Genomic DNA, 57,671 nt, shown 5'->3' on the forward strand with positions numbered 1-57,671 from the left:
CCTCTTGCAGCGCCGTAATCTGCTCCTGCTGCATCAGAATCAGTGCATCTTTTGCGGCATGGCTTAACTGACTCAGGCTTGATGGGGTTTGCATTGATGCGGATTGTCGCCTATCGAATCATGGGGGCTGAGTAGTTACAATTCTTCATACAACTACCCGAAGTTGGCGGAGCTTGCAAAAACAGTCAACTCTCCAGCCGCTGTTTTTTATGCAAACAGAGATCGGTACTACGAGGAGAGTCATGCCCAAAACTTTGCACAAATACTCTCTGCCAATCAAAACATTCAAGCGGTGGTCAAAGAAGGGCATCATAGCTCTCTCAAAGGAGATATCGACCTATGGGATGCATCCCTTAAGATGATCTTTAAGGGTAGGTAGGGCGTCTTCTGGACTCTTCAAAAGTACCTAACTTCATCCGTCGCCAGCGACAGCCACAGGGAGCCTGACGGGCTTGTGGACCGTCCGCTGCAAATCGACCGCAGCAGTCCAACTTTCGCTATCGGCGCCCCAGCAAGCCCAGCAGGTTTTCAGGACGGCACGGTATCGATGAAACTCGGTCGCTGCATCAACTTGTCATACAGGCGGGCGAGGTTGGGGTGCGGCGTGCGCCAGTCGATCTGGGCAAACCGGAAGTCAAGGTAACCGAGCGCGCAACCAACGGCAATGTCCGACAGGCTCAGGTGAATGCCGCTGCAAAACGGCTTGTCGCCCAAACCAGTGCTCATGGCCTGCACCGTGTCGTCAATCTTTTTCATCTGGCGGTCGACCCAGGCCTGGCTGCGGTGTTTGTCGCTGCGGCCAGCCCAGGTGGCTTCAAGCCGCGCCAGAATGGCGGCATCCATCAAGCCGTCGGCCAGTGCCTCCCAGGTCTTGACCTCGGCGCGCTCGCGGCCTTGCACCGGAATCAGCTTGCCGACCGGCGACAGGGTGTCGAGGTACTCCACAATGACGCGCGAGTCGAACACGGCCTCTTCCGAACCATTGGAGCCTTCCATGACCAGACAGGGCACCTTGCCGAGCGGATTGGATTCAGCCATGGCGGTGCCGGCGGCCCAGACGTCTTCAATGACGAACTGGTAATCGAGCTTTTTTTCTGCCATGACGACGCGCACCTTGCGCACATACGGGCTGCCGTTGGATCCAATGAGTTTCATAGCTGTTTCTTTTATCGTGAGCCCAAGTCAAATACATTCTATCGAGTAAGGCGGCACTGCCAGCGGCACGCCCCGAAAAGGCCAGGCAAACGCTGGCCAAAGTGGTTGCGGGTCGCCACAATGGCCCGCCTACAATGTCGCCCATGCACCCGTCCACCAGCTCTGCCATCACCGCCCTGTCCCCTCTGGATGGCCGTTACGCCAACCGGCTTGCCGCCTTGCGGCCCCTGATGTCGGAGCTCGGGTATATGCACCGCCGGGTGCAGGTGGAGGTGGTCTGGCTGATTGCGCTGTCGGACGCCGGTTTTGCAGAATTCAAGCCGCTGAGCCCGGGCGCGCGCACCTACCTGCTGGGGCTGAGCAAACACTTCTCTGAAAATGATGCCGCGGCCATCAAGGACATTGAAAAAACCACCAACCACGATGTCAAGGCGGTGGAATACTGGATCAAGTCGAAGTTTGACGCCCGGCCAGAACTCATGGCTGCCGCCGAGTTTGTGCATTTCGCCTGCACCAGCGAGGACATCAACAACACCAGCCATGCGCTGCAGCTCAAAAGCAGCCGCGAACAGGTGCTGCTTCCGGCACTGGACAAGGTGATCGATCAACTGCGCGAGATGGCGCACCGTTATGCCGACCAGCCCATGCTCAGCCGCACCCACGGCCAGACCGCCAGCCCGACCACCGTGGGCAAGGAAATCGCCAACGTAGTCGCCCGCCTGGCCGTGGCACGCGAGCGTGTTGCCGGGGTACGGCTGATGGCCAAGATGAACGGCGCCGTCGGCAACTACAACGCCCACTTGTCGGCCTGGCCCGACTTCGACTGGGAGGCGCTGAGCCGCCGCGTGATTGAGTCGCCCGAGCCGCTGGGCCTGGACCTGACTTTCCAACCCTACAGCATCCAGATCGAGCCGCATGACTACATGGCCGAGCTGTTTGACGCAGTGGCGCGCACCAACACCATCCTGATCGACTTCGCGCGCGACGTCTGGGGTTATGTCAGCGTTGGCTACTTCAAGCAGCGCCTTAAAACCGGTGAAATTGGTTCGAGCACCATGCCGCACAAGGTCAACCCGATTGATTTTGAAAACGCCGAGGGCAACCTGGGCCTGGCCAACGCGCTGCTGCGCCACCTCAGCGAAAAACTGCCGATCAGCCGCTGGCAGCGCGACCTGACCGACAGCACCGTGCTGCGCAACATGGGCGTGGCCTTCGGTTATGCGGTCCTGGCCTACAGCTCGCTGAACGTGGGCCTGGGCAAGCTTGAGCTCAACAGCGAGGCGCTGGACGAGGACTTGGGCAGATCCTGGGAAGTGCTGGCCGAGCCGATCCAGACCGTCATGCGGCGTTATGGCGTGCAGGGCGCCTACGAAAAACTCAAGGAAGTCACGCGCGGAAAAACCGTGACGGCCGAAGCCTTGCACGGGCTGATCCGCTCCCTGGAGATTCCGCAGGCCGAAAAAGACCGCCTGCTGGCGATGACACCGGCCAGTTATGTTGGCAAAGCCGCCGAACTCGCCAAACGGGTTTAAGCAAGCCCCCACGGTTGCTCACTTCGTGTAGCGTCCTGCCCCCCCGAGGGGGCCGCTGCGCCTGCGGGCCGGCGGAGCCGGACCCGCGGCCCCGGCTGGGTTTAAGAGCACCGCGCTGTATCCAACGATCTCAGGCGGCGGGCATCCCGGCGCCGCAGTTCCAGCACTCCTCGAAACCGCCTTCGACCATTTCGCCACACGCGCACAGCCAATGCCGCTGCGGCGGGTTCTGCAGACTCTGCAGCAGCAGCTGGGCGCGTGGTTTTTCATGGTCATGGGCCAGCCAGATTTCGGGCTGGCACTGGTCGGGCGGCAACTCGCCAGCGACGCTGCCGAGGAAATAACGCTGCACGCTGGCCGAGAACCCGGCCTGCTGCAAGGCATCGGCCCACAGCGCCGCGATGGCAATATTCGGGGCGCGGGCAAGTCGGAGCATCTGCCCAGTTTACTCCTGTACTCCTGAATTGATAGCTGCTTGCGCCCATTCCATAAGGGCTGCAGGCCAAAAAGGCTTAAATTTTTGTAACTACTCAGCCCGCACCGGCGCGCCCTCTTTCTCCCTCGCCCTCTGGGAGAGGGTTGGGGTGAGGGCGGGGCACTGGCGGCGGCACATCCTTGTTTTCCAGCGCACGGTCGGCGTAACGGCCAAAACGCCAGGCCGTGTCTTCCTGGGTGATGCGCCGCCAGGTGGCGCGTTTTTCTACCGGGCTCATCTCGGGCCAGTGCTGCACCTCTTCAAACGTGCGGCCGCAGCCCTTGCACAGGTCGTCGCCCTGGCTGGTCGAGCAGATGGCGATACAGGGCGTGTCGGCGGTGGTGTCGTACCAGGCGCGCCAGGCCGCCATGGCCTTGGGCGGAAAACCCGCCTCGTTGGCCTCGTCCTCGTGGTAGAAAACCATCAGTGCATAGACCTCCGCCAGCGCCCGCAACTCGGGCGCCAGCGTCACGCCGTCGGGCGATGGTTTTTTCTCGCGCCAGTAGTTAATGGCGGCTTCAATGTCGGTGATGTGGATGCCAAACATGCGGGGCGATGCAATCAGAAAAAGAAAAATGGAGGCTAAAAACGGGGTCGCCCCTCCAGACGGCATCTGCTTGTTGCCGACAGGGTCACGAATGATAGGCCAAGCCTGCGTCCCTCCCGAGTACCGGGCTTTTTCAAGCGCACCGCGCCGACTTTTGCAAAAATTTGCAACTTGTTGTCAAATAGGGGCTTCCGAAGGGGAGTAACTCCCTCGTCCGGCGCCATCGGGACCGCCCCGCCGCCAGACGTTCAGCAAGTCGTCATTACGAAGTTCACACTTCCGGCTTGCTGGGCATGCAGTGCAAAGCATGTCGAGCCAGACCTTCGATTGAAACCTGAACAGGTTTGATCGAGGCGTCGCGGCAACCCTTCCGCCCCTCACCGACCTTGTCTGGTTTTAACGAAACCGGAAGTCCGCCCGCCGGATTTCCACGCCGCAAGCTGACGTGAAAGTGTGGAATGGAATTATTCTCAACGCCCTGGTGGTCAGCGAACCGCTGCTGAATGTGGTCTACGGCGCACCTGACTCGGCCGTGGGAGAGTCCGCACCACTACAACACGCATAACCAGGAAACTTATGGACAACATGATTGTGTACATCGACGAGGCCGCTTACGCACTGACGATGTTGCCGCCCATGCTACCGGCGGGCCAGGGGCGCACCCCCATCCGCTGGATCGTGGTCGGCTGCGCCCCTCGGGTCACTCACCTCGTGAGCAAATGGGTCACCCACAGCGCACGCCAGAGCTGGCGCAGCAAGTGGGCCGAAAAAGTCTTTTCTCAGGTTGTTCCCAGGCTGCAAGGCCCTGGCGACTCGGTGATCACCCAGATCGCCAGCGGCCCCCTGTGTGATTTGACGGATGCACTGATGGCCCAATACGGTACGGGGCGCGTGCTGGACGCTCGCCGCCCCAAAGTCGGCAACGAACATCAGCCGGTCACGCGCCAGCACCCGCCGGAGGTACAGGGCCTGTGGAGTTACGTCGCCATGATGGCAAGCTCCGGCATGTTGCTGGCAGCGGACTGAGCTGAGTGGGTTTGGGGCACCTTTGCCTTACCGGCAAGCGGACGGCGCGGGTGCTATTCTTGCGTCCATGAAACTCATCATCAAATGGCTTCTCAGCGCTGCCGCCCTGTTGGCGGTGGCCTATCTGTATTCCGGCGTCACGGTCACCAGCTTCCCCGCTGCGCTGCTTGCGGCGGCCGTGCTGGGCGCGCTCAACACCGTCGTGCGTCCGATCCTGGTGCTGCTGACCCTGCCGGTCACGCTGGTCACGCTGGGGCTGTTTTTGTTTGTCATCAATGCCTTGATGTTCTGGGCAGCGGCCAGCCTGCTGAGCGGACTGCACGTCACCGGTTTTGTGGCTGCGTTGGTTGGCTCACTGATTTATTCCGTGCTACAGCTTGCGATCGAGTTTCTCCTGGAGCGCTTGCTCCCGAAGTAGCTGGTCGATCTCGCGGGCGCGGGTATCGATGATTGAGCCGTCAATGTGCGCGCTGGCGCCGGAACCGGTGTCGCGCCCGCTGCGCATCAGGTCCTGCGCCGCCTTGAAGCGGTCCCGCGCTGCGCCGTAGTCAAGTTGCGCCACGCGGCTTTCAGCATCAGCCCGAATCGCTCTGAGCGTCTGGCCTTGCTGGCCCTGGGCCGTCGCCAGTAGCTGCCAGGCCATCGCATCTTTGGGATGGGTGCTGACCCAGCTCTGCAGGCGGTCCGGCACATCCTGCGGGCGCCCCGCCGCCAGATCGGCCTGCGACTGCAGCAAGACCGCCGCACGGCTCTTACCATTGGCAAGTTTGGGGGCCTGCGCCGCACGTCCCGCTGCAATATCAATTTCCAGCGACAACAGTTCAAGCGCAGGGGCCATCGATGGACTTGCGGCCGCCGCTGTTTTCAGCTTGTCAGCCAGGCTGCGTGCCTGGCTGTGCTCGCGCAGGCGGGTGGCCGCCAGGGCGCCCGCGTACAGCGCGCCCACATCACGCGGCTTCAAGCCCTCGGCCGCAGATGCGGGCACGCGTTGCGCCTCGGCCAGCAACAGGCGCAAGGCGTCCGCGCTGGCATCCCCCAGCACCCGCGCGCGCCCGGCCATCATTGCATGAACCACGCGCGCGCGGCCGGCTTCCCCGGAAACAGGGGAGGGTGCAGGCCCCTCCAGTTGCAGCCGGCCTTTGGCTTCGCCGATGCGCTCCGTGGTCAAGGGGTGGCTGCGCAGATAGGGATAGGAGCCGTTGTCGTTGAGCCGCGAGGCTTGCTGCAGCTTGTCGAACATGGTCGCAAAACCCTGTTTTTCAAAGCCGGCATCGGCCATCACGCCAAAACCCACCCGGTCGGCCTCACGCTCCATGTCACGCGAAAAGTTGAGCTGGTTCTGCACCGCGATCGCCTGGCCCCCCGCGATGGCGGCATTCGCAGCATCGGGGTTTTTGCTGGCGGCCAGCATGCCCAGGATCATGGCGGCCAGCATCCACGGCATTTGCTGGCTCTGCTTGCTCATCAGGCGTGAAATATGCCGCTGCGTCACATGGCTCAACTCGTGCGCCAGCACGGAGGCCAGCTCGTCCCGGCTTTCCACGACAGCAATCAAGCCGAGATGCACACCCAGGTAGCCGCCCGGCAAGGCGAAGGCATTGATGGTGCGGTTGCGTATCAGCATGACCTCCCAGGCGAAGCGCTCTTCCAGATCGACCCCAAGGTCGCCACGCGCGCGTGCCGCCGTCATCAAGGGCTGCCAGATGCTTTGCAGGTAGTCGCCGAGCACCGGATCGTCAAGGTAATCCGGGTCGCGGTAAATACTGCCGGCGATCCGGTCGCCCAGGCGCCTCTCCGCGCTGGCCGGCAACTCCGATGTATCGCCCAGCACCGGCAAAGAGCCGCCGGAGCGACCCGGTGCCTGGGCTTGCGAGAAACCGGCAAATGCTATCAAAAATATAGCCGTCAGCGCATATCTGCTATGGGCTAGAGGCCTTTTCCTCTTGATAAATTCAGAAGGAGTCAATGGGAACAAAGGCAATCACCTTGGTAGTGTTGAGATCGAGCAAGGGCCGCCCCCGGGCTGGCAGACGCCAAGACGGGGCTGCTGCCCATGCAGTCGTTGGGCCACCGCGGTGACTTGGGACATGTTGAACATGCTCTTATGATGAAGGATGCTTGTAAAGGTTTCGTAACAGTATGACCACGACTTCAACACTCACACATTTCGATGGGCAAGGCCAGGCGCACATGGTGGATGTCGCCGCCAAACCCGCCACACACCGGGTCGCGGTCGCGCAAGGCCGTATTTTTATGACGGCCGCCACCCTGGCCATCATCCTCGAAGGCACGGCAAAAAAGGGCGACGTACTCGGGATCGCTCGCATTGCCGGCATCATGGCCGCCAAAAAAACCAGCGAGTTGATTCCGCTGTGCCATCCGCTGGCCTTGACCCGCGTGGCGCTTGAGTTCACCTCTGATACCTCAAACGCCAGCATTGGCTGCATGGCCACCGTTGAAACCGTCGGCCCCACCGGTGTGGAGATGGAAGCATTGACCGCAGTTCAGATTGCATTGCTGACCATTTACGACATGTGCAAGGCAGTGGACCGTGCCATGGTCATCACCGATGTCAAACTGCTGGAAAAATACGGCGGTAAATCAGGGAGTTTTGTGGCCGCAGCATGAGGCCGCGCCCCCCCTCAATGGGCCGGGCCGTTCGGCAGGTTCAGGGCCTGGCGCCATTGCGCATGGTTTTTTGGGAAGGCCGCACGGTAGCGGGCCAGGTGCAGCAAGGCTTCATCGTCGCGCCGCAGCATCACGGCACTTTCAATCACCTTCTCGATCACCCTGGGCTCGGACGAGTAGTGCAGCAACTCACTGCTTAACGTGTAGATCTGAAGCGCATTCGCCGGGGTCAGCGGTGTCAGACTCAGTGCCGCGAAGTCGAACTGGTTCCGGAACAAGTACGTGTCACGAATTTTCTCCAGGGTATCTTCGCGATAAGCGGCATCGCGCTCGGCCGGTACCCGATAAATTTGGCTCACCCGGTGGTAGTCCCAGGCGGCGTAGGCCGCAACCGCCATCATCAGCGCCGCTGTCGCTGCCAGAAAATAATTGGCACGCACCGGCCTTGCATCGACGCCTGCTGGCGGGGGTGATGTGGGGTCCTGTCGCTCCCGCGTTGTCCACAGCAGGTACACACACAGGCCAAAGGCCATTTGAAACGGTCCGTACCACAAGGGGTATTCAAGCAGGCTGTGCAGCACAATCAGCGCGAGTATGCCCCAGGCCATTTGCCGCGTCGGATCGGTTTCACGCCAGGGCCAGCCCCGCAAAACCAGCCGGCCAGCGATGCCGCAAAACAGCACCGCCACAGGAATGCCCAACTCCACCGCCAAATGCAAAGGCAGGTTGTGCGCGTTGTCCAGAATGTCGCAAAAGCGCTCGCCGGGGTACAGCGTTATGTAGTGTGCGTAATCAAGTTCACCCCAGCCCCAACCCCACCACGGCTTTTGGGCAATCAGGTGCAGCACGTTGGACCAAAGTGTGAGGCGGCTGGCACAACCCGCATCGCCGTCCCGCAGGCGGGCCAGCGCACCTTGTCCCTGCAACTCGAACCCGGCCAGCCACGGCAAGGCCAGCAGCGCAAGCGCATAAATCAACACCGCCATCAGCAACACCCGGCGTGCAGGTGGCTGGCGCCATGCACCCCACACCCCACACAACCCGCACAGCAAGATAAGCTGCAGCAAACCGGTCCGCGACGACGAGGCGGCATTTCCCGCCGCAAGCAAAGCCGCCCCAAGCAGCACCAGCCACTTTCGATGCGGCGCAACGCGGCCAGTCGCGACGAGCCACACCAGTGCCACCAGAGACAGATTGGTCAGGCTCGCAAATTGATTGCGCTGGCGCAGGTTGGCAAACGCCTCCCCCATGCTGGGCAAGCTCATCCAGGGTGAGAAGTAAGCCGCCACGCCAAAGTACTGGCACAAACCGATCACGCTACTGAGCACCCCTGCAAGCAGCCAGGCCCCTGCAATGACCGGTGCCCAGCATCGGGCACCTGGGCGCTCATGGCAAACACTCCACACCCCTGCCCCTGCGGCAAGACAGCCCCAGGAAAACAGCCACGGCATTACAGCGGGCATGGGCCCCGGCGCAAACGGATTTACCCAAGGCAGGACCAGCAAACTGAACACGGCAACGCGCAACATCAAAATAGCTTTAGCGGGTCGAGGTGCGGAGATCGGGGACGGTCGTCAAGCGGAGCCCTAGGCCAAATGGGACGGTTCACGGGCAAACCTCCAAAGCCAGCGGCGCAACTAGAAAAAGCCGTCTACCGGCAAATACCCAACGATGCGTGCATCGGGGGACGCAAGCAGGGCGACGCCGCTTGCATGGCGCGACATCATGGGCAGGAAGCGCATGTTTTCTGGCGCCACGCCGTGACGCGCGGCCGCAGCCCGGACGGGATCAGCCTGCTCAGGAAATTTTTCAAGCAACAATTTCACAGGGCGTGCCTTGTTGAAAACCACCTCAGCATAGGAGGCGTAACTCACCCAGCGCTCGGGCTGCATGGCGATATCAAGCCCTTGCATGCCCAAATCGAGGCCGCGCAACATCTCTTGCTGATTCGCGGGTTTTCGAGCGGCAAGCAAGGTCGGACCGGTCCATGGCAGTTGGCGATACTCCGGAAGCGCCTGGCCCAACTGCGAAGGCTCTATATCGGCGGCGGTCACCACCTGGAGCCGGTCTACTTCAAACACCAGATGCGCCGGACGCGCGATCGCGATGGTGTACATGCCATAGCCAAAAGCCAGCAGTTGCACCAGGACAATCAAGGCGATATCACGCCGCAGCTCAGCGCGGGGTTTGGCGGGATTGGCCACCAATGCCGTTAAAACCGGGCCCAACACAAGGTCAATGCCCACCAGCATGGCGAACAAAGCCAGGCCTCCGGCAAACGTGGCGTACGGCGATGGATACCAAACCAGAAAAACCAGCAGGCTGGCCAGCAGCGCAATGCCGGCGCTGATGAGAAAGTGCAGTCCTGAAGCGCGAACGCGAAGACTCATTCAGTCACCCCCACAAGAAAAGAAACAGGGCTTGAGTTTGCCATGCATGTGTACAGACAACCAAAGGTTCCGAAAAGCAAAAAGGCCGCAGCAGCGGCCTTTTTGGAGGGCGTAAACCCTGATTACAAATGATTTAGCGGCACTCAGCGGGCGCGAATTTGCCCAGCATGGTGGCACCGTTGGTGGCGCCGTTGACCGCAGTTTTACCTGCGGTGTAGCAAGTCCACACGAGTGCGCCAGTAGGTGGTGTACCGGAGGCCAGCACCGCTCCGTTCGCGGAAGGCCAAAGCTGAAGCAGATTGGTGGCTGCGGGCACCAGTGCCGCCTGATACGCAACCGCAATCAGCCCGGTGGCCGTTGTGCCAGTGATGGAGAGTACGTTTTTTGTCACGCCGGTTGCTGCGTCCACCGGAACCTGCATCGCACAAGTGCCAGCGGCAGCGCAAGTCGTTGGCACTGCGCCCGTACCCGTTGTCATACCAGCAAACAAGCCGCCCGCAGCATCAGCGGTAGCGTTGGACGCATTGTCGGCAACAACAACTTTCATCGAACTACCCAACACGATACCTTCCGTGACTTTCGCCCGGATGGTGTAGTCCTGATAAGCAGGCAGAGCCACCGCAGCCAAAATACCAATGATCGCGACAACGATCATCAACTCGATCAGGGTAAAACCCTTTTGCATGGAACGCTTCATAAAAAACTCCTTGGTTGAAAAACTAGCTCGAACTTAGTGCAGATTTTGTGCCAAGCAATTTACCGGGGAAATTTCTCATTTCTAGGCTGCTGCTTGCCGAAAAAAAGGCGTTTTTGGTCAACTCGAGAAAATACGACGACAATTTTGTCACTTGATGCACACCGACCGAACCATCTTCATATCCGTCAGCCCCATCAACACCTTCTCCATGCCGTCCATCTTGAGGGTACGCATTCCGCTGTTGACAGCCGCTGAAAAAAGCTCGGCGACCCGCGCCCGTTCCTGAATCAGCTTTTTCGCCGCATCGTCGGCAATCATCAACTCGTGCAGGCCAATGCGCCCTTTGTAGCCGGTCTTGTTGCATTTGTCGCAGCCTGCGGCGCGGTAAAGGGTGAGCCTGCCGTCCTGGCCATAACGCTCCATCCAGTCGTCCAGCAGTTCTTGCGCCGCGCCGCCGGAGTCGTCCTTCCAGGCCTCGGTGTTGCGCAGTTCTTCAGCGTATTCCTTGATGAAGTCCTTCAACTCCTGCGAATCCGGCTGGTAGGCCTGCTTGCAATCACACAATTTTTTAGCCAGCCGTTGGGCCAGAATACCCAGCAGCGCATCGGCAAAATTGAAAGGGTCCATGCCCATGTCCAGCAGCCGGGTGATGGACTCCGGAGCCGAGTTGGTGTGCAGGGTTGAAAACACCATGTGCCCGGTCAAGGACGCCTCCACACCCATCGAAACGGTTTCCTTGTCGCGTGACTCGCCGACCATGATGATGTCCGGGTCGGCACGCAGGAAAGCGCGCATGACGAGTGCAAAGTCGATGCCGGCTTTTTTGTTGATCTGGACCTGGCGCAAGCCCTTTTGCGTGATTTCAACCGGGTCTTCGGCGGTCCAGATTTTGGTGTCCGGCGTGTTCAAGAATTTCAGGATCGAATGCAGCGTCGTCGTTTTGCCGGAGCCAGTCGGGCCGCAGACGTAGAACAGGCCATAGGGTTTGGACACAGTTTTCTCGAGGCGCTCTTTGTTGTGCGCGGTCAGCCCGAGTTTTTCCAGGGGAATGGGCTCACCCGCCGCCAGAATACGCATGACCACGTCTTCCACGCCGCCGGCCGAGGGGACGGTGGCTACGCGCAACTCAATATCGAGTGGCCCGTATTTCTTGAACTTGATCTTGCCGTCTTGCGGTTTGCGCTTTTCGGAGATGTCCAAATCACACATGATTTTGAGGCGTGTCACCATGGCCTGGCGAAACTGCGCCGGCACTTCGATGTAGGGCTGCAGGGTCCCATCAATGCGAAAACGAATTCCCGTCTTGGCCTTGCCGGGCATGGGCTCGATGTGAATGTCAGACACTTTTTGTTTATAGGCGTCAACGATGACCTTGTTGACGAACTTGACCAGTTCGTTGTCAGCCGCCGCCGACTCAAGGGCCGAGTCATCCGAGGCATCATTGTCCAGTGGCGAGTCCATGTCAGCAAGTAGCTGATCGATGGAACCCCCTTCGTTTCCTGCGCCAAAAAGCTGGCTCAGCGTTTCGTCAAATTCAATTTGCGTCGTCACGCAATAAGCGAATTTGCTGATTTTCGGAAACACCTGAGGAACCACCCGTGCGCCGCGCACGGCCTCGGGATCAACACACATGATGACCAGGTCCTCGGGGGTTTCTTCCAGGGGCATCCAGCTTTGCTGCTCGACAAAATGCCGCTTGAGCAAGCCATGCAGCGTCTCCGAACGAATCCGCCCGGCGTTGAACGCTTCATAAGGCACGCCAAAGAATTTAGCCAATGAGGCGCCTATTTGTACCGGCCGGATCCGGTAGTCCGCCATCAACAGATGCTCCACCGACTGCACTTCTTCGCGCGCTTTTTGCACACACTGCAACAATTCATTCTGCGACAACACGCCATCGGCCACCAGCCCATCGTATTTCGTCGCCCTGCGTCGCTGGCCTTCCTCGACCTTCTGCATACGCTGACGTATGGCGATGCCCAGTGTCTTGCACAACTGCTGTGCGCCGTCCTCTTCCAGTCTGGCAAAGGGCTGGTCGCTGCGGTTGTTGATGACCTGCAAAACGCCATACAGCGTATTGCCGTCCATCACTGGCGCGACCAGCATTTGCTTCGTCCGATAGCCGGAGCGTTTGTCAACCTCCTGCAAAAAACTTAAGGCGGGGTGAATCTTCTTGAGCGCCTCATCGTCATAGACATCGGCAATATTGACTATGGCCTTGGACAGCGCCACGTAACCCGCAATGCTTTGTGCGCTGATGGGCAGCTTGAGGTCACGGCTGGTATTGAGGCCCGTCTTGACCTTGGAAACAATCGACGTGCGGTCTTCGTTGACGGCGTACAGGGTCAACCGGTCTGCGTTGAAGAGCTTGCAGATGTCCTGGCTGGCGTCCAGCATGATCTGGTCGATGTTTTCGGTCTCGTGAATGCGGTTGGTCACTAGCTGCAACTGGCGAAAATACAGCGCCTCAAAAGTCACCCCCCGCTCTTGCGGGGGAAGCATCTGCGAGTCGAAAAATTCGTCTTCGTGGTCTCGTTGTACGACGGCGTTCATAGTTCGAACTCCTGACCCGCGCGCAACCAGCGTATGTCGTGGGTGACGTGGGGACCAAACGGCGCCGTCTGGTCAAAGCGCTGGATTTCGGCCATGATCAAATCGGTTTCTGCCGGCTTGGTATGGGTGATGTAAATCGGATAATTTTTGCCTTTGTCGATGCAGTCGAGTTCGCTGGCAAGCGCATGGGGCGACAAATGCAGGCTGCGCCTGGCCAAGTCGCGCTCCCGGTTGCTGAAGGCAGTTTCAATCACCAGCATGGCGACGTCGAGCTGGTTGATACGTTGCCAAAGCGCGGGGTTGCGTTCAGTGTCGCCGGTAAATACCCAGCAGCCTGCACCAGCAGCCACCGAATAGCCGACCGCCGGAACCGTATGAACCGCTGGCAGTACTTCCACAAATTTTCCGGCGAGCAACAGTGTCTGTCCAATCGTCAGCGGGTGAAAGCTGATAAAGGGTGCCTCAGGCGTCGGTATTTTCGAGAAATCAGGCCAGATGGTGTTGTTGAAAATATGCATCCTTAACGCATCTATCGTGCCCTGCAGCGCATGAACCTGTATCGGGCTTGTCCGCTGCGCAGCAATCGCATCGACCATCAGCGGCAGGGCTGCGACGTGATCGAGGTGGGAATGTGTGAGCAAAACGTGATCAATGGCGGACATCTCATCCAGCGTGAGATCACCAACCCCCGTCCCGGCATCGACCAGCACGTCATGATCGATCAGGAAAGACGTGGTTCGGCAGTCTTTGGCGATAGCCCCCGAGCAACCCAGTACACGTACTTTCATGGCTTTTTACGCTTGATGCGCCGACAGGCTGCGCTTATTTGGTATCGAAGTTGGTTGCGCCGTCCCATCCGGGATCAAATGGCAACAACCTCATGGAGGTTACACGCTCCGCGTACAGCCGGTAAAGGTACTTTGGCGCACTCATGCGCTGTAAGTTGAGCAAATGCACATCGCAAGCGTCCCAGGCCTGATCGCGGTAGGCCTTGAGAGCCAAGGCCCACTCCTTCAACTCGGCACCTGTTCGCGCATCTAGCAGGCCCAAAGGCGCCAGAGGGGAAAAAATGGCCGCCGACTGGTCTTTGCCCTTGACCCGCACCCTGTCCAGCTCTTGCCATGCAAAATCTGTAGCGAGCTTGCGGGTCGAATCACTGACCACAGTATCGACACCATAGGTTTTGGACAGCCCCTCCAGGCGAGAACCCAGATTGACAGAATCACCAATCACCGTGTAACTGCGACGTATGTGGGAGCCCATGTCGCCGACACACATGCTCCCGGTGTTCAGCCCGATGCCTATGCCGATTTCCGGTAATCCTTGGGCACGGTGTTCTTCGTTGAGCTGGCGAATCGCATGTGCCATTTCGATGGAGGTTTTGACCGCCAGACCGGCATGCTCCGGCGTGTCCACGGGCGCGCCCCAGAACGCCATCACGCAGTCCCCCATGTATTTGTCGATGGTGCCGCGGTTATTGCGGATCAAGTCAGTCAGCCTGCTGAAAACGCTGTTGAGCAATGCCTGGAGCTGCGTAGGTTCCATGGTCTCTGACATTTTGGTGAAACCGCGCATGTCACAAAACATCACCGTCAGCTCCTTGGCTGACGCTTTCATGCTGTAGCTGTCGGGGTCTTTGACCATTTCGTCGACGAGTTCAGGCGGCACGTAGGTGCCAAATAAATTGGCCAATTCGCGTTTGGATCGGCTTTCGACAAAGTAGCCATAACTCATGTTCAACGCAAAGGCGGTCAGCGCCATCACCAACGCGGTGGCCAATGGCAACACCAGTCCATATGCCGAGTACAGCCAGAAATTGAGGCCGACCAGCAGGGCGACCATGCCCACGCTGGTTGCGACGGCCTTGGGGGCAGACAGCATGGGCAGCGCAAATGCAAGCGTCAGCCCGGACAAAATCAGAACGAGTACGTCATACCCCAGCGCGTAATCCGGCTTGACGAACACCTTGCCATCGAGGAAGCCTGAAATCACGTTGGCATGGGTTTCCACGCCCGGATAGGTTTCCCCGACAGGCGTCACCCTCAAGTCGAGCAAACCCGGCGCGGTGGTGCCAATCAAAACAATTTTTTCCTTCAACTGGCCCGCCGCTACCTTTTTAGCCAACACATCGGAAGCCGAGATATAACCGAAAGAACCGCCGCTGGCACCACCTGGCCCCCTAAAGGGCACCAAGGTGGCCACCCGGTCGTCGACAGGAATAGCCAGTGTCTTGTTGCCCTGCTTGAGCAGAATGCTCTCCAGGCCCTGGTAATGGCGGGTCGAAAATCTTTCCTGCGAAAACCCGGGCTCGACGCTTGGCAAACCAACCAGCACGCGAAACATCGCCAACGACAGCGATTCGTAATATTGGCCTTTGTATTCGGCCAGCAAAGGGACGGAGCGAACAACGCCGTCCCCCTCGGTGATGGCGTTGAAAAAGCCCGCCATCGGCGCCGCTTTGGCAACCGCGTCGATATTGGCGCCGTAGCCATTCCAACTGGTGACCTTGACAAGCCGGCCGTTCATCGCCTGGTGATCCATTACCGGGGGAGGCAATATACCGGTGACCCGCCCATCCCGGTCACTTGTGAAGTAATAACCCAGAACAACCGGACGCTTGGTGATTGATTTTGCAAAGACAGCGTCGTAGTCCAGACTGTCTTGTATCTGGCCAAGCTTGTCGGCAAATGCCGGCTGATCCTTCATTTCGTTTTGCGCTAGCTGCCTGAGCCGCTTCAAGCCGGAACTCTCATCGGCCTCCGCAAAAACCACGTCAAAACCCAGCATGGCCGCTTGCTGGCGGTCCAGCAATTCTTCCACCAGTTCAGCCAATTTGTTGCGTCCCCAGGGCCAGCGACCTACCTCTGCCAGGCTTTTTTCGTCAATGTCCACAATGACGATGCGCTCGTCAACCGTCCTGGGCATGGTGGCGCGAAGCCGGGCATCGTAAAGAATGTCGTCGAGCCGCTGCAGAACGTCCAGCCGGAGCGCGCCACCTGCATGCAGCAATGCAAAAATCAGCGGGATCAGTGTGACGGCAATGCGACGCCAGTGCCGGAAAAGAAGTCGCATAGGGCCTCTCAGAGTGCGGCGCTTGAAGTCGGTTTTCCGGTCAACGCCAAACAACCGTTTGGATCAATGCTGTACAAACTGCATTTGTGTGCCCGCTAGCTCCAGGAGATCGCCATTTTTAAGCGGGACAGGCTCCGCGCCAATGGACGTACCATTAAGAGTAGGCCGGTTGTCGCCTTCCACATGCGCGACAACAAAACCATGCGGCCTTCTGGTAATAGCAGCAACCGCCACACCAGGTTTGCCAATGGTGGTGACTACCTTGACCAGCGCAACCTCCCGGCCAGCCGCAGCGCCAGACATCACCTTGATGGCCGCATTGCCAGTGCCACCTTCCACAGGAGAGGGTGCAACCACGCTTGCTGCCGGGGCGGTCAAGCCCGCCGAACCCGCCTTGATGATCATCGTTTTCTCGAAGCTGGCGCTTGCGGCTTCGTTCACATATTTGATCTTGTACTTGCCGATCTCGACGGTGTCACCATTGCTCAATTGCTGCTTTTTAAGGGCTTTGCCGTTGAGATAGGTGCCATTGGTGCTGTTCAAATCTTCGACGAATACTTCATTGCCCGACATTTGTAGAACCGCATGCTCGCCACTGACGGCCAAGTTGTCGATGACGATGTCGTTGTAAGGCCGCCGACCCAGGGACGTACGGTCCTTGGTCAGTTGCACCTCCTTGATGACGACACCGTCAATTGAGACGATCATTTTCGGCATGGCCGACTCCTGTCATTTTTTAATTTGGCTCTCAATGGCTATTTCCCCAACATTCTTGATAGTAGTCCGCGTTTAACCGAGGCTTCCTTGGCTTGTGCCAGCAATACTGAAATATTATCCCGCCCCCCCCCGTTATTGGCCGCAATAACAAGTTGCTTGGCGATCTGATCGAGCGACTTCGATCCCAATAGAATAGCCGCAATCGCTTCGTCGTTGATCATGTCGGACAGGCCATCGGAGCACATCAGGTAGATATCACCCAACTCCACGCGGTGTTCGTTGACTTCCAGCAACACCGCATCCTCGACCCCCAAAGCCCGCGTGACCAGGTTTTTGTTCACCGAAGTGAGCGCTTGTTCCGGTGTGATCAACCCCGCATCAATCTGTTCCTGCAGCAGCGAGTGGTCCTTGGATATCTGCTGAAATTGAGTCCCCCGCAAACGGTAACAGCGCGAGTCACCGATATGGCCCAGCATCAGGCGCATGCCCTGGAACACACCGACAACCAGTGTGGTGCCCATGCCGGAATATTGGGGGTTGGAGTTGGCCGCGTTGAAAATGGAATGGTTGGCATTTTCAACGCAAATTTCCATGGCGCGCCGCACCTCCTTGGCGTTGGCGTTTTTGCCCGCCTGGGACAACCATCGTCCCAACTCCGACTTGATGAAAGCGGTGGCCATACCGCTGGCTATTTCTCCTGCGTTGTAGCCACCCATGCCGTCGGCCAGAATGCACAGGTTGGTAGCGGCATCAAAAGTTACCGCATCTTCGTTGTTGTCCCGAGTTAAACCCGGGTCAGTCTGGGTACAAATCTCGTAAATCATTGTTTTTTTGTTATGGCTTCAAATCTTTTTCGGCATGGCCTGCCGCGGCGTCGAAAGGTGTCTGAGTGACAACTGTTTTTTCAAATAAAGGTCGCTCTTCGGCTGCTAAAACGGCGGTTTTTTCACCCGCGTCTGACGCTCCCGCAGCCTGCAACGCCGTCGCAAAAGGCGGCGAAGTGACGGCGCCAGATAGCTCCGCGATCACAACGCGCAAATCAGCGGCAAACTGCTCACCCTCCTGATACCGGGCCTCGGACTTTTTGCTGAGCGACAAGGCCACGATATCCGCCAGGCGCCCCGACAACTCCTGTCGGATGATACGGATGTCCGGTGCCGGTTCATTGGCGATTTTGTACATCAACTCCGCCATCGAGTCACCGCGAAAAGGCAGCACACCAGCAAGCATCTGAAAAAGCATCACGCCCAGTGAATACATATCTGAGCGGCCATCGACCTTTTTGCCGGCGATCTGCTCGGGCGACATGAAGCTCGGCGTTCCAAGCACCATACCGGTTTTGGTTTTGCTGGAGTCAGTGATGCGGGCAATGCCGAAATCAGTCACCTTGACGGTGTCGCTCTCGGGGTCATACATGATATTGGCAGGCTTGATGTCACGGTGCACCACGTTTTGCTTGTGGGCATAAGCCAGCGCGATGAAATGCTCACTCAGGATGCTGGAGGTGATGTGGGCAATGGTCTCCGCAGGCGACAGTCCCGGACCGGCTGGCGTGGGGAACTGTGTTCCCACCCCGGCGGCCGTGGCGCCGATGACCACAATCTTGTCGGTGTACTTGCTGGCTGGAATTTTGCCTGACAGCACGTCGTAAAAAGAGTCGACCGTAAAAGCCGGTTTGCCGTCCCGGCCTTTGTAAAACTGCGGCAGCATCAATGCGGCCTCGTCGGTGCCGATGCGCAATTTGCCGATTTGCACTGACTCCACCCCGTTCAGTTTGATATCTGGCGCGTCAAGGTTCAGGCTTTTGACGGCTGCCAGCAAACCCATCGAGGGCACCGCCTTGCCGTAATAGTTGATCAGCAAAGGCTCTTGCCGCACCGCACCATCCACATTAGGCAGCTGGTTCAAATGCGCAACGCCCGCCGCGCTGTTGCCGATGATCTCGATCGGCTGTTGTCCGCGAACGGCGGGCAGCGAGAAACCCCCTGTCTCTTCCACGGCACTTTTGAGCGCGTACGCGGGCAGCGGATGGTCGGGCTTGCCCTGGGGCTCACCCAGCACAAACACGGAGGGAACCAACACATTGCCGGCTTTGGTCATGCTGGTGGCGAGCTTGGCGTCGGTATCCAGCGCCACCTCGGCATCCGCAATCACCTTGCCAAGTTGTTCGTTGAGCCCGCCCTGAGACAGCACCGGGTCGACCGCCGGGCCCAGTGCTTCCTTGATCTTCCGGATGAACACCAGTCCACGGTCGGTTTGCGGCTCGAAAAAGAAGGCGGTGTGCGCAATCGTTTTGACTTTGGCTGCGGTCAACTGGTCAATCAGTTGGGCATGTACATCGCGCGACCAAGGCCAACGACCGATGTTGGCGATGCTCTGGTCGTCGATGGCAATGATCGCGATGCGATCCGATGGCTGGCGCGAAGTGCTGGTGCTGGCAAAGTCGTAATAGCGACGCTCCAGCGCGCCAAAGAAGTCGGTGGCGCTGTGCAGAACCAATACAGCCAGCACCACCAGGACGCCAACAAACCAGTCTGCCCGCCAGAATTGCCTGCGTTTACTTGATGATGTGGCCACGTCCCGCCCTTTGTCCTGGTTTCGCTGTTCATATCCAGTCTCACCGATTTGGTCGCGCCACCAGCCACCGAGTCGCGTTACAGCGCGGTTACAAATTTCTATTTGTGGACGTTAACAGACGCCTTGAACACGGACAAGGGACTTTTGCACATGGCCCAAAGCTTGTGTTGCAAATTGGTCCACCAGCACCGGGGCTCAGGCCGGGGCGGCCGGCTTGTGGCGAGCCTGCAAGATCTTGCCTGCCGCAAGGACGAACAAAGCACCTACCGCAGCCGCCAGGTAGCTCCAGCCCGCCGAAGCAGGCAAATAAGCCTTGATGGCGGGGTCGGTGTACGCCATCTGACCGGCAATCCAGCCCAGCAGCATGGCGCCCAACGTGATGATGATCGGAAAACGCCCCATCAGCTTGAGAACCAACTGGCTGCCCCAGACAATGATGGGAATGCTGACCAGCAAGCCAAAAATTACCAATGGCAGTTGATGGTCTTGATGGGCGCCTTGGGCAGCACCCGCAATCGCCAGCACGTTGTCCACACTCATCACCAGGTCGGCAATGATCACGGTTTTGACCGCGCCCCAAAGCTTGTCGCTGGAGCTGATGTTATGCGCGTCCTCGGCTTCGGGTTGCAGCAGCTTGACGCCAATCCACAGCAGCAGCAGAGCGCCGACAATCTTGAGGTAAGGAACGGCAAGCAGCGCCAGTGCAAAGGCAATCAGCAACACGCGCAACACAATCGCGCCCATGGTCCCGTAAATAATGCCCTGCGTACGTTGCTTGGAAGGCAGGTTCCGGCAAGCCAGGGCGATCACCACCGCGTTGTCGCCACCCAGCAGGATGTCGATCATGATGATCTGGCCAACTGCAAGCCAGAAACTGGCTGTCATGAATTCTTCCATGGAAACCTCTCAAAGGGAATCGAAAAGGCCGATTGTCAGCGAAGACAATCGGCCCAACAGTTGACCGGACTCAATTTTCCGGAATTTACAGCAAGGCTTTTAGCAACTTCGCCATTTCGGAGGGGTTGCGGGTCACCGTGAAGCCGCATTCCTCCATGATGGCCAATTTGGCGTCCGCCGTGTCGGCGCCGCCGGAGATCAGCGCGCCCGCATGGCCCATGCGTTTGCCGGCGGGGGCCGTGACCCCGGCGATGAAGCCAACGATGGGCTTTTTCATATTGGCTTTGCACCATATGGCCGCTTCGGCCTCGTCCGGGCCGCCGATTTCGCCAATCATGATGACGGCGTCGGTGTCTGGATCGTCATTGAAGGCGCGCATCACATCGATGTGCTTGAGACCGTTGATCGGGTCGCCCCCAATGCCCACGGCGGTGGACTGGCCCAGGCCGATTTCGGTCAGCTGGGCCACGGCTTCATAGGTCAGCGTGCCGGAGCGGCTGACCACGCCGATGCGGCCCTTGCGGTGAATATGGCCGGGCATGATGCCGATTTTGATTTCTTCAGGGGTGATCAGGCCGGGGCAGTTGGGGCCCAGCAGCAGGGTTTTCTTGCCGCCGGCGGCTTCCTTGGCCTTCATGCGGTTGCGCACCTCCAGCATGTCGCGGACCGGGATGCCTTCGGTGATGCAGATGGCCAGATCGAGGTTGGCTTCAACCGCTTCCCAGATGGCTGCGGCAGCGCCTGCAGGCGGCACGTAGATCACCGAGACCGTCGCGCCCGTGGCTTTGGCAGCTTCGATCACAGTGGCAAAAATCGGGATGCCTTCGAAGTCTTCGCCGGCTTTTTTCGGATTCACGCCGGCGACAAAACATTCCTTGCCGTTGGCGTAGTCGCGGCACATGCGGGTGTGAAACTGACCGGTCTTGCCGGTAATGCCCTGCGTGATGACTTTGGTGTTTTTGTTGATGTAGATGGACATGTTCTTGGCTCCGGGCTTATTTGACTGCGGCGACGATTTTGGTCGCGGCTTCGGCCATGGTGTCTGCAGCGATGATTGGCAGGCCCGAGTCGGCCAGCATCTTCTTGCCCAGGTCTTCGTTGGTGCCCTTCATGCGCACGACCAGCGGTACCGACAAGTTCACGGCCTTGCAGGCGGTGATGACGCCGTCGGCAATGGTGTCGCACTTCATGATGCCGCCAAAGATGTTGACCAGGATGCCCTTGACATCGGGGTTCTTCAGCATGATCTTGAAGGCTTCTGTGACTTTTTCTGCCGTAGCGCCGCCGCCGACGTCCAGGAAGTTGGCCGGCTCGCCACCGAACAGCTTGATGGTGTCCATGGTCGCCATGGCCAGACCTGCGCCATTGACCAGGCAGCCGATGTTGCCATTCAGGCTGATGTAGGCCAGGTCAAACTTGCTGGCTTCGACCTCGGCCGGGTCTTCCTCGTCCAGGTCGCGGAAAGCCACGATTTCGGGGTGGCGGAACAGCGCGTTCGGGTCGAAGTTGAACTTCGCGTCCAGCGCCTTGATATTGCCGTTGCCTTCGAGGATCAAGGGGTTGATCTCGGCCAGGCTGCAGTCGGTTTCCATGTAGCACTTGTAGAGCTTTTGCAACACGTCCACGGCCTGGGCGGTGGAGCCTGGGGGCACGGTCATGCCGTCGGCCAGTTCTTTCGCTTGCGCGTCGGTCAGTCCGAGGGCCGGGTCGACAAACACCTTGATAATTTTTTCGGGCGTGGCGTGCGCCACTTCCTCGATGTCCATGCCGCCCTCGGAAGACGCCATGAAGGCGACCTTTTGCGTGGCACGGTCGGTCACCGCCGACACGTAATATTCTTGTCGGATGTCGGCGCCGTCTTCAATCAGCAGGCGGCGGACTTTTTGCCCGGCCGCATCGGTTTGGTGCGTGATCAGCTGCATGCCGAGGATTTCGCCGGCGACTTTTTTGACTTCCTCAATGCTGCGCGCCAGCTTGACGCCGCCACCCTTGCCGCGGCCACCTGCGTGGATCTGGGCCTTGACCACCCAGACCGGGCCGCCGAGTTTCTGGGCCGCTTCCACAGCTTCCTGCACGGTGAAGGCAGGAATGCCGCGCGGCGTCGGGACACCAAAGTTGCGCAAGATTTCCTTGCCTTGGTATTCGTGAATTTTCATGAAATTACTTCCAGGAGTCGGTAAAAATGGGCACTGGCGCTTGAGCTGATGTTTGTCTGCAACATCCCGGCAAATTCACCAAGATGTAACGCCTTCGGTCACTGCACGCAGCAGCGCAGAACTGTATCATGTTGCGATGCACAATTCTTGTGCGTGACTCACAGCGCATTTGGAAGCAGCTCAAGGGGAAGATGTCACATGGCCAAGGTTTTTATCGACGGTGAGGCGGGAACCACGGGTCTGCAGATCCGTGATCGCCTGCAGGCGATGCCTGCCATCGAGCTGATCAGCATCGCGCCCGAGCTGCGCAAGGACGCGGTGGCCAAACGCGCACTGATGGGTACGGTCGATCTGGTGGTGTTGTGCCTGCACGACGACGCGGCGCGCGCGTCAGTCGCCATGATCGACGAGCTGGCCCGCACCAGCGGCAAAAAGGGCCCCAAGATCATTGATGCGTCGACCGCCCACCGCACTGCGCCAGACTGGGTATTTGGTTTTCCCGAACTGGCGGCCGGGCAAAGCGAGGCGGTGGCCAAAGCTGATCGGGTGTCCAACCCCGGCTGTTATGCCACTGGTGCGATTGCGCTGATTCGCCCCTTGATCGACGCCGGACTACTGCCCGTCGATTTCCCGTTGGTCATCCCTGCGGTGAGTGGTTACTCCGGCGGTGGACGAAGCATGATTGAGGCCTACGAGGCCGGAACCGCGCCCCTGTACGAGATCTACGGGCTGAACCTGAAGCACAAGCACCTGCCGGAGATCATGAAATACACGGGCTTGACACGCCGCCCGGTGTTCACGCCCTCGGTCGGCAACTTTAAGCAAGGCATGCTGGTGCAGCTGCCCCTGCACCTGGACCTGCTGCCAGGCAAGCCCCGCGCTACCGAGCTGCTGGGGGCGCTGATGAACCATTACGCCGGCAGCCAATGGGTCACCGTGGAGGCCGCTGGCGACAGCGGTACGCTGGATGCCCAAGCCCTCAACGACACCAACAAAATGGAACTGCGGGTGTTCGGCAACGAGGAATTCCGTCACGCGGTGTTGATTGCCCGGCTGGACAACCTGGGCAAAGGCGCTTCGGGCGCTGCGGTGCAAAACCTTGAGCTGATGCTGGGGCTGTAATTCGCTATCGAATCAGGAGCTGCTCGCGCGCATGCTTATTGGGCCAACGGTCGATTTGATCCGGTTTTCCAGATTACAGCCCTCAATCTTCATGCACCTGAGACAAGACACGGCGAATCGCTTCAGCCGTCATACTTGGGCCGCCATTAAGCTGACAGCCAAAGATGGCGCACGGTAATATCTCCCGAGACGCTACCGTTGGGCAACGGTAGGTGCCTTTTGTGTGTAGTTATCGTGACTGAAACTGAGCCGCTGTTATCAACAACCGTCGCACAAACCGGCACCGTATGTGCGGTTGGTTTTTTTACCCAATGCTTTTCTAGCTCAATTTTTGCCTGCGGCACCGGATCAAGGTTCTGCACGTAGGCCAGCATTCCAGCATGAGGCATTCCCCACGCATATCGTTGATCGCAAAATTTTATTAACCCCTCATTGATGTAGTCAGCGACTCGTCTTTTAGGAGAAATTCTTTTGCATTCAAAAAAAAGTGAGTTGTACTGGCTATAGGGTACGGAAGATATTAAGCGGACAGAAATGTCAGGGCGCTTTTCCAATTTATCGCCCGTCACGTTCTCAAGCTCCTGTCCACGGATTGGAGGGCAAAACCGGCGGCCATTAAATCCGCTGTTAGATCTCGTATTCAAAAGTGACTGGAGAATATCCATCAGCTTCACCGAAACTTCGACTTCGGTCCCATGACTTAAGAGATATAGGGCGCGGGCGTCCTTAAGATGGGCCTCATCGACGATACATTTCCATGCTGAAGCAATAGCTGACTCCACTATTTGAATATTCTTTTGACTCCATGCGGGATAGGGAGCGTCAAGCTTTGTCGAGGGCGGTGATCCGATGTTGTGGAACATGGTGGATCAATTGGCCGAGGCTGATGAAAACAGCCCCGATTCACTCAATTGAAGCGCAAGCAATCGCGCCTTGCTTTTTGACCAATACCGGGCCTGACTCGGCTGCCCGACGAGCCATTGCTCTGGAGCCATCTGCAAGCGAAGCTGCGTGGTCCAAAAAGATTTTTCGCAGGCAATCTGACTAGCCAACATGATCAGATCTAGTGACGCTTCGGTTGAGCTTTTTTTAGCTTTCGAGATTTTGAAAAATAACCATTCATTTAGTGAAGGCACTGGGACTACGCACGCGACAAAGGAGTCGTCAATTAACTCGTTCAACGAGATCTGCACTTCTTCGACAAAGTCAAAAATTCCGCCAGCACGAGCATTGGTTGGCGCGGCAGCAAGTTTTAGCGATTGGGAATACGGCAGCCCAAATGTCAGAGCGTCCTTAATAAGCTGCCAGTCCAGATCACTTAGGCGGTAAACAGCTTTTACGAACACCTCCAGTTCCACCCAAGGGCTTTCGCCGGCCCTAATTTGATCAGCCAGTTTTTGGCATTTTTCGCGCAGCGCTTCGGATAATTCAGAATACGGCGCTATGGGGAAACTACGAATATCTTCCAGGTAAAAGGTTTCGCGCTCAATGCCAAACTTTGCGCTAGTGAGTAGTGCCCAGTAGACAAATAGGTCGCTGTAAGACAGAACGAAAAGGTATTGGCCGATTGGATTCTGACCAACGGGGAGTCCGTAGTAGGAAAAACAGAATGCGACATCCTCTTTACTCCATATTGCACCGCGCATTTCACGATCGAACTTTGGAGCCTGTCGAAAAAGGACCGACGGACCTTTGTACGTTTCTCTTGAATAGGGCATATGCAAATGAAGTTCGGGATATCGATCACGAACTTTCATAAGTCGAGCGGTTTGCACTTCGAATTTGGGTGCGTCAGACGTTTCAAGACTTGGTAAATCCGCCAGATGAGAGGCGCTTTTTTGCACAGCACCCGTTGGTTGATAACCTCGATGAATGCTCGATCCTAGATTTTTCTTAACATACTCGCCAAAAGCAAGGCGTGGGCTGTCCGCAAGCCGCTCAAGTAGGTTTAAGTCAAGGGCACTTCCCTTAAACAAGGCCTTCAACGCAAAGGAATGACTTCTAACTATGGTGTTCGGAACCGGAGTCGCTGCACTGGGATCGAGCCGAATTACACCTAGAGCTTTGCTAGCGACTTCTACATGCGGGCTTAGGTAGTAGAAAGAATCGGTTAGCTGTGGTTTTGTATTTATTGCGACCAGTGCGCAGAATGGTTTGTCATGAGACGGCCAAACCCGTTTCTCTTTTCTGAGTGCTGTGGCGTTCAATATCCCCGTCACCCGCAGTTCCGTAAAGAGCAGCCGTCTGGCTTCAAAGTGGTCTGCGTTAAAAAGCAATCGAGCATCCAGCAAATACCCAATCGCACCGCCGGGCTTGCACCATTGCAAGGACTTCCAAAGAAACGCTAGATCGGGGGCTTGACGAGGCACCAAACTGGTAACTCTCTTTAGCGCTTCTTTGCTCAGGAGCGGCTGAACAGCTTTAGCTGCGACCGCGTCTAGAAACTTCTTGTCACTACCTGGAAACACGGTCCAAGGAGGATTCCCGAGGACGATGTCAAATTGCCCTATGTCAGGTATGCCAGTTGCCAAGCTACCTAAATGTGCATCGTCGCCTTGTAGGCGCTCCTCTTCAACACAGTGCAGTACGGTATCAAAAAGTTCGTCAAATTTCAGATCCGAAAGCGGCTGTGGGTCTGGGTCGAGCTCCAAGGCTGCAAGGTACAGGCTCAACGCTGCCATCTTCAGCGACTCTGGGTTGATGTCCATCCCGCAGAGTTGGGTGTTTAGTATCTTTCGAATCTGCCTTCGGTCGGGACGATGGTTTTGTCGAAACCACAACTCGCCAACCAGGCGACGAAACGCTAGTACCAGGAAAACACCCGCACCAGCTGCGGCGTCCAGCACGGTTGCGTCGGCAATTTTGTCGGCCGGCAAAGCGGTAAAAGTACCGTCCACGACAAGCTCGGCAATTCCACGAGGCGTGTAATGAACGCTGGTTTTTTTAGCTAGTTCAGGGAAATTTTCATGCGCAAAATGCTCATACACCTGACTCAAGACATCTACTGGGATGTGCTTGAAACGCAGCCCACCCCAATCTAGCGGAAGTTGGCCACCAGGTGCGCGCCGCATGATGTTGCCAAGTGTTCGACAAACCATGGTCGCTTTGTCACCCAAACCATCAAAGAAATTTGCGTAATCAGTACTGCTCAGATGGAGTAGATCACCATTAAAGATTCTGTCCAACCAATGAAATGTAGAGGATGCAGCGTGCGGCGCATCGAACAACTGCCGAGCGTCTTGTGCACCTTGTGCCACGTTGCCCAATTCCGAGTCTTTAAGAATGTCACGATCAACCAGGAATCGGGTAAACAATGCACGACCAATCAGGGATATGACATCTCCGTTGGAAAGCAACTGCTCAGGTGCTGCACTTCGTATTTCACTTGCAGCCCCTTTTAACAAGTTGAAAAGGTGGCCTTCTAGCCATTGCTTATCAGAGTTGCCGACCGCGTCCAGTGAAGCCAGGTCCAGACCGGAAATCAGATTCCGCAGACGAAAGCTCCCCGGCGTCGTCTGAAAAATCAGTTGATTTACTTCTGCACTGCCAAAAAAACCGATCTTGTAGACGGTAACTACGCCGGGACTAATCAATGCCAGATATCGAGCGTCTGCGCGGCAAGCAAGCGTACGGATCAAATCCTGCAGTTCGGCTGTCTCAAGCGATGCGGCGCCTAAGCCACCACTCCGCTTGAAATACACCGCGGGACGCGCTGCTGATTCAATAACACCGGTCGGCAAGGTACCTGCTTCAGAGTCGTCGGTTTTTCTGAAAAGATCCAAATAACGAACTTGTCGCGGGGTAGGCGTAGCTCCAAACTCCACCACCGCTTCGGCAGGTATTCCGTATTTCAGTAGTTCAGCAGTAATGCTTTTCATGCGACTAGCTGTCGTTTATGGGAGTTGCTCACAGGAATGAGTCCGAGCGACAAATTACTTTGTGCCCAATCGGAGGTAAGGCCAAGAAATTGATGCACCTTGGACCAGATCTCAGAAACATCTATCTCTAACTTGAATTCAGATTCGACTGTGCTATCGGCGCCTACGGACCAACCTTTGCCACTTGAAAAAATGAGTGCGACTCGCCTAGACTCGATGGAAAGGTCTGATAGCTTGGCCAGCTCAGTCCGCATGCATTGTGAAAAACTTGCAACAGCATCAAGTCGTAAGCCGACTTCACTGATCAAAAACCGAGTCGCAGCAAAAAACACCAAGTCGCGTGCTTCAAATACTCGCGCCGTTCGTGCTTGCGTCTTTTGCCCTGAGTAGGGCGGCAGAACGGTGAGCCAACGTTGAAATTCTGTTCGACTCACTCCGACGAACTCGCGAACATGATTGGCCGTCAAACGCATAGGCCTCATTGCCACTCCTGAAGCTGCACCAAAAAAGAAGCAGGACTGATCCGGATTTTAGTAGCGAAGCATGAGAATCTGGGTCTGCGTCGCTCGAATCATATTTATCTTCCAACGCTTTTCGCATTTAAGTTGAATTTTTAGCCTTCCTCGGCTTTTGAGGTGGTTTTTAGCCAGGCGACTCGTCTTCCGACGGCGACACCACACGGCGTATCGCCTCTGAGCCGAAACCGCGTGCCGCCAGAAAGCGCATCTGTTTTCCGCGCGCGGCAGCGTCTGCCGCGGGCTCGCCAAATTTCTTGCGCCAGACTTCGCGCGCGCGCTCCACTTCACTGGCCTTCAGGCCGCTGACTGCCTCAGCCACGGCTTCGGGCGTCAGGCCCTTGCCCTGTAGTTCGTGGCGGATGCGTGCCGCACCGAAACGCCCGGCGCGCCGGTTGATCACCGACTCGACCACCCGCGCTTCGCTGATGAAGTCTTTGGCCTGCAACTCGTTCAGCACCTGGGCCAGTTGCTCTGGCGACTCGGCGTGGGCGGCCAGTTTGCGCTGCAGCTCTGCGCGTGAATGCTCGCGCTGGGCGAGGTAGCGCAAAGCCCGCCCGTTCAGGGACAGGCCGAAGCCGGGTGCAGCGGGTTGGCCCGGATTCATGCCAGGACCCTGCATGGAGTTGCTATGTTTTTAATAGCTACTGACGCAATCACCATAAGGGCCAGATGCCAATTTCATGCACAGGACCGGGTCAAGCCAGGACTTTGGGCGCTTTTTCGGCCTTCTCTGCCTTTTCTGCTTTCTCCGGCTTGCTGCCCACAGCCTCCTGAATCAGCGGGATACCCAGCGACTCGCGCACCTTGTTTTCGATTTCCATCGCGAGGTCCGGGTTTTCTTTCAGGAAATCACGCGAGTTGTCGCGGCCCTGGCCGATCTTTTCGCCGTTGAAGGCGTACCAGGCGCCGGCTTTCTCGACGATGTGACCGGCTACACCGAGGTCCAGCACCTCGCCCAGGCGGCTGATGCCTTCGCCGTAAAGAATGTCGAACTCCGCCATCTTGAACGGTGAGGCGACCTTGTTCTTGACCACCTTGACACGGGTTTCGTTGCCGACGACTTCTTCGCCCTTCTTGATCGAGCCGATGCGGCGGATGTCCAGGCGCACCGAGGCGTAAAACTTCAGCGCATTGCCACCGGTGGTGGTTTCGGGGCTGCCGAACATCACACCGATTTTCATGCGGATCTGGTTGATGAAGATGACCATGCAGTTGGCCTTCTTGATGTGGGCCGTCAGCTTGCGCAGCGCCTGGCTCATCAGCCGGGCTTGCAGGCCGGGCAGCGAGTCGCCCATTTCGCCTTCCAGCTCGGCCTTGGGCGTTAGTGCCGCCACAGAGTCGATGACGATCAGATCGACCGCACCGGAGCGGGTCAGGGAATCGACAATCTCCAGCGACAGCTCGCCGGTGTCGGGCTGGGAGATCAGCAACTCCTGCAGATTGACGCCCAGCTTTTGCGCGTACTGGATGTCCAGCGCATGTTCAGCATCAACAAATGCGCAGGTGCCGCCGAGTTTTTGCATCTCGGCAATCACCTGCAGGGTCAGCGTGGTTTTGCCGGACGATTCTGGGCCATAAATTTCAACGACGCGGCCGCGCGGCAGGCCGCCGACACCGAGCGCGATGTCCAGCCCCAGCGAACCGGTGGAGACCACCTGGATGTCCTCGATCACCTCGCCAGCGCCGAGCTTCATGATGGTGCCTTTGCCAAACTGCTTTTCAATCTGGGCCAGCGCGGCCTGTAGGGCCTTGGCTTTTTCGGTGTTCAGGGCGGGGTTGGTTTTGTTCGGCAGGTCCATGGAAAGCTCCTTGAGGTTGGAAGTTTGTTTGCTTGTTTCGGCTCTGCTTTTAATCACAGCGCTGGATGTATGACCAGTACTTTATGGGCGTTGTTGAAATAAGTAAATCATATTTTTAGTCAGTTTGCCTGATCAATTACCTGTATCCTTTTTGGCATGAATTACACCCCTGTTCTGGTTTCCGGCGTCGCGCCTGCCGACGAGGAAAACTGGCGCCTGACCCACTTGGGCCGCCTGCTGGGCCATGCTTTGCGGCGTTTTGACGAACGCGTGCTGGTGCTGATGGCGCGCAATGTGGACGTGCCGCTGGCGCTGTCCAACCTCGCCGCGCGCGCCCAGGTGGGTGCGGCGCACATCCACATCACGCGGCACCTGGCGGTCGGTGGCTCGCGCCTGACCGACCTGGCCCACAGCGCCGGTATGAGCAAGCAGGCCATGGGCGACCTGGTGGACCAATGCGAGGCCTGGGGCCTGGTCACGCGGGCGGCCGATGCGCACGACAAGCGCGTTAAAAATGTGGTGTTTACAACGTCTGGCCGGATCTGGCTGGGGGCTTTTCAGCGGGCAGTGGCGCAGGCTGAAAATGAATTTCGTGCGGCGGTGGGGCAAGATGTAGCCACCGTGGTGGCGCTTGGGCTGGAGGCTTATGTTGGTGGGAGTGAATAACTGCGGAGATTTTTTCACAAGGAGATCAAGGAGGTTGAGGAGGAATACAACAGTAAAAATTTGACTTTCTGACCATCTCCACTTCTTTGACCTCTTTGACCTTCTCCACCTCCTTGACCTCTTTGACCTCTTTGTTCAAATATTTCTTCGTATTTTTTAAAAGCCTAAAATTTGAGCACCACCCCCATAAAAAAACCGGAGACAGCCATGCGCATTTTGATTGCTGAGGATGACCAGGTGCTGGCCGACGGCTTGTTGCGCACGCTGCGGGCCTCGGGAGCGGCGGCCGACCATGTCGCCAGCGGCACCGAGGCCGACGCCGCGCTGATGACCAACACCGAGTTCGACCTGCTGATCCTGGACCTCGGCCTGCCGCGCATGCACGGACTCGAAGTGCTCAAGCGTCTGCGCGCGCGTGGCTCGGCGATGCCGGTGCTGATCTTGACGGCCGCCGACAGCGTCGAAGAACGCGTCAAGGGCCTGGACTACGGCGCCGACGACTACATGGCCAAGCCGTTTTCACTGCAGGAGCTGGAAGCGCGTGTGCGTGCCCTGATACGCCGCGGCATGGGCGGCGCCAGCAGCACCATCAAACACGGACCGCTGGTCTACGACCAGGCCGGGCGTGTGGCCACCATCGACGGCCAGATGGTCGAGCTGTCGGCGCGCGAGCTCGGCTTGCTGGAAGTGCTGCTGCAACGCGCCGGCCGCCTGGTCAGCAAAGACCAGCTAGTCGAGCGCCTGTGCGAATGGGGCGAGGAAGTCAGCAACAACGCCATTGAGGTTTACATCCACCGGCTGCGCAAGAAAATTGAAAAAGGCCCGGTGCGGATTGCGACGGTGCGCGGCCTGGGTTATTGCCTCGAAAAAATCCCCGGCTAAAAAAATACATTTACACAATGAGATCAAAGAGTTCAAGGAGGAAGTCATTTTGATTTTCTGTATTCCTCCTCACCTCCTTGATCTCCTTGTTCAAATATCCTGAATTCGCCCTTCGATCAGCTGCAATATGGCTCTCAGACTCTTCCAGCGCGAGCGCCGCAGCCTGTTCGGGGAAATCCTGGACTGGATGCTCACGCCGCTGCTGCTGCTGTGGCCCATCAGCCTGGCGCTGACCTGGCTGGTGGCGCAGAACATTGCCGGCAAACCTTTTGACCGCGCGCTTGAGTACAACGTGCAGGCCCTGAGCAAGCTGATCATGGTCAAGAACCAGCAGGTGCAATTCAACCTGACGGCACCGGCGCGTGAGATCCTGCGTGCCGACGACACCGACCTGGTGTTCTATCAGGTTCTCGGCGCACACGGCGAGTTCATCAGCGGCGAACGCGAGCTGCCCTTGCCACCTGACGAGGAAACCGGTCTTGAAGGCGAGGTGCGGCTGCGCGAGGACATCATGCAGGGCCAGGAAGTGCGCGTGGCCTACACCTGGATCAAGACCGATGCGCCGGGCGCCTACCCGATCCTGGTGCAGGTGGCTGAGACGCTGGAAAAACGCAAGACCCTGGCCACCGAAATCGTCAAGGGCGTGATGGTGCCGCAGTTCGTCACGCTGCCGCTGGCGGTGCTGCTGGTCTGGCTGGCGCTGGTGCGCGGCATCAAGCCGCTGGACCGGCTGGAAAAACGCATACGCGCGCGCAAGTCCGATGACATGAGCCCGCTTGACGAAAGCGTGGTGCCCGAAGAAGTGGCGCCGCTGGTCTCGTCGATCAACGACCTGCTGAGCCGGCTCAAGGTGCTGCTGACCACGCAAAAGCGCTTTCTGGCCGACGCCGCCCACCAGCTCAAGACGCCGCTGGCCGGCCTGCGTATGCAAGCCGACCTGGCCCAGCGCGAGACCGACGCTGACGAGCTCAAGAAGTCCCTCAAGCAGATCGGTCGCGCCAGCGTGCGCGCCACCCACACCGTCAACCAGTTGCTGGCGCTGGCGCGCGCCGAGACCACCGGCCGTAGCCTGGCCAAACAGAAGCTGGACGTGGTGCAGGTGCTGTCCGACGCCATCCAGGACTCGGTGCCGCGTGCGCTGGAAAAACACATCGACCTGGGCTACGACGGCCCGCCCGCAGGTGAACAGGCCAGCCTGCTGGAGGCGAATCCGACGCTGCTCAAGGAGCTGGTGCGCAACCTGCTGGACAACGCGTTGAACTACACGCCCGATGGCGGTCAAGTCACAGTGCGGCTGCTGACCGACCGCTTCAGCGGCGTGGTGGTGCTGCAGGTCGAAGACTCGGGCCCGGGCATTCCGGCGGCCGAGCGCGAACTGGTGCTGCAGCCCTTTTACCGCGCGCTGGGCACCAACGTGGACGGCTCGGGCCTGGGCCTGGCCATCGTCGAAGAAATTGCCAAGCAGCACGCCGCCACCGTCGCCATCGAAGACGCCGTGCCAGGACATCACCCGGCAGGCACACGCGTGACCATCCGTTTCATGGGGTTTGCCGACCTGCCGCTGGAATGAGGCCTTGTCCGGCGCGGCAATAAGCGCCTGTCTGTAAGCACGGGCATGCCGGTCTGCCTACACTGGAGCGTTCCTTGCCGGAGATCTGCCCCCGCCCATGAGTCCCAAATCCCACACCCTCCCTGCCGACGATGCCAGCGCCAGGGAAAGCCGGCGCCATATGCGCACCCGCCTGAAAATCGGCCTATCGGCCTGTTTTTCCCACGCTGATCCCACGCGCTCGCTGTTCACCGGCAAAACCCTGCAGTATGTCGAGCAGACCGTCGCGCACTGGGTCATGTCCTCCGGCGCCATGGTCGTCATGGTGCCCTGCCCGACCGGCGCAACGCAACGCGGCGACGTGAACTTTGACGACTACGCGCAGTGGCTGGACGGCCTCGTGCTACACGGCGGTGCCGACGTCTGGCCCGGCAACTACGGCGAGGACCCGCTCGAGGAGCGCTGGGCCGGCGACCGCGTGCGCGACGACTACGACAAGGCGCTGGTCGCTTCGTTTGAAAAAGCCGGCAAGCCAGTGTTCGGCATCTGCCGCGGCCTGCAACTGCTCAACGTCGCCTTCGGCGGCACCTTGTACCAGGACATCACGACCCAGGTGCCCGAATCCTTTGGCCACCGCGACGCGGTGAGTTACGACCAGAACTTCCACAGCGTGGAGATCGTGCAGGGCTCGCAGCTATCGCGGCTGTATCCGGGCGTGGAGCGGGTTCGCGTCAACAGCATTCACCACCAGGCCATCAAGGACCTGGCGCCCGAGTTCGAGGCCGAGGCCTTCAGCGTGCCCGACGGCATTGTGGAAGCGATACGCCGCAAGAACCCGTCAAAAAGTTATATCGCGGCACTGCAATGGCACCCGGAGTTTCACCAGCCGGGGGCGGACACGATTGACGATGCGGCGCTGCTGGAGGATTTTCTTTGCGCCGTGGCGGCGGCCAAGAAGCGGCCGATCGCGTGACCATGATGCGCGAGGCTTGAGCGAAATTGCTATTAATTCAATAGCTGCTTATGCCCGTCCGACAAGGGGTTGAGGCCTAAATGGAACCTATTGAGTGTTTCAAAAACGGATAAGCATCGGAACACTCATTCCCTCACCCCAACCCTCTCCCTAAGGGCGAGGGGGAGAGCGGTCCAATTCACTACGTGTAGTTGGAAAAATCAATGAAATTCAGATTTCGATCTTGCCGCCCAGCTCCACCACCGCGTTGTTTGGCAGGTTCAGAAAATCAGCCGCGCCGCTCGCGTTGTGATGCATCTGCGCAAACAGTTTCTCGCGCCAGGGCATCATTCCGCCGCCCATCGTGGGCACCACCACGTCGCGCGACAGGAAGTAGCTGGTGGTCATGACCTCCAGCTCACAGCCGCGCGTGCGCATCTGCTGCAGCGCCTTGGGCACATCGGGGTCGTTCTTGAAGCCGTAGTGGATCACCACCTGCCAGCAGTTGTGGCCCAGCGACTCGATCACCAGGCGTTTGTCCAGGCCAATCCAGGGTACCTCGTGGTTGCGCACCGTGACAAACAGGTTTTGCTCGTGGAGCACTTTGTTGTGCTTGAGGTTGTGCAGCAGGGCATTGGGCACGGTGCCCGGCTCTGCGGTCAGGAACACGGCCGTACCTTCAACGCGGGCCGGCGGGCTGACAAACACCGCTTCGAGAAAACTCGGCAGGTCGATGGCGTCGGCGCGTAGCTTCTGGTTGAGCAGCGCCCGCCCCTGCTTCCAGGTCATCATGACGGTGAACATAACCACGCCGATCAGCACCGGGAACCAGCCGCCAGCGGCAAACTTCAGCGCATTGGAGGCGAAGAACATCAAATCCACGATGAAGAAAACGCCAGTAGCGCCGACACACAAGGCCAGCGGCAGCTTCCACCTGTAGCGGATCACAAAAAAGGTCAGCACGGTCGTGATCAGCATGTCGGTGGTCACCGCAATGCCGTAGGCTGAGGCCAGATTCGTCGAATTCTTGAACAGGACCACGGCGATCACAATCGCGACGAACAGCGACCAGTTCACGGCCGGGATGTAGATCTGGCCGGTTTCATGCACCGAGGTGTGGCGAATCCGCATGCGCGGCAGGTAGCCAAGCTGGATCGCCTGCTTGCTGACCGAAAACGCCGCCGACAGCAGGGCTTGCGAGGCGATCACTGTGGCTGCGGTGGCCAACAGCACCAGCGGCACCAGCGCCCACTTAGGTGCCATCAGGTAAAAGGGATTGGTCACCGATTCGGGCGTGTAGATCAGCATCGCGCCCTGGCCGAAATAGTTGATCAGCAGCGCCGGCATGACCAGCGCAAACCAGGCCATGCGGATCGGTTTTTTGCCGAAGTGGCCAAGGTCGGCATACAGCGCTTCCGCGCCCGTGACACACAGTACCAGCGCGCCCAGCAGCACAAAGGTGGTACCGGGGTGCTGAAAGATGAAACGCAGCGCATGGTGCGGGCTGACAGCGCCCAGCACCTCGGGGTGGGCCCAGATGTGCGGGATACCCATCACCGCGATGGTGACAAACCACAGGGCGCAGATCGGGCCAAAATATCGGCCGATGCCTGCAGTGCCGTTCTTCTGCACATAAAACAGGCCGAAAATCACCACCAGCGCGAGCGGCATGATGTAGGGCTTGAAGGCGGGCGAGAGCAGCTCCAGCCCCTCGACCGCCGACAGCACGGAAATCGCTGGAGTGATGACGCCGTCGCCATAGAAAATCGCCGTGCCAAAGATGCCCACCGCCAGCAGCCAGCGCCGCAGCTTGGGCTTGTCGTTGACGGCGTTGGTGGCCAGCGCCAGCATCGCGATCAGCCCGCCTTCGCCGTTGTTGTCGGCGCGCAGGATCAGCGTGACGTATTTCAGCGAAACAATCACGGTGATGGTCCAGAAGACCATGGACAGGATGCCATAGACGTTGTCCGGGGTCAGCGGCACATGGCCCGACTCGAACACAACCTTGAGGGCATACAGCACGCTGGTGCCGATGTCGCCGTAAACAATGCCGATGGCGCCTAGGGTCAGCGCCGCAAGTGATGATTTTTTACTAGACACAAAAAATTCCCGCCGATGCCGGGGTCAGCTCATGCGCTCCGGCGCGGGAAGTATTACCTTAAGGAACGCTATTTTGCGCCTCGCCCGGCCTCCGGCAAGTCGGCGTATATCCCTAAACCAAATAATTCAGTGTTTTGTTGCACTGCAACAACTTGTAACGAGGGCGTGCGCGGTGTGTCCACGCTGACGGCGGGGCGTGACCCGGCAAGACACTACTGTTTTGATAGCTGCTTACGCCCACCAGTTATGGGCTGGAGGCCTAAAAGGCTCAGAGTCCAGGCACTACAGCACGGAGGTACTCTGGCAACGATAGAACGTCGTCACTTCCCTGCTTTTTTCAGCAGCCGCGGGCAGGCCGGCTTTGCCGGATGCCTCGCGGCGTCCCCTGCAAGGGGAAAAGGCACTACACGAAGCGCAGCGTAGTGAGAACGATAGGGGTGTTCAATCGTACACCTCGGCGTCCGGGTCGGTCGCTTCCAGCTCGTAGCTGGCGGCCAGCATGGCCAGGCGGCCGATCACGCCATACATATAAAAGCGATTGGGCCCGCTGGCGCCGGGTGGTACGCCCGGTTGCGGCAGGCGGCCGCTGTCGGCAAAAGCCAGCGGCACAAAGCTTGAGCCCGGTGCATTGAGGTTTTCGTCAATGCCGCGGTCGGCATGCACGCGGTAAAAACCGCCCACCACGTAGCGGTCCATCATGTAGACCACCGGCTCGGCCACGGCGTCATTGATGCGTTCGTGGGTCTGCACACCTTCCTGAATGATGACCTCGGACAGCGCCTGGCCGTCCTTGGGGGCGCTCATCTTGTTTTTGGTCTTGCGGTTGAGCTCGTCCAGGTCCTTGACGTCACGCACCGTCATGATGCCCATGCCGTAGGTGCCGTTGTCGGCCTTGACGATCACAAACGGCTTTTCGTTGATGCCGTATTCCTTGTACTTGCGCCGGATCTTGGTCAGCAGGGCATCCACATTGCTGGTCAGGCAGTCCATGCCGACGCCCTCGGCTAGGTTGACCTCGCCACATTTGGCAAACATCGGGTTGATCAGCCACGGATCCACGCCCAGCAGCTTGCCGAAACGCTTGGAGACTTCCTCGTAGGCCTGGAAATGGCGCGACTTGCGCCGTACCGACCAGCCTGCGTGCAGCGGCGGCAGCAAATACTGCTCGTTGAGGTCTTCCAGCATGCCGGGTGTGCCGGCCGACAGGTCGTTGTTGAGCAAAATCGTGCAAGGGTCGAAGTTTTTCAGCCCCAGGCGGCGGTCGGTGCGCACCAGCGGCTCCAGTGTGATCTCCTCCCCGGTCGGCAGGGTCAGTGTGGTGGGCTCGGTGATGTCGGGACTGAGCGAGCCAAAACGCACATTCAGCCCGGCCTGGTGGAAGATGCGTTTGAGCTGCAGCACGTTGGCCAGGTAGAAGGTGTTGCGCGTGTGGTTTTCGGGGATGACCAGCAGGTTGCGCGCCTCGGGGCAGATTTTTTCAATCGCGGCCATCGCCGCCTGCACCGCCAGCGGCAGCATCTCGGGCGTCAGGTTGTTCCAGCCACCGGGGTAGAGGTTGGTGTCCACCGGTGCGAGCTTGAAGCCAGCGTTGCGCACATCGACCGAGCTGTAAAACGGCGGCGTGTGCTCCATCCATTCCAGGCGGAACCAGCGTTCGATCGCCGGTGTCATGTCGAGGATGCGCTGTTCGAGCTCGTTGGTGGGGCCGTTCAGGGCAGTAATGAGGTGCGGAACCATGGAATCCTCTGGAGAATAGGCGAATAACCCTTCGAAAGCTGGGGCCGAAACGGAAAGCTTCAAGCGGGTCGCCAACGGCCCCGCTTCGACAAGCCAAATCGAACGCTCAGGCCACCTTGATGCGCGCCAGTGAGGGGTCCGACGAGTGAATGGCAAGCAGGTTGATACCAACCTGGAAGTGATGATAGCCGTGCTTGTCGAGCAGGCTGCGCAGGGCTGCGGCGTCGGTTTTGATGGTTTCAACCAGCATCTGCGGCTTGTGCCTCTCGACGGACTGAAGTGCGCCTTCCAGCGCTTCGAGCTCCATCCCCTCGATGTCGAGCTTGAGGAAATCAAGCCGGGACAGGCCCAGCCCGTCCACCGTGATCATCCTGACGGCGTCGCCCTGGTCGGGCGTGTAGTCGATGGCCTGCCCGATGAATTCGTTGCCCGCGCGCTGGCGCAGTTCCAACGAGCCGAAGCTGGCAGGTTTCAGGTAGTTCGGTCGGGGAATGATGATGCTGCCTTCAGCCGCGCCCAGCGCCGCGTGAAGCACCGTGGCATTGAAGCAGTTGTTGATGGCCACATTGCCGGCCAGCGCATAAAACACGCGCTCCTGGGCCTCGACACCGATCACGCGGCCCCAGCCGTGCATGAGTTTGGCCCACTCCAGGGTGTGCACGCCGATGTTGGCGCCACCGTCAATGGCCACCACCCCATCACCGAAAAACTCGCGCCGCAGTGTTAGCAGCTGCAGCGCCGTGGCCACCTCCTCGGGGTCAAACGCCGAGGTTTGGAAAATCTGGTGTCCGACGCCATAGCCGCGCGTTTCATCCACCATGCGGTAGTCATTGCGGTTGACAATCAGCGTTCCGTGGTTGGATGACGCCAGAACGAAAGGCAGGGGACGGGAAACAGTGCGCATGGGGTCAGCCTGGTTAGTTGCACATGACGGGGGCGGATTACTGCGCGCAAGTGTACGACCCGGCCCCCGCGCAACACTCAGCGGCGGACTTCGCCCTGGCCCAAGACCACATATTTCAGCGAGGTCAGGCCTTCGATGCCGACCGGCCCGCGGGCGTGGAATTTATCAGTGCTGATGCCGATTTCGGCGCCCAGGCCAAACTCGAAACCGTCGGCGAAGCGGGTGCTGGCATTCACCATCACGCTGGCCGAATCGACCTCACGCAGAAAGCGCTGCGCATGCATGTGGTCACGCGTGAGGATGGCGTCGGTGTGGTGGCTCGAATATTTGTTGATGTGGGCAATTGCTTCGTCCACATCCGCGACGACCTTGATGCTGATGACAGGCGCCAGGTATTCCTCGTACCAGTCCTGCTCGGTGGCGGACAGGACCTTGGCCCCGGGCAGCTTCGCGAGCATGGCCTGGGCTTCGGCATCGCAGCGCATCTCGACTCCCTTGGCGGCATAGATCGCGCCGATTTTTGGCAGAAACTCCGCCGCCGCGCCGCGCGCGACCAAAAGGCCCTCGCTGGCATTGCAGGGGCTGTACTTCTGGGTTTTGGCGTTATCCGCCACGCTCACGGCCATGGCGATGTCGCAAGGCTCGTCCACATAGACATGGCAGTTTCCGTCCAAGTGCTTGATCACCGGCACTTTCGCATCGCGGCTGATGCGTTCGATCAGCCCCTTGCCGCCGCGCGGAATGATCACGTCCACAAACTGGGGCATGGTGATCAGCAGACCCACGGCTTCGCGATCAGTGGTCGGCACCAGTTGCACGGCTTCCACAGGCAGGCCAGCATCGCCAAGTGCCTGCTGCACCAGCGCGGCCAGCGCCTTGTTCGATTCAATCGCCTCGGAGCCGCCGCGCAGAATACAGGCGTTGCCGCTCTTGATGGCCAGCGAGGCCGCTTCAATCGTGACGTTGGGTCGGCTTTCGTAAATCATGCCGAACACGCCGATGGGCACACGCATCTGGCCCACGCGGATGCCGCTGGGCTGCTGTTTCATGCCGATGATCTCGCCAATCACGTCGGGCATGGCCGCGAGTTGCTCACAGCCGAGGGCGACGGTTTCCAGTGTTTTGCCGTCCAGCTTGAGCCGGTCCAGCATGGGGCCGGCCAGGCCGGCTGCTGCGGCGCGTTGCAGATCGAGGGTATTGGCTGCCTGCAGCGGCCCAAGCTGGCTGCGCAAAAGCGCGGCGAGGCCAGAAAGCGCTTTGTTTTTAATAGCAGAAGGCGCCCGCGCCATATGGGTTGAGGCTAATTTTGCCTTGGAGCCCATGGCCGCCATCAGCCCTGCCAGCCCGGCGTCGGCTTCGCCGCTTCGGGCCAGCGTGTTGGAAAGGTCGGGCGCGTTCATGCCCCTATTTTGCCCGTATTCATGCGGCGGGGAGCACGGCCCTTACTTCTGGACAGGCATGCCCCGGCGCTGCATCATGTCCCGGCTCATGGTCAGCAGGGCGTCGTCCGTCAACGTGGACTGTGCTGCGGGGTAGGCTAGCTGGTCTTCGTCCGCCAGGTGGCGCACGTAGAGTGCGGCAAACCGGTTCAGCGCAGCGGTCCGCGCGGGGTCCAGCGGCGTCCAGCCCGCAGCCGTGCTGCCGGCAATTGCCAGCAGCACGCTGCGCGCCGGGCGCCAGGCGGCTTCCATGTCGCGGTGGTCCTGCAGCAGGCGCTGCACCAGGGCACGCAGGTCAGCGTCCGGTCCTGCCCGCAGCGGCGGGAACACGTGCAATTCCTCATCCTGGTGGTGCAGGGGCGCCGCGAGGTCGAAGTAGCGCATCACGTCACGCGCGGCCTGCCGGGCGGCATCGTCGAGACCTTGAGCCAGCAGGTGCTGCTGCAGGCGTGCCAGCAAGGCCAGCATGCGCTCGACCCGTTCGTGGCAGGCGCCCAGCATCTCGAAAGGCGCTTCAAAACCAGCCCCAGGCGCATGAAAGCCGGGCACGGTCGCAGGCCGTTCAGTGCGGCTCAGGGTGCCCATGTCAGCCGAATTGCACTGGTTGGCCCTGGGGGTCAAACGGGATGAAAGCGTCGATCCGGCCCAGCTTGATGGACTCGACCATGCGCTGCAGCGGCTCTTCGGCATCTTCGGTGGTGGGTGCGCGGTTCGCCGAGCCCCCCAGCGCAGCAGCAAACACCAGGCCCCAGTTGTGGCCGAACTGGCTGGACTCCTGCACCAGCGCCGCAAACGAGACCAGCTCTTCCGGTGGCTTGTCCACACACATGACCGGGACCAGCGCGCCGCCCTGGCCCGCTTCAAAACGTTCACGCTGTACCGGGGTGCTGTCCTCGGGCAATTCCACGCTGGCAAATACAAACAGCAGGCGCTGTGGCTCGGGCTGCGCCCGCGCGGCTTGCAGCAGGTCTTCAAAACTCAGTATATCCATGGGGTCCATCCAGTCACAGGGAATAGAAAAAATCAGAGGGGTTCGCGCTCCGGTCGTTCCCGTCGGAACAAAGGCTGCTCACAAAGTCTTGCGGCACCGGACGCAGCCGCGCGGGCTTGCGCGAGCAGGCTGTGCCGATGCTGACAAAGCAAAGCGCGTGTTCGCTGTCTGTCAGGCCAAACAGCGCACGCAGGCCAGCAGATTTCAGGGCCTTGCCGCTGGTCAGTGCCGAGCCAAAACCCAGCGCTGTGGCCATGAGCAGCATGTTCTGGATCGCGCATCCGGCGGAGACGGTGCGCTCGGAAAGGTCGATCTGCGCGTCGTCCCGGTCGGCATCGACCACCGCCAGCATCAGCAGAGGGGCGCGGTGCGCTTTTTCACGCGACTGCGCGATTTCCGCTGGGCTGGCCTGGGCATCCCGCGCCAGCAGTGCGCCGGCAAAGACGTCGGCAAGCCGGGCACGCCCGGCCTGGGGAACCAGTACAAAACGCCAGGGCAGCAACTGCCCATGGTCGGGCGCGCTTGCCGCAGCGCCAAGAATCATGCCGAACTGCTTCGCATCGGGACCCGGTGCCAGCAATCGCCTGGGCAGGATGGTCTGGCGCGACTGCATCAGTGCCGCCGCCAGCGTCGCTGGATCGCTCCCGGCAGCATCGGCGGCAGTGCGTTGGGCAGGAAAGACAGGCAGGCCCATCGATCAGCACTCAGCCGGGGCGACCGTCAGCACGCAGCCGACCGTACCAGTTGCCCAGACGCACGCCCCACACTGCCATGACACCAGCCCACAACAAAGCCGCCGCCAGAAGCAGCCAGACCGCGAAGGCACCCTGTGCGGCGGCCACAATCCGCAACAGGGTGGCCGCCTGCAGCAGCCAGAACAGCGACCAGGCCAGCTCGTCGGCCACCAATGCGCGCCCGCTGTGGCCGCAGGACACCCGGGTCACCATGGCCAGCATCAAGGATGCAAGGCAGCCCATGGTCAGCGCATGCAGTGAACCCAGGGGCAGCACGGAAGTGCCCTGCATCCAGCCCAGCCACTGCGTAACGCCACTCAGCGCCAGGGCCAGGCCCAGCCAGACAAAGCCGATGTGCAGCATGGCCAGCAGGCGGTTCTTCAGGCTGTGCATCAGCCCCCAGACCACAGCGAGCCAGAGCAGCACGCCGCCCGCAGCCAACTCGAAGGCTCCGCGCGCCAGGCGCCAGACCGTGCCCGCCGTGCCTTGCAGCGGGCCTCCAAGCTCGACCCACACGGCCGCCACCTCGGCTGCGGCGACGGCCAGCATCATCCACAACACCCAGAACGGGCGCCAGGCGTTGATGCGTGGCATGGCACTGGAGGTAAAAAATGGAATCATGCGGTGGGCCACCGAGACATACACCACCACCACAAACCCCCACAGGCCAGTCAGCACGCAAGCCAGGGCCACCGATGGGGCACCCAGCAGCAGACTGGAACCCAGGCCTGCCAGGCTCAGGCAACCCACTGCGCAAGCCACGCCCACCGTGCGCGCATGGACCTGGTCTTCCGCCCGGCTGCGGCGGATCAGCCCCCAGAACAAAACGCTCATCCAGCTCAGGCCGATACACGCCAGCACCAACCCACCGAGCGCCGTCAGACCGTGCAAATGAGCGCCTGTCAGCCAGAGCAACCAGCCGAGCGCCTGGAGCAGCAAGGGCGCCAGGATGCGCCGTGTCCCGAGCGTCTGAACGCCCAGCCATTTTGGCCCGGCGGTGAAAAGGAAACCCGAAAAAAACAGGGGAATAAACCCGAATGTCATCACCGCGCCATGCGCCAGCGAGGGCGATACTGCATAGGGCAGGCCCAGCGCCGTGCTGACACGGTCAAGCTGCACCAGCCCCCACCACAGGGCCGCAGCCACCAGCACCGTCATGGCCAGGAAAAAACCGAGCCGGTGCGGTGCCAGCAACAAGTGGCGGGCGCGCCAGCGGCGGTCCACCCTGGCTCGCTCACTGGCCGTGGGTTTACCCGGCTTCACCCGCAGGGCGATGACAGGGCGCTCCGTCATCCGCAAACGCCCAGGTGGCCGCACTGGGTGCAATAGTCGCAACCGTCCTTGCGGATCACCGCGTGAGCGCCACATTCGCTGCACTTTTTGCCCGCCATCACCGGCGGCGCGAGTGCCATGTCGACCTGGGGCTCCATCACGGGTGCCGCGCCGGCAACGCCCTGCCGGACGCGCCGCGCGATGATGTTCTGCACCGCATAGGCAATGGCAGCCACTTCGGAGTCGTGCCACAGCGGCACGCCTGTGCCGTCGGCCTTCTCGTAAGTGCCCAGCCGCACCGGGCCACGGTCCCAGGCGACCTTGCGCATGTCGCTGAGCGCACGCTCGAGGAAACCGCCGCGCGCGGCCAGCGACAGCATGCGCATGCTGGAGGTGATCCACTGCTGCGACTCGCCGCTTTGTCCCACCGGCATGAAAAATTCAATGGCACGTTCAACCGTGTGCTCGCCACTGGCTGAAGGCACCGGCAGGAAAGACACCACGATGTACAGCGTCTTGTGCCCTTCCTGGGTCCAGTAATCGACCTTGTCGGCCACTGCCGACAGGGCGCCCTTGGGACGGCTTTCGATCACCGTGCGCATCGGGTCCATGGGCACTGCGTCGGCCGGCACGGCGGCGGCCCTGGTGTGGGTCTCGAGCACCGAGCCCAGAATCGCATTGGGCCGGTAGGTGGCCAGGCCCTTGAGCTTGGCGCGCCAGGCCTGCTGGTACAGACCCTTGAAGTCTTCGTAGGCGTAGTCGACCGGCACATTGACGGTCTTGGAAATCGCCGTGTCCACAAAGGGCTGCACCGCTTCCATCATGCCGATGTGGCTGTCCGCCGACATCTCGAGCGCGGAGACAAAGTAGCCGGGCAGTTTGTCCACGTCGCCGCCGAGTTCGCGATACAGGCGCCAGGCATGGTCTTCCACCGCGTAGTCGGTGGTGCTGCCGTCGGACTCGCGTTTCTTGCGGCGGTACATCCACGAGAACGGGGGCTCGATGCCGTTGGATGCGTTGTCGGCAAACGCCAGGCTGACCGTGCCGGTCGGTGCAATCGACAGCAGGTGGCTGTTGCGGATGCCGTCGGCCCGGATCGCCTGCTGCAAAGCGGCCGGCAAGCGGCTGGCAAAAGTGCCCGCAGCAAGATACCCGTCGGCGGCGAACTTCGGGAACGCGCCTTTTTCCTTCGCGAGCGCCACCGAAGCGGCATAGGCTGTATCGCGCATGCTCACGGCAATGCGTGCCGCCATCTCGCGGCCTTCTGACTCGTCGTAACGCAGGCACAACATGGCCAGCGTATTGCCCAGGCCGGTGAAACCGACGCCGATGCGGCGCTTGGCCGCAGCCTCGGCCTGTTGCTGCGGCAAGGGCCAGAAGGTCACATCCAGCACGTTGTCGAGCGCACGCACCTGGGTGGTCACCGACTTCGCGAAAGCCCTGAAATCAAAGGCCGGCGCACCATTGATGCCAAATGGGTTGCGCACAAAACGCGTGAGGATGATGGGCCCAAGATCGCAGCAGCCATAGGGTGGCAAGGGTTGCTCGCCGCAGTTGTGAACATACAGCCCATTGGCGTCGAAAGCGTGAACGTCGGCCACGGTCACGTCGAAAACATCCTCACTGCCGGCCCGGGTCAGCGATTCGACCGTCGCCGTGAAGCGCTCGCGATTGAGTTTGCGGCTGTAACTGCCCAGCGCCATGTCCAGGCGCGCGGCCTTGCTGGTATCGGCAAAACCAATGCGTTCCGCGAAAACCCGCAGGTTATCCGCGCTGATCACCAGTTCGTGCTGCGCGGCTGTCTCGTAAACCTTCATGCCGCCGCGCCCGTCGGGCAGAGGGCGCGCCTGCGCCAGCCGCCGGTTGGCGTAAATGGTTGAGGCAATACCCAAGCGCAACAACATGCGCTGCACAGTTTGAAGCAACTCCGGATTGTTTTGCGACAAGCGGATGCTCACGCCTTTTTCCTGCGAACCCTGCACCGAGCCATCGGCGTCAAACAAGCCGCGCAAAAGCCCTTCGGCAAAAGCGGACGAGGTTCTTTCCATCGTGGCGGTAATGGTCTTGCACCCCGGGCGCATGCCCATGTCGTGCGCCAGGTGCCGCACGGCACCAGAGGCCATGCGCGCCTCGCCCCGGCCCGACACAGGCCGCTGGAAGCCACGGAAGTCGGCCCGGTGCGACAAGGTGGCAGCCGCAGCCTCGGCGGCCCGCACGATCCCGGCTGCGCCTGTCTGCGCATAGGCCACCGCGCCATTGCCGACCGCCTTGAGTTCAGGCGCCCAGACCGAAATCACCGCCTTGTCATTTTTGAGGGTGCCGTCACCGATCAGCAAGCCAAGCAGGTAGCCCTCGGCCTGCGTACCCAGCCCTTCCCAGCCACCCAGCGCGCGGTGATCGTGCAGCAGGACTTCGTCTCCTGGCTTCAACTGCGCCGCTTCGGCCCACTCGGCCTGCAGGGTGTAGCGGGTGCTGCGCGCAACACGCCGCACCCGATGATCTGAGGTCAGGCGCAGCGCGTGGCCTTCGCGGGTACGCAGCACCCATACGGGCTTCTGGCCGGTCCTGAAAAAGCCGTCACTCTTGACCGCATAGGCTTTGCCATCGACCACTGCGGTGAAGGGCCGGCCGACAAGATCGCGCACCTGGGCCGGTCCGTCGGTTGTCATCACCCAGGTATCGGCTGGCACGCAAGGATTCGTCGCTGCAATGTCTTCGCAGTAACGCAGGTTGTTGTCCTGGTTGATGTGGTCCAGGAACAGGATGCCCGGCTCGGCAAAGTCATAGGCCGAACGCATCACGGTGTCCCACAACTCGCGCGCTGCCACCGTCTGGTACACCCACACCCCGTCGGCACGCTGAAACGCGCCCTGCGCCATCAGGTCGGCACCGGGTCTGGCTTTGTGCACCAGCTCCCAGGGCTGGTCCTCGGCCAGCGCATGCATGAAGCTGTCGGGCACAGCCACCGACACGTTGAAGTTGTTCCAGCGCCCGGGTGTGCGTTTGGCGGTGATGAACTCGTGCACATCGGGATGGTCGATTCTGAGCACCCCCATCTGCGCGCCGCGCCGCGCACCCGCGCTTTCGACGGTAGAGCAGGAATGGTCAAACACATTGATGTAGCTGCACGGGCCCGATGCCACGGAGGCGGTCGCCTTGACCTCGGCGCCGCGCGGGCGGATGCGGGAAAAATCGTAGCCGACGCCGCCGCCGCGCCGCATGGTTTCTGCCGCTTCGCGCAGCGCTTCATAAATGCCGGGGTAGCCGCCCTCATCGACGCCCTGGATGCAGTCCCCCACCGGTTGGACAAAGCAGTTGATCAGCGTGGCCTGGATGGCCGTGCCCGCCGCGCTCATGATGCGGCCCGCACCAATTGCACCGGCGTGCAGGTTCTCCAGAAACAGCGCCTCATGCGCGGCCCGCCCGGCTTCCGGCTCAACCGAAGCCAGCGCCCGGGCCACGCGCCGGTAGATGTCTTCGACGCCGGTTTCACCGGGTTTGAGATATTTTTCCCGCAGCACATCCTGGGTGATGGGCTGGGTGTCCGTCAGGTCCTGGGGACGGTTGATGGAATCACGTTTCACATCGGTGCTCCTGCGATGGACACTGCGGGCCGGATACCGCCCAGCAGCCACTGGAGCAATTCTTGCACCGAACGGATCTGGTCGCCAAATGGCAGGCGGGCAGCACCACGGAAGAAAAGGCCTTTACGCGTATTGCCATCAAAGGCATGGCCGAGCTGCTGGTCGATGCAGAACTGGCCCATGCTGCCCACACCATCGCGCAGGCCGCAATGTACAAGGCAGTCAAACGACATGTTGCATTTGCCCTTGACATGCGCCGCCGCCTGAAGTTTGGGCTCAAGGCGCAAGTATTTTTCGAGCCAGGGTGTGCGCACCGCGCGCGCCGGCAGGCCGGCCACGCTGATGAACTCCACCATGTCTTGCGGCTTCGCCTCGGCCAGCACCTTCTTGAAAGCGGGATCGGCGTCACATTCCTGGGTGACGGCAAACGCCGTGCCCAGTTGCACGGCCGAGGCGCCCAGGGCCTGCAGGCGCAGGATGTCATCGCGGCAGTTGATGCCGCCGGCGGCAATCAAGGGAATCTCGCGCTCGATACCCGCCGTCCTGAAGAACTCCAGCACCTGCGGGATGACCACGTCGAAGTCAAAACGCGGATCATGCAGGTCTGCGACCTTCGCGGCGCCCAGGTGCCCACCCGCCAGGCCGGGGTGCTCGATCACGATGGCATCGGGCAGGCGCCCTTTTTTTTGCCACTTGCGCACCAGCAATTGCACGCCGCGCGCGTCCGACAGGATGGGGATCAGGGCGGCCTTGGGGTAGTCGCGCGCCAGGTCGGGCAGGTCCAGCGGCAGGCCGGCACCCACCACCACCGCGTCGGCACCGCTGGCCAGAGCCTGCTGCACGTAGGCTTCGTAAGCGCTGACTGCCTTCATCACATTGACCGCAATCAGCCCCCGGCCCTGGGCCAGGGAGTGCGCGCGGCGGATTTCACGGTCCAGCGCCTCCAGGTTGGCGCTGTCAATCAGCGCGCGCGCATTGGGCTCTTTGTCCAGATGGCCGGTGCGGGCCATCAGATCCGGGTGCAGGCGCCGCAAGTCCACCGACGACAGGGTTCCGACCCCGCCCAGCCGGGCCACGGCGCCGGCCAGCCCGCCGGCCGACACACACACGCCCATGCCGCCCTGCACCACCGGAATCAGGTTTTTGCCGGCAAGCCGCCAGGGTTTGAGACCGGAATCGTCGGCCAGCGCCTGCAATACTGCGGCTGCGGCTGCCGCATTGATGTTGGTCTGTGCGGTCGGGTCAGTTGCTGATGATTTGTCCATCGTGCTCCACATAAGGTTGGTACGGGCCAGTGCCGCTGGTAGAGGCTATCGCGGCGGGCACAAAGCTGCCTTGTCGTACATCAAAGACATGGATTTCGCCGTCCTCAGTCACGTAGTGCCAGCCATGCAAAGTGAGAGGTCCTTCCTCCCTCTTACGACTGACCATCGGAGGCCCTTCCGTGTTTGATCCGCAGAACCTGCGCGCCCCGCAGGTCTGTCAGAACTCTCCGCCTCGGTTGACCTTGGCATCGACCATGTAAATGACCAACCCGTAGTTGGCGGAGTATTTCGTTTCGACCATGTCGAGGATGTGGCTCGCCACGGGTTCGTTGCACAACATCTCGATGCGCACGTTGGAGGACAGCAGCCAACGTGCGTCGCGCACACCACGGTTCCCGCGCCCGCGCGCATCGCAGACGGTATAGCCCTTGGCACCTGCCGCCAGCAACTCCGACACGACGATGTTTTCCAGTGCTTCCTCACAAATCAGCACCACCAGCTTGGTCCGGTTCTCGCTCATGAATTCCCCAGAATGCGATACGTCCACTTGACCATCTCATGGTACAGCGGGATGCCCACCAAGACGTTGAAAGGGAAGGTGACGCCCAGGGAGACACCCAGGGACAGCGCGGGATTCGCTTCGGGGATCGCGATGCGCATCGCCGCTGGCGCGGCGATGTAAGAGGCACTCGCGTACAACACGGCCAGCAAGGTGGTGCCGCCCAGCGACAGTCCCATGAGCCAGCCAATCAGCACGCCGCCCGCCGCCGAAACGACGGGCAGCACGATGCCGAAACCAACCAGGAACGGGCCGGCGCGTCTCAGATCGTCCACGCGAGATGCCGTCAGCACGCCCATGCCCAGCAGGAACAGCGACAGGAAACCCTTGAACATGTCGCCATAGAACTTGGTCAGCGAGCTATTGCCTTCGGCGCCCCACACCCATCCAATCAGCAGCGCCCCGACCAGCAGCACGATCGCCTTGCCGGCCAGCACCTCCTGCGCGAGCAGGCGCCACTGCGTCTCGCGGCTGATCCCCTTGGCCAGCAGCACGCCGATGATCAAGGCCGGAAATTCGAGGAACACCAGGAAGACCGACATATACCCTTCGTAGTCAATGCCCGCGCGCGCGAGGTAAGACGCGCCGACCGCGAAAGTCACCACCGACACCGAGCCGTAATGGGCCGCAATCGACGCAGCATCTGGGCGTGCAAGCCGACCGAACCGGCGCAGGATGGGGAACGCCAGCAACGGCGTACCCGCGCTCATCAACACCGCGACACCGATAGGCAGCAGGAGCTGGCCCACGGTGGCATTCGCCAGTTCGATGCCCCCCTTCAGTCCGATGCCGATCAGCAGGTAAATGCTCAGCGTGTCGGACAGTCCGCCCGAGAGCTTGAGGTCGGAGCGCAACAGGCCCGCGAACAGGCCCAGAATGAAAAAACCGACGACCGGATCTAGACTCATGATAGATTGACCGATGTGACCAAGTTACGCCTCGCTGGTGCGCCCGACAGGGGCCGACCCCCTGTTGCTGACGAAGCCGTCACTGCAGTTACTGAACCAGGGGCGAACCGGCTCCCTCCAGCGCGATGCCCTCGATGTCTGCCTCCCCCACCAGCAGACTCATGTACTGGTGCAAAGCCCTGGCGCGCGACTGCAGGGTCAGCAAGGCGTCGATGCGCTCGCGCACTTCCTCATAGGCGGGCTGTGTGCCACTGCGGCGCTCAAGCACCTCAATGATGTGAAAGCCGAAGCGGGTGTGAAAAAGACGCGAATGCACGCCTGTGCCGCTCTGTGTGTGCTGCACATGAAAAAGCTCCCTGGCCAGCTCCGGCGCGCAATCATCCGGAGCTATCCACCCAAGGTCGCCGCCCTGCGCACTGCTGGGGCAGTTCGACAGCTCGGCGGCAAGTTGTGCAAACCGGTCGGCCTGCACGCCTTTGTGCGAAAGCTCCAGCAGGGCGCGTTCGGCATGCACCGCCAGCGCCTGGACATTGACCCCCGGCGTGACGGCAAACAGGATGTGCCGCACATGCAGGGCCTGGCCCACCACAAACTGCGGCTTGTGAGCGTCGTAGTAACGCTGGCCTTCTTCTGCGGAGGGCGTGAGGCTGCTCACCTGCCGGTCCACCATCGTCTCGATGATCAGGCGCTCGGCCTCCGTCACCTCCAGTGCGGTCGTATGGGCGTGGTCCAGCAGCAGGCCTTGCCGCACCGCTTGCTGGCGCAGCAGCTCGGTGTAGGCCAGCTCGCGCAGCGTATCTGCGTCCGGCGCCTGCCCCGGCGCATGTAGCGCCACGCCGTTGATGCGGGCAATTGGAGTCGCCAGGGGGGCGGGCGCAGGGGCGCATTGGCAGGCGCTGCTGCCGCAGCCACGCGACATCTCAGCCGGTGTCAAGGTCAAGTCACTCATGAAAAACTCCCGGCTGCTCAACTGGATTTCTCGCGGCCGGCCGGCGTATGGCCGGGGACACCGAGGCGGCGGCTGCGCACGATCTGATGCGGACGGAACAGGTAGGCGACCGCGCCGAAACCGCTCCAGACATGTACCAGACGGCTGAACGGAAACAGCAAAAAAATCGTCATGCCAAACACAATGTGAAACAGGAACGGCCAGGGCAGGACCGCGAGGGCCGCAGAATCGACCTCGCGCAGGGTCAGGATGCGCTGCGCCCAGTCGGACAGGATCAGCATCACGCTGCCGTCCGCATGTCCCCAGGAGTACGGCAAGGTGATCAGGCCCACCACCAGTTGCACCCACAGAATCAGCAGTATGGCCAGGTCGGCGGCATGGCTGGTGTAGCGGATGCGCGGATCGAACATGCGCCGGTAGATCAGCATGGACAGACCGATGAAACAGATGAAGCCGGCAATGCCCCCCGCATAAATCGCCAGGCGCTGCTTCATGGCGGCGTCCATGAAAATGCCGTACACCGCATGCGGTGTCAGCAAGCCCACGAGATGGCCGAAAAACAGGAACAGGATGCCAACGTGGAAGAGGTTGCTGCCCCAGCGCAGCAGACCGGTGCGCAGCAGCTGCGAGGAGTCACTTTTCCAGGTGTACTGGTCGCGGTCAAAGCGGATCAGGCTGCCCAGCAGAAACACCGTCAGGCAGATGTAGGGATAGACCCCGAATAGAAAGCCGTGAAGTCCGGTGTTCATGCTTGTGCTCCCTGGGAAGGGCGTGCCCGAGCTGCGCGGGGCACGATGTGAATCGGTTGCGGCTGGCCCGGCTTGGCCTGGCCTTTGGAAGAGCAGCCATCAAAAACGACCGGCTCTTCCCAGACGGTATCTATCGGCTCTTCAGCGGCAAGCTGGACCGGGTGGGCCTTTTCGCCCGCCAGCTCCAGCAGCGCACCGAGCACGGATGCATAAGCGCTGCCGCGTTGCTGCAGCGCTGAAAAAATGGCGTTGAAGATATGGGCCATCTCGGCTAAAAACTCGCGCGCCTCGCGCGGTGGCTGGGTGGAGGTGAACTCCAGCAGCACGGGCAGAAAATCTGGCATCTCGCCTTCGGCCAGGTACATGCCTGCCTTTTCGTAGGTTTGTGCCAGGTCAATCATGGCCGGGCCGCGATCACGCGAGTCGCCGTGCACATGTTCAAACAGGTGCAGCGATGTGGCACGGCCACGGTCAAACAGCTCGACATACGTCGCCTCTGTCTCCAGCGGCTCGGCCATCGCAAGCGCGGCCATCATGGCGTCCAGCTCGGCCAGACGCTGCGGTGCCAGCGCGCGCTCCGTGTGCAACGCCTCACGCAGCGGTGCGAGGTGATCGCGCAGCTCGGCGTCGGGGTAGGCCAGCAGCCGGGCCAGCACGCGCAGGGTTTTTGAAGCCACAGGGGGGGGATTGAAAAGTGCCATGGTTCAGACCTCTACCTTGATGGGAATGGTGCGCTTCTTGTTACCGCCAAACAGACTGACGTCGCTGACGCCGTCGGAGCAACCGTTGCCGAAAGTAAAGCCGCAACCACCCCGCATGTCGAAGGTGTTTTCGGCATACTCGCGGTGGCTGCTGGGGATCACAAAGCGGTCTTCGTAGTTGGCAATCGCCATGATGTGGTACATGTCCTCGACCTCCGCCACCGTGAGGCCGGCCTGCTCGAGCACCGCCAGGTTCTGCACCTGGTCTACATGTTTGCTGCGCTGGTAAGAGCGCATGGCCAGCATGCGCTGCAAGGAGCGGATGACGGGTGCCGTATCGCCTGCAGTCAGCAGGTTCGCCAGGTACTGCACGGGAATGCGCATCTGCGCAATGTCGGGCAACTCGCCGTTGATGCCAATGTGACCGGCATTGGCCGCAGAAGTGATGGGCGACAGCGGCGGCACATACCAGACCATGGGCAGGGTGCGGTACTCCGGGTGCAACGGCAAGGCGACCTTCCATTCCACCGCCATCTTGTAGACCGGGCTGCGGCGGGCGCCTTCGAGCCAGGCATCGGGGATGCCGTCCCTGCGCGCCTGCTCAATGACTTTGGGATCGTTCGGGTCCAGAAAGATGTCAAGCTGGGCCTGGTACAGATCCTTGTCATCCTCCACGCTGGCCGCTTCCTGGATGCGGTCGGCGTCGTACAGCACCACACCGAGGTAACGAATGCGGCCGACACAGGTTTCACTACAGACGGTGGGCTGACCGGCTTCAATACGCGGGTAGCAGAAAGTGCATTTCTCCGCCTTGCCGCTTTTCCAGTTGTAATAAATTTTCTTGTAGGGGCAACCCGAAACACACATGCGCCAGCCCCGGCATTTGTCCTGGTCGATCAGCACAATGCCGTCTTCCTCGCGCTTGTAGATGGAACCGGATGGACAGGACGCCACACAGGCCGGGTTGAGGCAATGCTCGCACAGGCGCGGCAAATACATCATGAAGGTGTTTTCGAACTGGCCGACCATGTCTTTCTGGACCTGATCGAAATTGGCCAGGTTGGCGTCCTTGCTGCGCTTGGAAAATTCACCGCCCAGGATCTCTTCCCAGTTCGGGCCCCACTCAATCTTCTCCATGCGTTTGCCGGTGATCAGGCTGCGCGGCCGCGCTGTCGGTGTGGCCTTCATCTCGGGGGCCGACTGCAGGTGGTCGTAGTCGAAGGTGAAGGGCTCGTAATAGTCGTCAATCTGCGGCATGTTCGGGTTGGAAAAAAGGCGCATCAACAACTTCCACTTGCCGCCCTGGCGCGGCTCGATGGAACCGTTGGCCTTGCGCACCCAGCCACCGTTCCATTTGTCCTGGTTTTCCCACTCCTTGGGGTAGCCGATGCCGGGTTTGGTTTCGACATTGTTGAACCAGGCGTATTCCATACCGGGCCGGTTGGTCCATACGTTTTTGCAGGTGACTGAACAGGTGTGGCAGCCAATGCACTTGTCGAGATTGAGCACCATGCCGATTTGCGCGCGTATCTTCATGCTGCTTCTCCCATTTGCTGCACCGCCAGGGCACGGTCGTCATCGCGTGGCGTGTCGAGCCAGTCCACCTTGTCCATCTTGCGCACCACGACAAATTCGTCGCGGTTGGTGCCTATGGTCCCGTAGTAGTTGAATCCGTAGCTGAACTGGGCGTAACCGCCGATCATGTGGGTGGGTTTAAGCACAATGCGCGTCACCGAGTTGTGGATGCCACCGCGAATGCCGGTGATTTCTGAGCCCGGTGTGTTGATGTTTTTCTCCTGCGCGTGGTACATCATGACCATGCCGGGGTTGACACGCTGGCTCACCACCGCGCGGGCCGCTATGGCGCCGTTGATGTTGAACAATTCAACCCAGTCGTTGTCCACAATGCCGGCACTCTTTGCATCGTCTTCGCTGAGCCAGATAACCGGCCCGCCGCGATTGAGCGTCAGCATGATCAGGTTGTCACTGAAGGTCGAGTGAATGCCCCACTTCTGGTGCGGTGTGATGAAGTTCAGCAAAATCTCGATGTTGCCATTCGGCTTGATGCCGTGAATGCCGGCGGTAGTTTTTAAATCGACCGGTGGCCGGTAACTGCTGAAGCCTTCGCCGAAAGCAGTCATCCAGGGATGGTCCATGTAGAACTGCTGGCGACCCGTCAGCGTACGCCACGGAATCATCTCGTGCACATTGGTGTAGCCTGCGTTGTACGAGACGGTCTCGGATTCGATGCCGCTCCAAGTGGGTGATGAAATGATCTTGCGCGGTTGCGCCTGAATGTCGCGAAAGCGGATTTTTTCGTCTTCGCGGTGGACTGCCAGGTGGGTATGGTCGAGGCCGGTCTGCCTTCCCAAAGCTTGCCATGCCTTGACTGCCACATGGCCATTGGTCTCTGGCGCGAGTTGCAACACAACTTCGCAAGCCTCAATATCGGTTTCGATCTTCGGCATGCCGCAGGTCACGCCTTCGGCCGTTGTGAGCCCATTGAGTTGGCCCAGTTGCGTCACCTCGGTCTGGGTGTTCCAGCTGATGCCTTTGCCGCCATTGCCCACTTTGTTCATCAAGGGGCCCAGGGCGGTGAAGCGCTTGTACACGTTGGGGTAGTCGCGCTCAACCACGACCATGTTGGGCGCGGTTTTTCCAGGAATCAGATCGATTTCACCTTTCTTCCACTCTTGCACGCCGAAGGGTTGCGCCAGCTCGGCGGGGGTGTCATGCATCAGCGGCGCCAGCACCAGCTCGCGTTCCACGCCCAGGTGGCCGATGCATACTTCGCTGAATTTCTTCGCGAAACCTTTGTAAATATTCCAGTCGCTGCGTGACTGCCACGCCGGGTCCACGGCGCTCGACAGCGGGTGTATGAAGGGGTGCATGTCGCTGGTGTTGAGATCGTTTTTCTCATACCAGGTGGCGGTGGGCAGCACGATGTCCGAGTACAGACAAGTCGTGCTCATGCGGAAGTCCAGCGTCACGAGCAGATCGAGCTTGCCTTCGGGCGCCTGGTCATGCCACACCACTTCGGAAGGCCTGGCTTCCTCAGGCCCCAGGTCCTTGCCCTGCACGCCGTGGTCTGTACCCAGCAGGTGCTTCAGAAAGTACTCGTGGCCTTTGCCGCTGGAGCCCAGCAGGTTGGAGCGCCATACAAACATGTTACGCGGCCAGTTGTCGGGGTGATCCGGGTCTTCGCAGCTCATCTTGAGTGAGCCGTCTTTGAGGCTGTTGACGGCGTAATCCTTGGGGTCCATGCCGGCGGCGTTGGCGTTGCGCACCACCTGCATCGGGTTGGTCTGCAGCTGGGGCGCGGAAGGCAACCAGCCCATACGCTCGGCACGCACGTTGTAGTCGATCATGCTGCCGCCAAACATTTTTTTGTCAGCCAGCGGTGACAGGACTTCTTCCATGCCCAGCTTTTCGTAGCGCCACTGGTCAGTGTGGGCGTAGAAGAAGCTGGTCGAGTTCATTTGCCGCGGTGGGCGAATCCAGTCGAGTGCAAAGGCCAGTGGCAACCACCCGGTTTGCGGACGCAATTTCTCCTGGCCCACATAGTGAGCCCAGCCGCCACCGCTTTGACCGATACAGCCGCACATCATCAACATGTTGATGACGCCGCGGTAGTTCATATCGGCGTGGTACCAGTGGTTCATCGCCGCGCCGATGATGACCATGGATTTGCCGTGGGTTTTGTCGGCGTTGTCGGCAAACTGGCGTGCCACGGTGATGAGCTGCGCGCGTGGCGTGCCGGTGATGCGCTCTTGCCAGGCAGGCGTGTACGGGGTGTCGTCATCGAAGCTCTTGGCCGCCAGCTCGCCCGGCAGGCCGCGCGCCACGCCGTAGTTGGCTACCTGCAGGTCGAAAACGGTGGCGACCAATGCCTCGCGCTTGTCGCCTTCCTTGCCAAGGGAGATGCGTTGCACCGGGACCGTACGCACCAGCACGTCCTTGCTGCCCGCGCCGGTGGCATTGTTGGGAAAGTGTTCGTGGACAATGCCGCCGAAGTAAGGAAAGCCGACCTTGGCGGTTTCCGTGCTCGGGTTGTCGCCTTCCATGACGGACAGCTTGAGCTTGACCTCATGCCCATGACGCGCCTCTTTTGCCTGAAGATTCCACTGGCCCTCGTCGGCGCGACCGTCAGGGCCCCAGCGGAAACCAATCGCGCCGGTGGGCAGTACGACTTTTCCGCTCTCGTCAAAGGCAACTGTTTTCCAGTCAGGATTGTTGGCCTGCCCGAGATTGCCGTTGAAGTCGGAGGCGCGCAGGTAGCGGTCCGGCACCATGACGGTTTCGCCGCCGGGGAGTTGCTGTTCCTTGAGCATCACCAGCATGGGCATGTCGGTGTAGCGGCGTACGTAATTGTCGAAATACGCGCTTCGTGTGGTACGAGCCTCCCGACCGCCTGCCAGCGGCTGCCCCCCGAGGGGGTCTGAAGAACTTGGGGCGGCCCGGCGTTCTTCGGCGCCATCGGGAAAGTAGAACTCTTTCAGAATGACGTGGCCCATGGCCATGGCGACAGCAGCATCGGTTCCCTGTTTCGGGCTCATCCAGATGTCGGAAAGTTTGGCGACTTCCGAATAATCCGGAGTAATGGCCACTGTCTTGGCGCCTTTATAGCGGACCTCGGTGAAGAAGTGCGCATCAGGCGTGCGCGTTTGCGGTACGTTGGAGCCCCAGGCGATGATGAAGCTGGAGTTGTACCAATCCGCCGACTCCGGCACGTCGGTTTGCTCTCCCCAAATCTGCGGGCTGGCGGGGGGAAGATCGCAGTACCAGTCGTAAAAGCTCATGCTCACGCCGCCGATCAGGCTCAGGTACCGGCTGCCCGCCGCATAGCTGACCATGGACATCGCGGGAATTGGCGAGAAGCCAATGATGCGGTCGGGACCGTACTGCTTGATGGTGTAGACGTTGGAGGCCGCCACGATCTCGTTGACTTCGTCCCAGCTGGAGCGGACAAAACCGCCCAGTCCGCGAACGCTCTGGTAGTCCTTGCGCTTGGCGTCGGACTGGGCAATGGAGGCCCAGGCATCGACCGGGTCCAGCGTCAGGCGCGCTTCGCGCCAGAGCTTGAGCAGTCGGCCACGCACCAGGGGATATTTCACGCGGTTGGCGCTGTACAGGTACCAGCTGTAACTGGCGCCGCGGGCGCAACCGCGCGGTTCGTGGTTGGGCATGTCCCAGCGCGTGCGCGGGTAATCGGTCTGCTGGGTTTCCCAGGTCACGATGCCGCCTTTGACATAAATCTTCCACGAGCACGAGCCCGTGCAGTTCACGCCATGGGTACTGCGCACCACCTTGTCGTGGGCCCAGCGATTGCGATAAGCGTCTTCCCAGGTCCGGTCTTCGCCGGTGGTGACGCCGTGCTCTCCGGAAAACGGCTCTGTGGGTTGAGAAAAATAGGTCAGTCGGTCAAGAAAATGGCTCATGAGATACCTTCGAGTGTTTCTAAAAATGTTCAGGACTGAGCTGGCTCGCTACGCGCAGCTACGGTTTGTCCCGCAAGGTTTCAGGTCAGGGGTTTTTGATTTCTGAGCCGGCGCGCAGATAGAACCACCAGTTGAGAATCAGGCACAACGCATAAAACACGGCGAAGCCATACATCGCCATCTCCGGCGTACCGGCTTTAATTTGGGCGCCAATGACCACCGGGGCGATAAACGAGCCGTAGGCGCCAACCGCTGCCGTCCAGCCCAGTACAGGTCCAGCCTGAACCCGATCAAAGATCACGCCAATGGTGCGGAAGGTGGAGCCATTGCCGATGCCGCTGGCTGCAAACAGCACAACAAACAGCACCATGAAGACCAGGAAGTACTGCTCTGGTTCGGCCGACTTGTAGGCGAGCAGCATCACGTAGCCAAGTGCAGCGGACGCCGCCACCATGACGCTGGAAATCACCTGAGTGACGATGGAGCCGCCGACCTTGTCGGACAGCCAGCCGCCAAACGGGCGGATCAGTGCGCCAACGAAGGGCCCAATCCA

At 60.1% G+C, this 57,671-nt stretch carries 48 protein-coding genes and 1 pseudogene (1 of these 49 running past the window's edge); 9 read left to right on the top strand and 40 right to left on the bottom strand.

Annotated elements, in window-relative coordinates:
- Positions 1-528: 528 nt before the first annotated feature.
- Positions 529-1,155 carry a glutathione S-transferase family protein gene (locus Q8O29_RS16440; protein WP_305564721.1) on the bottom strand — a complete coding sequence of 209 codons (627 nt, stop codon included), beginning with the start codon at positions 1,153-1,155 and terminating at the stop codon, positions 529-531.
- A gap of 143 nt (positions 1,156-1,298) precedes the next feature.
- On the opposite strand from Q8O29_RS16440, the gene purB reads away from it, so the two are divergent.
- The gene (gene purB / locus Q8O29_RS16445) at positions 1,299-2,687 is read left to right on the top strand and encodes an adenylosuccinate lyase (RefSeq protein ID WP_305564723.1); all 1,389 of its coding nucleotides are present in this window, start codon (positions 1,299-1,301) and stop codon (positions 2,685-2,687) included.
- Positions 2,688-2,817: 130 nt separating this feature from the next.
- Here purB and Q8O29_RS16450 read toward each other — a convergent pair whose 3' ends face one another.
- Complete coding sequence (locus tag Q8O29_RS16450) at positions 2,818-3,123, bottom strand: DUF2007 domain-containing protein (RefSeq protein ID WP_305564724.1); 306 nt, start codon at positions 3,121-3,123, stop codon at positions 2,818-2,820.
- A 94-nt stretch (positions 3,124-3,217) separates the two neighbouring features.
- Positions 3,218-3,709 carry a DUF3717 domain-containing protein gene (locus Q8O29_RS16455; RefSeq protein ID WP_305564726.1) on the bottom strand — a complete coding sequence of 164 codons (492 nt, stop codon included), beginning with the start codon at positions 3,707-3,709 and terminating at the stop codon, positions 3,218-3,220.
- Between the two features lie 576 nt (positions 3,710-4,285).
- On the opposite strand from Q8O29_RS16455, the gene Q8O29_RS16460 reads away from it, so the two are divergent.
- Both Q8O29_RS16460 and Q8O29_RS16465 read left to right on the top strand, forming a co-directional pair.
- Positions 4,286-4,735 (top strand): hypothetical protein, encoded by a 450-nt coding sequence (locus Q8O29_RS16460; RefSeq protein WP_305564728.1) that lies wholly within the window; start codon positions 4,286-4,288, stop codon positions 4,733-4,735.
- Between the two features lie 67 nt (positions 4,736-4,802).
- Positions 4,803-5,153 carry a phage holin family protein gene (locus Q8O29_RS16465; RefSeq protein WP_305564730.1) on the top strand — a complete coding sequence of 117 codons (351 nt, stop codon included), beginning with the start codon at positions 4,803-4,805 and terminating at the stop codon, positions 5,151-5,153.
- Here the strand turns inward: Q8O29_RS16465 and Q8O29_RS16470 are convergent.
- Positions 5,106-6,629, bottom strand: coding sequence for a M48 family metalloprotease (locus tag Q8O29_RS16470; RefSeq protein WP_305564732.1), 1,524 nt, complete (start codon positions 6,627-6,629; stop codon positions 5,106-5,108). The two genes, Q8O29_RS16465 and Q8O29_RS16470, sit on opposite strands and share 48 nt — an antisense overlap.
- A 245-nt stretch (positions 6,630-6,874) precedes the next feature.
- Here Q8O29_RS16470 and moaC point away from each other — a divergent pair, with 245 nt between their 5' ends.
- On the top strand, positions 6,875-7,363 hold the full coding sequence (moaC, locus tag Q8O29_RS16475; protein ID WP_305564734.1) for a cyclic pyranopterin monophosphate synthase MoaC: 489 nt from the start codon (positions 6,875-6,877) through the stop codon (positions 7,361-7,363).
- Positions 7,364-7,377: 14 nt separating this feature from the next.
- Here the strand turns inward: moaC and Q8O29_RS16480 are convergent, their stop codons facing one another.
- From Q8O29_RS16480 to sucC, 12 genes are all read right to left on the bottom strand, one after another.
- A complete protein-coding gene (locus Q8O29_RS16480) occupies positions 7,378-8,691 on the bottom strand; it encodes a Wzy polymerase domain-containing protein (protein WP_305564736.1) in 1,314 nt (437 codons plus the stop codon).
- A 309-nt stretch (positions 8,692-9,000) separates the two neighbouring features.
- Positions 9,001-9,753: a TfpX/TfpZ family type IV pilin accessory protein gene (gene tfpZ, locus Q8O29_RS16485; protein WP_305564738.1), complete on the bottom strand. Its 753-nt coding sequence runs from the start codon at positions 9,751-9,753 to the stop codon at positions 9,001-9,003.
- A 133-nt stretch (positions 9,754-9,886) separates the two neighbouring features.
- Positions 9,887-10,450 (bottom strand): pilin, encoded by a 564-nt coding sequence (locus Q8O29_RS16490; RefSeq protein WP_305564740.1) that lies wholly within the window; start codon positions 10,448-10,450, stop codon positions 9,887-9,889.
- A gap of 147 nt (positions 10,451-10,597) precedes the next feature.
- Positions 10,598-13,003 carry a GspE/PulE family protein gene (locus Q8O29_RS16495; protein WP_305564742.1) on the bottom strand — a complete coding sequence of 802 codons (2,406 nt, stop codon included), beginning with the start codon at positions 13,001-13,003 and terminating at the stop codon, positions 10,598-10,600.
- Positions 13,000-13,791 carry a 3',5'-cyclic-nucleotide phosphodiesterase gene (locus Q8O29_RS16500; RefSeq protein ID WP_305564744.1) on the bottom strand — a complete coding sequence of 264 codons (792 nt, stop codon included), beginning with the start codon at positions 13,789-13,791 and terminating at the stop codon, positions 13,000-13,002. The genes Q8O29_RS16495 and Q8O29_RS16500 overlap by 4 nt, the downstream gene beginning before the upstream one ends.
- Positions 13,792-13,825: 34 nt before the next feature.
- The gene (locus Q8O29_RS16505; RefSeq protein ID WP_305564745.1) at positions 13,826-16,075 is read right to left on the bottom strand and encodes a CHASE2 domain-containing protein; all 2,250 of its coding nucleotides are present in this window, start codon (positions 16,073-16,075) and stop codon (positions 13,826-13,828) included.
- Between the two features lie 63 nt (positions 16,076-16,138).
- A complete protein-coding gene (locus Q8O29_RS16510) occupies positions 16,139-16,792 on the bottom strand; it encodes an FHA domain-containing protein (protein ID WP_305564747.1) in 654 nt (217 codons plus the stop codon).
- Positions 16,793-16,830: 38 nt separating this feature from the next.
- Entirely contained in the window at positions 16,831-17,616 is a 786-nt protein-coding gene (locus Q8O29_RS16515; RefSeq protein ID WP_305564749.1) for a Stp1/IreP family PP2C-type Ser/Thr phosphatase, read from the bottom strand.
- A gap of 10 nt (positions 17,617-17,626) precedes the next feature.
- A complete protein-coding gene (locus tag Q8O29_RS16520; RefSeq protein WP_305564751.1) occupies positions 17,627-19,369 on the bottom strand; it encodes a CHASE2 domain-containing serine/threonine-protein kinase in 1,743 nt (580 codons plus the stop codon).
- Between the two features lie 195 nt (positions 19,370-19,564).
- Complete coding sequence (locus Q8O29_RS16525) at positions 19,565-20,266, bottom strand: TerC family protein (RefSeq protein ID WP_305564753.1); 702 nt, start codon at positions 20,264-20,266, stop codon at positions 19,565-19,567.
- An 85-nt stretch (positions 20,267-20,351) separates the two neighbouring features.
- Positions 20,352-21,245: a succinate--CoA ligase subunit alpha gene (gene sucD / locus Q8O29_RS16530; protein ID WP_305564755.1), complete on the bottom strand. Its 894-nt coding sequence runs from the start codon at positions 21,243-21,245 to the stop codon at positions 20,352-20,354.
- Between the two features lie 16 nt (positions 21,246-21,261).
- Positions 21,262-22,422: an ADP-forming succinate--CoA ligase subunit beta gene (gene sucC, locus Q8O29_RS16535; RefSeq protein WP_305564756.1), complete on the bottom strand. Its 1,161-nt coding sequence runs from the start codon at positions 22,420-22,422 to the stop codon at positions 21,262-21,264.
- Positions 22,423-22,620: 198 nt separating this feature from the next.
- Between sucC and argC the strand changes: the two genes are divergently transcribed.
- Positions 22,621-23,544 carry an N-acetyl-gamma-glutamyl-phosphate reductase gene (gene argC, locus Q8O29_RS16540; protein ID WP_305564758.1) on the top strand — a complete coding sequence of 308 codons (924 nt, stop codon included), beginning with the start codon at positions 22,621-22,623 and terminating at the stop codon, positions 23,542-23,544.
- 146 nt (positions 23,545-23,690) lie between these two features.
- On the opposite strand, the gene Q8O29_RS16545 is transcribed toward argC, so the two are convergent.
- From Q8O29_RS16545 to recA, 5 genes are all read right to left on the bottom strand, one after another.
- Positions 23,691-24,407 (bottom strand): hypothetical protein, encoded by a 717-nt coding sequence (locus Q8O29_RS16545; RefSeq protein ID WP_305564760.1) that lies wholly within the window; start codon positions 24,405-24,407, stop codon positions 23,691-23,693.
- A 6-nt stretch (positions 24,408-24,413) separates the two neighbouring features.
- Complete coding sequence (locus Q8O29_RS16550) at positions 24,414-27,422, bottom strand: class I SAM-dependent DNA methyltransferase (RefSeq protein WP_305564762.1); 3,009 nt, start codon at positions 27,420-27,422, stop codon at positions 24,414-24,416.
- On the bottom strand, positions 27,419-27,895 hold the full coding sequence (locus Q8O29_RS16555; RefSeq protein ID WP_305564764.1) for a hypothetical protein: 477 nt from the start codon (positions 27,893-27,895) through the stop codon (positions 27,419-27,421). The genes Q8O29_RS16550 and Q8O29_RS16555 overlap by 4 nt, the downstream gene beginning before the upstream one ends.
- 169 nt (positions 27,896-28,064) lie before the next feature.
- A complete protein-coding gene (gene recX / locus Q8O29_RS16560) occupies positions 28,065-28,544 on the bottom strand; it encodes a recombination regulator RecX (RefSeq protein ID WP_305564766.1) in 480 nt (159 codons plus the stop codon).
- A gap of 91 nt (positions 28,545-28,635) precedes the next feature.
- Positions 28,636-29,739, bottom strand: coding sequence for a recombinase RecA (gene recA / locus Q8O29_RS16565; RefSeq protein ID WP_305564768.1), 1,104 nt, complete (start codon positions 29,737-29,739; stop codon positions 28,636-28,638).
- 156 nt (positions 29,740-29,895) lie between these two features.
- Between recA and Q8O29_RS16570 the strand changes: the two genes are divergently transcribed.
- From Q8O29_RS16570 to Q8O29_RS16585, 4 genes are all read left to right on the top strand, one after another.
- Positions 29,896-30,405, top strand: a complete 510-nt coding sequence (locus Q8O29_RS16570) for a MarR family winged helix-turn-helix transcriptional regulator (RefSeq protein ID WP_305564770.1) — start codon at positions 29,896-29,898, stop codon at positions 30,403-30,405.
- A gap of 207 nt (positions 30,406-30,612) precedes the next feature.
- The gene (locus Q8O29_RS16575; RefSeq protein WP_300536270.1) at positions 30,613-31,287 is read left to right on the top strand and encodes a response regulator transcription factor; all 675 of its coding nucleotides are present in this window, start codon (positions 30,613-30,615) and stop codon (positions 31,285-31,287) included.
- A gap of 127 nt (positions 31,288-31,414) precedes the next feature.
- Positions 31,415-32,857, top strand: a complete 1,443-nt coding sequence (locus Q8O29_RS16580) for a sensor histidine kinase (protein ID WP_305564774.1) — start codon at positions 31,415-31,417, stop codon at positions 32,855-32,857.
- A gap of 160 nt (positions 32,858-33,017) precedes the next feature.
- Positions 33,018-33,809 (top strand): gamma-glutamyl-gamma-aminobutyrate hydrolase family protein, encoded by a 792-nt coding sequence (locus tag Q8O29_RS16585; protein WP_305564809.1) that lies wholly within the window; start codon positions 33,018-33,020, stop codon positions 33,807-33,809.
- A gap of 210 nt (positions 33,810-34,019) precedes the next feature.
- Here the strand turns inward: Q8O29_RS16585 and Q8O29_RS16590 are convergent, their stop codons facing one another.
- From Q8O29_RS16590 to Q8O29_RS16680, 19 genes and pseudogenes are all read right to left on the bottom strand, one after another.
- A complete protein-coding gene (locus Q8O29_RS16590; protein ID WP_305564776.1) occupies positions 34,020-35,888 on the bottom strand; it encodes a potassium transporter Kup in 1,869 nt (622 codons plus the stop codon).
- Positions 35,889-36,329: 441 nt separating this feature from the next.
- Positions 36,330-37,625: a glutamate--cysteine ligase gene (gene gshA, locus Q8O29_RS16595; RefSeq protein WP_305564778.1), complete on the bottom strand. Its 1,296-nt coding sequence runs from the start codon at positions 37,623-37,625 to the stop codon at positions 36,330-36,332.
- A 106-nt stretch (positions 37,626-37,731) separates the two neighbouring features.
- On the bottom strand, positions 37,732-38,529 hold the full coding sequence (locus tag Q8O29_RS16600; RefSeq protein ID WP_305564780.1) for an FkbM family methyltransferase: 798 nt from the start codon (positions 38,527-38,529) through the stop codon (positions 37,732-37,734).
- 77 nt (positions 38,530-38,606) lie between these two features.
- The gene (locus Q8O29_RS16605; protein WP_305564782.1) at positions 38,607-39,929 is read right to left on the bottom strand and encodes a glutamate-5-semialdehyde dehydrogenase; all 1,323 of its coding nucleotides are present in this window, start codon (positions 39,927-39,929) and stop codon (positions 38,607-38,609) included.
- A 42-nt stretch (positions 39,930-39,971) separates the two neighbouring features.
- Complete coding sequence (locus Q8O29_RS16610; RefSeq protein WP_371134261.1) at positions 39,972-40,553, bottom strand: hemerythrin domain-containing protein; 582 nt, start codon at positions 40,551-40,553, stop codon at positions 39,972-39,974.
- Position 40,554: 1 nt separating this feature from the next.
- Positions 40,555-40,959: a ribonucleotide reductase subunit alpha gene (locus Q8O29_RS16615; RefSeq protein ID WP_305564784.1), complete on the bottom strand. Its 405-nt coding sequence runs from the start codon at positions 40,957-40,959 to the stop codon at positions 40,555-40,557.
- 13 nt (positions 40,960-40,972) lie between these two features.
- The gene (locus tag Q8O29_RS16620) at positions 40,973-41,653 is read right to left on the bottom strand and encodes a nitroreductase (RefSeq protein WP_305564786.1); all 681 of its coding nucleotides are present in this window, start codon (positions 41,651-41,653) and stop codon (positions 40,973-40,975) included.
- Positions 41,654-41,663: 10 nt separating this feature from the next.
- Entirely contained in the window at positions 41,664-42,986 is a 1,323-nt protein-coding gene (locus tag Q8O29_RS16625) for an NnrS family protein (RefSeq protein ID WP_305564788.1), read from the bottom strand.
- Positions 42,983-46,549, bottom strand: a complete 3,567-nt coding sequence (locus Q8O29_RS16630) for an LAGLIDADG family homing endonuclease (RefSeq protein ID WP_305564790.1) — start codon at positions 46,547-46,549, stop codon at positions 42,983-42,985. The genes Q8O29_RS16625 and Q8O29_RS16630 overlap by 4 nt, the downstream gene beginning before the upstream one ends.
- Positions 46,546-47,814, bottom strand: a complete 1,269-nt coding sequence (locus Q8O29_RS16635; RefSeq protein ID WP_305564792.1) for a nitronate monooxygenase family protein — start codon at positions 47,812-47,814, stop codon at positions 46,546-46,548. The genes Q8O29_RS16630 and Q8O29_RS16635 overlap by 4 nt, the downstream gene beginning before the upstream one ends.
- Positions 47,792-47,983 (bottom strand): annotated as a pseudogene (locus Q8O29_RS16640) (carbonic anhydrase); the annotation flags it as partial. The pseudogene Q8O29_RS16640 and the gene Q8O29_RS16635, both read right to left, overlap by 23 nt.
- Before the next feature lie 48 nt (positions 47,984-48,031).
- Positions 48,032-48,334: a P-II family nitrogen regulator gene (locus Q8O29_RS16645; RefSeq protein WP_305564794.1), complete on the bottom strand. Its 303-nt coding sequence runs from the start codon at positions 48,332-48,334 to the stop codon at positions 48,032-48,034.
- On the bottom strand, positions 48,331-49,281 hold the full coding sequence (locus tag Q8O29_RS16650) for a sodium-dependent bicarbonate transport family permease (protein WP_305564796.1): 951 nt from the start codon (positions 49,279-49,281) through the stop codon (positions 48,331-48,333). Before Q8O29_RS16650 ends, Q8O29_RS16645 begins: the two co-directional genes overlap by 4 nt.
- Positions 49,282-49,369: 88 nt before the next feature.
- Positions 49,370-50,230: a peptidylprolyl isomerase gene (locus Q8O29_RS16655; protein WP_305564798.1), complete on the bottom strand. Its 861-nt coding sequence runs from the start codon at positions 50,228-50,230 to the stop codon at positions 49,370-49,372.
- A gap of 17 nt (positions 50,231-50,247) precedes the next feature.
- Positions 50,248-50,979, bottom strand: a complete 732-nt coding sequence (narI, locus tag Q8O29_RS16660; RefSeq protein ID WP_305564799.1) for a respiratory nitrate reductase subunit gamma — start codon at positions 50,977-50,979, stop codon at positions 50,248-50,250.
- Positions 50,976-51,680, bottom strand: a complete 705-nt coding sequence (narJ, locus tag Q8O29_RS16665) for a nitrate reductase molybdenum cofactor assembly chaperone (RefSeq protein ID WP_305564800.1) — start codon at positions 51,678-51,680, stop codon at positions 50,976-50,978. Before narJ ends, narI begins: the two co-directional genes overlap by 4 nt.
- 3 nt (positions 51,681-51,683) lie before the next feature.
- On the bottom strand, positions 51,684-53,216 hold the full coding sequence (gene narH, locus Q8O29_RS16670; protein WP_305564802.1) for a nitrate reductase subunit beta: 1,533 nt from the start codon (positions 53,214-53,216) through the stop codon (positions 51,684-51,686).
- On the bottom strand, positions 53,213-57,118 hold the full coding sequence (locus Q8O29_RS16675) for a nitrate reductase subunit alpha (RefSeq protein ID WP_305564804.1): 3,906 nt from the start codon (positions 57,116-57,118) through the stop codon (positions 53,213-53,215). Before Q8O29_RS16675 ends, narH begins: the two co-directional genes overlap by 4 nt.
- 85 nt (positions 57,119-57,203) lie before the next feature.
- Positions 57,204-57,671: the 3' portion of an antiporter gene (locus tag Q8O29_RS16680; RefSeq protein WP_305564813.1), read on the bottom strand. Its footprint extends 1,146 nt past the window's final position; only the last 468 of its 1,614 coding nucleotides appear in the window; the start codon falls outside the window, past its right edge — the gene reads right to left on this strand; the stop codon is at positions 57,204-57,206.

It is taken from the genome of Polaromonas sp. (assembly GCF_030689685.1).
Classification (GTDB): domain Bacteria; phylum Pseudomonadota; class Gammaproteobacteria; order Burkholderiales; family Burkholderiaceae_C; genus Polaromonas.

Excerpts from the sequence above, each read along its gene's own strand:
- Q8O29_RS16615 (WP_305564784.1), bottom strand. The coding sequence starts at position 40,959 with ATGGATATACTGAGTTTTGAAGACCTGCTGCAAGCCGCGCGGGCGCAG.
- Q8O29_RS16500 (WP_305564744.1), bottom strand. The coding sequence starts at position 13,791 with ATGAAAGTACGTGTACTGGGTTGCTCGGGGGCTATCGCCAAAGACTGC.
- Q8O29_RS16625 (WP_305564788.1), bottom strand. The coding sequence starts at position 42,986 with ATGACGGAGCGCCCTGTCATCGCCCTGCGGGTGAAGCCGGGTAAACCC.
- Q8O29_RS16550 (WP_305564762.1), bottom strand. The coding sequence starts at position 27,422 with ATGAAAAGCATTACTGCTGAACTACTGAAATACGGAATACCTGCCGAA.
- Q8O29_RS16490 (WP_305564740.1), bottom strand. The coding sequence starts at position 10,450 with ATGAAGCGTTCCATGCAAAAGGGTTTTACCCTGATCGAGTTGATGATC.
- Q8O29_RS16465 (WP_305564730.1), top strand. The coding sequence starts at position 4,803 with ATGAAACTCATCATCAAATGGCTTCTCAGCGCTGCCGCCCTGTTGGCG.
- Q8O29_RS16555 (WP_305564764.1), bottom strand. The coding sequence starts at position 27,895 with ATGCGTTTGACGGCCAATCATGTTCGCGAGTTCGTCGGAGTGAGTCGA.
- recX (WP_305564766.1), bottom strand. The coding sequence starts at position 28,544 with ATGAATCCGGGCCAACCCGCTGCACCCGGCTTCGGCCTGTCCCTGAAC.
- sucD (WP_305564755.1), bottom strand. The coding sequence starts at position 21,245 with ATGTCCATCTACATCAACAAAAACACCAAAGTCATCACGCAGGGCATT.
- argC (WP_305564758.1), top strand. The coding sequence starts at position 22,621 with ATGGCCAAGGTTTTTATCGACGGTGAGGCGGGAACCACGGGTCTGCAG.
- Q8O29_RS16575 (WP_300536270.1), top strand. The coding sequence starts at position 30,613 with ATGCGCATTTTGATTGCTGAGGATGACCAGGTGCTGGCCGACGGCTTG.
- Q8O29_RS16510 (WP_305564747.1), bottom strand. The coding sequence starts at position 16,792 with ATGCCGAAAATGATCGTCTCAATTGACGGTGTCGTCATCAAGGAGGTG.
- Q8O29_RS16655 (WP_305564798.1), bottom strand. The coding sequence starts at position 50,230 with ATGAGTGACTTGACCTTGACACCGGCTGAGATGTCGCGTGGCTGCGGC.
- Q8O29_RS16450 (WP_305564724.1), bottom strand. The coding sequence starts at position 3,123 with ATGCTCCGACTTGCCCGCGCCCCGAATATTGCCATCGCGGCGCTGTGG.
- Q8O29_RS16505 (WP_305564745.1), bottom strand. The coding sequence starts at position 16,075 with ATGCGACTTCTTTTCCGGCACTGGCGTCGCATTGCCGTCACACTGATC.
- Q8O29_RS16610 (WP_371134261.1), bottom strand. The coding sequence starts at position 40,553 with ATGGGCACCCTGAGCCGCACTGAACGGCCTGCGACCGTGCCCGGCTTT.
- tfpZ (WP_305564738.1), bottom strand. The coding sequence starts at position 9,753 with ATGAGTCTTCGCGTTCGCGCTTCAGGACTGCACTTTCTCATCAGCGCC.
- Q8O29_RS16580 (WP_305564774.1), top strand. The coding sequence starts at position 31,415 with ATGGCTCTCAGACTCTTCCAGCGCGAGCGCCGCAGCCTGTTCGGGGAA.
- sucC (WP_305564756.1), bottom strand. The coding sequence starts at position 22,422 with ATGAAAATTCACGAATACCAAGGCAAGGAAATCTTGCGCAACTTTGGT.
- Q8O29_RS16635 (WP_305564792.1), bottom strand. The coding sequence starts at position 47,814 with ATGGACAAATCATCAGCAACTGACCCGACCGCACAGACCAACATCAAT.
- Q8O29_RS16650 (WP_305564796.1), bottom strand. The coding sequence starts at position 49,281 with ATGAGTCTAGATCCGGTCGTCGGTTTTTTCATTCTGGGCCTGTTCGCG.
- Q8O29_RS16620 (WP_305564786.1), bottom strand. The coding sequence starts at position 41,653 with ATGGGCCTGCCTGTCTTTCCTGCCCAACGCACTGCCGCCGATGCTGCC.
- recA (WP_305564768.1), bottom strand. The coding sequence starts at position 29,739 with ATGGACCTGCCGAACAAAACCAACCCCGCCCTGAACACCGAAAAAGCC.
- Q8O29_RS16495 (WP_305564742.1), bottom strand. The coding sequence starts at position 13,003 with ATGAACGCCGTCGTACAACGAGACCACGAAGACGAATTTTTCGACTCG.
- narI (WP_305564799.1), bottom strand. The coding sequence starts at position 50,979 with ATGAACACCGGACTTCACGGCTTTCTATTCGGGGTCTATCCCTACATC.
- Q8O29_RS16675 (WP_305564804.1), bottom strand. The coding sequence starts at position 57,118 with ATGAGCCATTTTCTTGACCGACTGACCTATTTTTCTCAACCCACAGAG.
- gshA (WP_305564778.1), bottom strand. The coding sequence starts at position 37,625 with ATGGTTCCGCACCTCATTACTGCCCTGAACGGCCCCACCAACGAGCTC.
- Q8O29_RS16600 (WP_305564780.1), bottom strand. The coding sequence starts at position 38,529 with ATGCGCACTGTTTCCCGTCCCCTGCCTTTCGTTCTGGCGTCATCCAAC.
- Q8O29_RS16525 (WP_305564753.1), bottom strand. The coding sequence starts at position 20,266 with ATGGAAGAATTCATGACAGCCAGTTTCTGGCTTGCAGTTGGCCAGATC.
- Q8O29_RS16440 (WP_305564721.1), bottom strand. The coding sequence starts at position 1,155 with ATGAAACTCATTGGATCCAACGGCAGCCCGTATGTGCGCAAGGTGCGC.
- Q8O29_RS16545 (WP_305564760.1), bottom strand. The coding sequence starts at position 24,407 with ATGTTCCACAACATCGGATCACCGCCCTCGACAAAGCTTGACGCTCCC.
- Q8O29_RS16585 (WP_305564809.1), top strand. The coding sequence starts at position 33,018 with ATGCGCACCCGCCTGAAAATCGGCCTATCGGCCTGTTTTTCCCACGCT.
- Q8O29_RS16645 (WP_305564794.1), bottom strand. The coding sequence starts at position 48,334 with ATGAGCGAGAACCGGACCAAGCTGGTGGTGCTGATTTGTGAGGAAGCA.
- moaC (WP_305564734.1), top strand. The coding sequence starts at position 6,875 with ATGACCACGACTTCAACACTCACACATTTCGATGGGCAAGGCCAGGCG.
- narJ (WP_305564800.1), bottom strand. The coding sequence starts at position 51,680 with ATGGCACTTTTCAATCCCCCCCCTGTGGCTTCAAAAACCCTGCGCGTG.
- Q8O29_RS16570 (WP_305564770.1), top strand. The coding sequence starts at position 29,896 with ATGAATTACACCCCTGTTCTGGTTTCCGGCGTCGCGCCTGCCGACGAG.
- Q8O29_RS16460 (WP_305564728.1), top strand. The coding sequence starts at position 4,286 with ATGGACAACATGATTGTGTACATCGACGAGGCCGCTTACGCACTGACG.
- narH (WP_305564802.1), bottom strand. The coding sequence starts at position 53,216 with ATGAAGATACGCGCGCAAATCGGCATGGTGCTCAATCTCGACAAGTGC.
- Q8O29_RS16515 (WP_305564749.1), bottom strand. The coding sequence starts at position 17,616 with ATGATTTACGAGATTTGTACCCAGACTGACCCGGGTTTAACTCGGGAC.
- Q8O29_RS16605 (WP_305564782.1), bottom strand. The coding sequence starts at position 39,929 with ATGAACGCGCCCGACCTTTCCAACACGCTGGCCCGAAGCGGCGAAGCC.
- purB (WP_305564723.1), top strand. The coding sequence starts at position 1,299 with ATGCACCCGTCCACCAGCTCTGCCATCACCGCCCTGTCCCCTCTGGAT.
- Q8O29_RS16455 (WP_305564726.1), bottom strand. The coding sequence starts at position 3,709 with ATGTTTGGCATCCACATCACCGACATTGAAGCCGCCATTAACTACTGG.